This is a genomic window from Pseudomonas sp. MPDS, assembly GCF_013283895.1.
GTDB classification, from domain to species: domain Bacteria; phylum Pseudomonadota; class Gammaproteobacteria; order Pseudomonadales; family Pseudomonadaceae; genus Aquipseudomonas; species Aquipseudomonas rhizophila.
The window spans coordinates 1,395,602-1,452,739 of sequence record NZ_CP054128.1; the positions used below are offsets into that span (position 1 = coordinate 1,395,602).

Sequence of the window (57,138 nt, forward strand, 5' to 3'; positions counted from 1 at the left end):
AACTGTTCGGCAAGAAGGATCAGGTCCCGGTCAAGGGCCTGTATTTCTGGGGCGGTGTCGGCCGTGGCAAAACCTACCTGGTCGACACCTTCTTCGAGGCGTTGCCGTTCAAGGAGAAGACACGGACGCACTTCCACCGCTTCATGAAGCGTGTGCATGAAGAAATGAAGACGCTGGGCGGCGAGAAGAACCCGCTGACCATCATCGCCAAGCGGTTCTCCGACGAGACGCGGGTGATCTGCTTCGATGAGTTTTTCGTTTCCGACATCACCGACGCCATGATTCTCGGCACCTTGATGGAGGAGTTGTTCAAGAACGGCGTGACTTTGGTCGCCACCTCGAACATCGTGCCGGACGGCCTTTACAAGGACGGCCTGCAACGCGCGCGCTTCCTGCCGGCCATTGCGCTGATCAAGGAACACACCGACATCGTCAACGTCGACAGCGGTGTGGACTATCGCCTGCGTCACCTGGAGCAGGCGGAGCTGTTTCACTTCCCCCTGGACGCCGCGGCTGAAGAAAGCCTGCGCAAGAGCTTCCGGGCCCTGACGCCGGAATGCACCCAGGCGGTCGAAAATGATGTGTTGGTCATCGAGAATCGCCAGATCCGCGCCGTGCGGACCTGCGATGACGTGGCTTGGTTCGACTTTCGTGAACTGTGCGATGGCCCTCGTAGCCAGAACGACTACATCGAGCTGGGCAAGATCTTCCACGCGGTACTGCTCAGCAACGTGGAGCAAATGAGCGTCACCACCGACGACATTGCCCGCCGGTTCATCAACATGGTCGACGAGTTCTACGACCGTAACGTGAAGCTGATCATTTCGGCCGAAGTCGAACTCAAGGATCTCTACACCGGCGGTCGCCTGACCTTTGAGTTCCAGCGAACCTTGAGTCGGTTGCTGGAAATGCAATCACACGAATTCCTGGCGCGGGCGCATAAGCCGTAATCCGGTTCGGATAAAAAAAGGCCTGCAATTGCAGGCCTTTTTTGCGCGTGCGAGCTCAACGGCGCACCGCATAACCCTGTGGGAGCGAGCCTGCTCGCGATAGCGGTGTATCAGTCAACATCTATGCTGGCTGCCACACCGCTATCGCGAGCAGGCTCGCTCCCACATTGGACTGTATTCAACCCTTGATTCACGCCGCCTGCTGAAATTGCTGTCGATACTGGTTCGGCGATAACTCGGTATGTTGGCGGAACAGCCGTGCGAAGAAGCTTGCATCGTCGTAGCCGACTTCATAGCTGATGGTCTTGATGCTTTTGCGGCTGCCGGACAACAAGCCCTTGGCGGTTTCTATACGCAGCCGTTGCAGGTAATGCAGCGGTTTGTCCCCCGTGGCAGTCTGGAAGCGGCGCATGAAGTTGCGGATGCTCATACCGTGCTCCCGAGCGACGTCCTCAAAGCGGAACTTGTCGGCGAAGTGTTCTTCGAGCCAGTGCTGGATCTGCAGGATGATCACATCCTGATGCAGTTTCTGGCCCCCGAAACCGATTCTTCCCGGTGAGTAGCTGCGCTGCACTTCATAGAGAATGTCTCGTGCCACGGCCTGGGCCACGTTGGCGCCGCAGAACCGTTCGATGAGGTAGATATAGAGGTCGCAGGCCGAGGTCGTGCCGCCGGCGCAGAACAGGTTGTCGGCGTCGGTCAGGTGCTTGTCCTGGTTCAGGTGGACCTGGGGGAAGCGCTCCTTGAAGGCGTTGAAGAAACGCCAGTACGTGGTGGCCTCCTTGCCATCGAGCAGCCCGGCCTCGGCCAGCCAGAACACCCCGGTCGCCTCGCCGCAGAGCACTGCGCCACGGGCATGCTGTTCCCGCAGCCAGGGCAGGACCTGCGGGTAACGTTCGCAGAGGGTGGCGAAATCATCCCAAAAAGCCGGGAGGATGATCACATCGGTATTTTCCAGGCCGCCGTCCACCGGCATGATCACGTCGCTGAAGCTGTTCACCGGTTTGCCGTCGGGGCTGACCAGCCGCGTTTCGAACGCCGGTGTCAGGCCGTGGCCCAGTTGTTTGCCGTAGCGCAGGCTGGCCAGGTGGAAAAAATCCTTGGCTTGCATGAGGGTGGAAGCGAAAACCCGGTCGATAGCCAGAATGCTGACGCGCCGCAAGGGCGTGGAGATGTGCTTGGACATAGTTGATCTTTATTTTTATAGGGGAAAGTGGTCACCAGACGGCTGGATCGTCTTATTTTTTGTCGGATGTGTCCAGTGTCCTGTCATCCCTCGCAGGCTTAGGCTCTGTTGGATAACCCCATCGAACAATAATGCAAAGGTGTCCCATGATCCCCAGAACCCTGTTCAGTTCCGAACACGAACTGTTTCGCGACAGCGTACGAACCTTCCTCGAAAAAGAAGCGGTGCCGTACCACAGCCAGTGGGAAAAACAGGGTCATGTGGATCGTCAGTTGTGGAACAAGGCGGGGGAGGCGGGGATGTTGTGCTCGCATCTGCCAGAGGCTTATGGCGGGCTGGATGCCGATTTTCTCTACAGCACCGTGGTGATTGAAGAAATCGGAAGATTGGGGCTGACGGGCATTGGCTTCTCGCTGCACTCCGACATCGTTGCGCCCTACATCCTGCACTACGGCAGTGAAGCGCTGAAACACAAGTACCTGCCCAAACTGGTGTCTGGTGAGATGGTCACGGCCATCGCTATGACCGAGCCGGGCGCCGGTTCCGACCTGCAAGGCGTGAAGACCACGGCGGTGCTGGAGGGTGATGAGTACATCATCAACGGCTCGAAGACCTTTATCACCAACGGCTTTCTGGCCGATCTGGTGATCGTGGTTGCCAAGACCGATCCGAAAGCAGGCGCCAAGGGCACCAGTCTGTTCCTGGTGGAGGCGGGTACGCCTGGCTTCGAAAAAGGCAAGCGCCTGGAGAAGGTCGGGATGAAGGCTCAGGACACTTCGGAGCTGTTTTTCCAGGATGTTCGCGTGCCCAAGGAAAACCTGCTGGGGCAGGCCGGGATGGGCTTTGCCTACCTGATGCAGGAACTGCCCCAGGAACGCCTGACGGTGGCTATTGGTGGCCTGGCGTCGGCCGAAGCGGCGCTGCAATGGACGCTGGACTACACCCGCGAGCGCAAGGCTTTTGGTAAATCCATCGCGGACTTCCAGAACACCCGGTTCAAACTGGCGGAAATGGCGACCGAGATCCAGATCGGTCGGGTCTTCGTCGACCGCTGCCTGGAACTGCATCTGCAAGGCAAGCTCGACGTGCCGACGGCGGCGATGGCCAAGTACTGGGGCACTGACCTGCAGTGCAAGGTGCTCGACGAATGCGTGCAGCTGCATGGCGGCTACGGGTTCATGTGGGAATACCCGGTCGCCCGGGCGTGGGCCGACGCGCGGGTGCAGCGCATCTATGCCGGGACCAATGAAATCATGAAGGAAATTATTGCGCGGTCGCTTTGATGTCGTAGTGACTGTTAGACCGCTATCGCGAGCAGGCTCGCTCCCACATTGGATTTATGTCTGACCACAACATTGTGATCGACACAGAGCCCATGTGGGAGCGAGCCTGCTCGCGATGGGGGCTATGAACTGATCAAGGCGCCGGGTTCGGCTGATCCTTGTGAATCGCCTCGATCCCCGCCAGCACTTCATCGGACAGCTTCAGGTCGAAGCTGGCGATGTTGCTGTCCAGTTGCTCCAGCGTGGTGGCGCCAATGATGTTGCTGGTCACGAATGGTTGTCGGGTAACGAAGGCCAGGGCCATCTGTGCCGGGTCCAGGCCGTGTTCCCGCGCCAGGGCCACATAACGACTGCATGCGGCTTCCGATTGTGGATTGAAATAGCGCATGAAGCGGCTGTAGAGCGTCAGGCGGCCCTTGGCTGGCCGTGCGCCGCCTTCATACTTGCCCGACAGGAAACCGAACGCTAATGGCGAGTAAGCCAGCAGGCCACACTGTTCGCGGATGGCGATTTCCGAAAGCCCGATCTCGAAACTGCGGTTGAGCAGGTTGTAGGGGTTCTGGATCGACACTGCCCGCGGCCAGCCACGGGCTTCGGCCAGGGCGAGGAACTTCATGGTGCCCCACGGCGTTTCGTTGGACAGGCCGATGTGGCGGATCTTGCCGGCCCGCACCTGCTCGTCCAGGGCCTCGAGGGTTTCCTCCAGCGGGGTGAAATCTTCGTCGGCCTTGTGCTGGTAGCCCAACTGGCCGAAGAAATTGGTGCTGCGTTCCGGCCAGTGCAGTTGGTAGAGATCGATCCAGTCGGTCTGCAGGCGCTTGAGGCTGGCGTCCACCGCTTCGACGATATGGCGGCGGTTGTGCTTGAGGTTTTTGTCGCGGATGTAGTCGATGGTGTTGCCGGGGCCCGCGATCTTGCTCGCCAGGATCCAGTCGGCACGGTCGCCGCGGCTCTTGAAGTAATTGCCGATGTAGCGCTCGGTGGTGGCGTAGGTCTCGGCCTTGGGCGGTACCGGATACATCTCGGCGGTGTCGATGAAATTGATCCCGGCACCCTTGGCGCGTTCGATCTGGGCGAAGGCCTCGGCCTCGCTGTTCTGCTCACCCCAGGTCATGGTTCCGAGGCACAGGGCGCTCACGTTTAGATCGGTACGGCCTAGCTGGCGATAATCCATCGGGAACTCCTTGGGCAAAACAATCATAAAAGCAGGTTGAATTATTTTTCGCAATCTGCATAATTGCGCACCTCTTTCTGCAGTGGAAGTGATGCGCCGCCGCCGAAGAATCTTGCCGTTGAACGGACGCGCCGACCCGAGCCCCCGAAAGCGTCTGTATCCGGCTGCCTTTGACTTGTCAAAGTACGCACTATTCAGTAAGATCCGCCGTCTAATTTACAGGGCGGCCCCTGAGGCTATAAAGAATGAAAACTTTTACTGCTAAACCGGAAACAGTAAAGCGCGACTGGTTTGTCGTCGACGCTGCTGGTCAGACCCTGGGTCGTCTGGCCACCGAAATCGCGAGCCGTCTGCGTGGCAAGCACAAGCCTGAGTACACCCCTCACGTCGACACCGGTGACTACATCGTCGTCATCAACGCTGAGCAAGTACGTGTTACTGGCGCTAAAACCACTGACAAAATGTACTACTCCCACTCCGGTTTTCCTGGCGGCATCAAGTCGATCAACTTCGAAAAGCTGATCGCCAAAGCCCCTGAGCGCGTGATCGAGACCGCGGTTAAAGGCATGCTGCCTAAAAACCCACTGGGTCGCGACATGTATCGTAAGCTGAAGGTTTATGCGGGCGCTGCTCACCCTCATACTGCTCAGCAGCCCCAAGAACTGAAGTTTTAACGGAATAGTTCATTATGTCGGCGACTCAAAATTACGGCACTGGCCGTCGCAAGACTGCAACCGCACGCGTTTTCCTGCGTCCGGGCACTGGTAACATCTCCATCAACAACCGCTCCCTGGATAACTTCTTCGGCCGCGAAACTGCCCGCATGGTAGTTCGTCAGCCGCTGGAACTGACCGAGACCGTCGAAAAATTCGACATCTACGTCACTGTTATCGGTGGTGGTGTAAGTGGTCAGGCTGGCGCAATCCGCCACGGCATCACTCGCGCCCTGATGGATTACGACGAAACTCTGCGCGGTGCACTGCGCAAAGCCGGCTTCGTAACTCGCGATGCTCGTGAAGTTGAACGTAAGAAAGTCGGTCTGCGTAAAGCGCGTAAGCGTCCGCAGTACTCGAAGCGTTAATTTCGCTTTCGCGTTCAAAAGGCGCCCAGTTCCTCACGGAGCTGGGCGTTTTTTTATGCGCGAAAGATTTATGCTGTGACAACTTGCCACATCCGTGAAGCCCCTATACTACAAGGCTTGGCGGTTGGGTCGCTTGGTAATTACCTTGTCAGAACTGGGGCTTTTCATTACCATTCGGCAAAATTTTTATAAGTTCAGATTTTTACTTAGTAGACGCCTGATTTAACAGGCCACAAAGCTGATGGGAGAGGACTGAATGAGCAATGACGGCGTGAATGCAGGCCGGCGTCGCTTCCTGGTAGCAGCCACATCCGTGGTGGGTGCTGCAGGAGCGGTGGGGGCTGCGGTCCCGTTCGTGGGGTCATGGTTTCCCAGTGCCAAGGCGAAAGCCGCAGGTGCACCGGTGAAAGTGGATGTCAGCAAGATCGAGCCAGGCCAGCAGATGATTGCTGAGTGGCGCGGTCAGCCGGTGTTCATCGTCCGCCGTACAGAGGAAATCCTGGGGAATCTGAAAAAGATCGAGGGCCAGTTGTCTGACCCTACCTCCAAGAACTCGACGCAACCGACCTATGTCGATCCGGAGACACGCTCGATCAAGCCGCAAGTCCTGCTGCTGATCGGGATTTGTACGCACCTGGGTTGCTCGCCAACGTTCCGTCCTGAGGTAGCCCCTGCCGACTTGGGCAAGGACTGGGTCGGTGGTTATTTCTGCCCTTGCCACGGCTCCCATTACGACCTGGCGGGTCGCGTCTACAAATCGCAGCCTGCACCTCTGAACCTGCCAGTTCCCCCGCATTCCTATGAGACCGACGACATCATTGTCGTTGGCGTCGATACGGAGACAGCGTGATGAGCAAATTCATGGATTGGGTTGATGCGCGCTTTCCCGCGACCAAAATGTGGGAAGACCATCTCAGCAAGTATTACGCTCCGAAAAACTTCAACTTCTTCTACTTCTTTGGCTCCTTGGCATTGCTCGTTCTGGTCAACCAGATCGTCACCGGTGTCTGGCTGACCATGAGTTACACCCCTTCGGCGGAAGAAGCGTTTGCCTCCGTCGAATACATCATGCGTGACGTCGAGTACGGCTCGATCCTGCGTCTGCTGCACTCCACCGGCGCTTCGGCGTTCTTCATCGTGGTTTACCTGCATATGTTCCGTGGTCTGCTCTACGGTTCGTATCAGAAGCCTCGTGAGCTGGTGTGGGTCTTCGGCATGCTGATCTACCTGGCGCTCATGGCGGAAGCCTTCATGGGCTATCTGCTGCCGTGGGGCCAGATGTCCTACTGGGGCGCCCAGGTGATCATCTCGCTGTTCGGTGCAATCCCGGTCATCGGTGATGACCTGACCCAGTGGATTCGCGGTGACTACCTGATCTCGGGCATTACCCTGAACCGCTTCTTCGCCTTGCATGTGGTGGCCCTGCCGATCGTGATCCTCGGTCTGGTGGTGCTGCATATCCTGGCGCTGCACGAAGTCGGCTCGAACAACCCCGATGGCGTGGACATCAAGAAGTACAAGGACGAAAACGGTGTACCGCTGGACGGCATCGCCTTCCACCCGTACTACACCGTCAAAGATATCGTCGGCGTGGTAGTGTTCCTGTTCATCTTCTGCTCCATCGTGTTCTTCTTCCCAGAGATGGGTGGTTACTTCCTCGAGAAGCCTAACTTCGAGCAGGCGAACGCCTTCAAGACCCCTGAGCACATTGCTCCGGTCTGGTACTTCACACCGTTCTACGCGATTTTGCGGGCGGTTCCAGACAAGCTGCTGGGCGTCATCGCCATGGGTGCGGCGATCGCCGTGCTGTTCGTCCTGCCGTGGCTGGACCGCAGTCCGGTCAAGTCGATGCGCTACAAAGGCTGGCTGAGCAAAATCTGGCTCTGGGTGTTCTGCATCTCGTTCGTGATCCTGGGTGTGCTGGGCGTACTCGCTCCAACGCCGGGCCGGACACTGCTGTCGCAGGTCTGCACCTTCCTGTACTTCGCCTACTTCATTCTGATGCCGTTCTACACCAGGCTCGAGAAGACCAAACCGGTTCCGGAAAGGGTGACTGGCTGATGAAAAAGCTATTTTCTGTACTGATTCTTGCTGCTATGCCTGTACTGTCCTTTGCGTCCGCATCCGGTGGTCCTGAGCTGGAAAAAGTCGACATCGACGTTTCCGACAAAGCTGCCATGCAGGATGGCGCGCGTACGTTCGCCAACTACTGCATGGGCTGCCACAGCGCCAAGTTCCAGCGTTACGAGCGCGTAGCTGATGACCTGGGCATTCCCCATGAGTTGATGCTCGAGAAGCTGGTGTTCACTGGCGCCAAGCTGGGCGATCACATGAACATCGGCATGCAGCCGGCAGACGCCAAGACCTGGTTCGGGGCTGCACCGCCCGACCTGACCCTGGTGGCACGCGTGCGTGGCACCGACTGGCTCTACGGTTACCTGCGTTCGTTCTATGAAGATCCTGCGCGTCCTTGGGGCGTGAACAACAAGGTCTTCCCGAACGTCGGCATGCCAAACGTTCTGGTCGGCCTGCAGGGTCGCCAGGTGGTAGGCTGCAAACAGGTTCAAATCGTCGAGGACGGCAAGAAGCAATACGATCCGCTGACCGGCACCGCTTTGACTCACGAAGCCTGCGACCAGTTGACCGTGTTGCCTAACACCGGCAGCCTGACTGAAGAGCAGTTCGACGAGAAGGTCAAGAATCTGGTGACCTTCCTGGCCTACTCGGCCAACCCGGTGAAGCTGGAGCATCAGCGCATCGGTACTTATGTGTTGCTGTATTTGGCGTTCTTCTTCGTATTCGCTTACCTGCTCAAGCGCGAATACTGGAAAGACGTGCATTGATAAAGCTGTAAACCGTTGCTGTTAATCGTGCGCGCCCAAGGGCGTCTCTGGATGTAACGAACCTGGTCCGCCAGGTGTTACGGGAGGCGCCCTTTGGGCGCGCTCGTTTTTCCGTTTTTCGATAATTTCAACAAGCGAGGAGGATCGCCATGGGCGTGACCAATCGGTTGGCCTGTTACTCCGACCCCGCCGACCACTACTCCCACCGGGTACGCATCGTACTGGCAGAGAAGGGTGTCAGCGCCGAGATCATTTATGTCGAAGCGGGCCGTCAGCCGCCGAAGCTGATCGAGGTGAACCCTTACGGCAGCCTGCCCACGCTGGTCGATCGTGACCTGGCATTGTGGGAGTCGACAGTGGTGATGGAATACCTGGATGAGCGTTATCCGCATCCGCCTTTACTGCCGGTATATCCTGTTGCGCGGGCCAACAGCCGTTTGCTGATCCATCGCATCCAGCGTGACTGGTGCGGGTTGGTGGACCTGATCCTGGATTCACGAACCAAAGAACCTGCGCGGGTCGTGGCGCGCAAAGAATTGCGTGAAAGCCTGACTGGCGTATCGCCGCTGTTCATCGACAAGCCATTCTTCCTCAGTGAGGAACAAAGCCTGGTGGATTGCTGCCTATTGCCAATACTCTGGCGTTTGCCGATTCTGGGTATTGAACTGCCGCGGCCTGCCAAGCCGTTGCTTGATTATATGGAGCGCCAATTTGCGCGTGAGGCATTCCAGGCGAGTCTGTCTGGTGTCGAACGTGACATGCGCTAAGGCTTAGGGAGCCGCTATGAACTCCAGTCGACCTTATCTGGTCCGCGCGCTCTACGAGTGGATTGTGGACAACGATTGCACCCCGCACATGCTGGTCAACGCCGAGTATCCATCGGTGCAGGTGCCGCAGGGTTTTGCCAACGATGGGCAAATTGTCTTGAACGTATCACCGGCCGCCGTGCGTCACCTGCACATGGACAATGATGCGGTCAGTTTCGAGGGACGTTTCGGGGGTGTGCCACACACCCTGTACGTGCCTATCGCCTCGATCCTGGGGATTTATGCCCGGGAGAATGGTCAGGGTATGGTGTTCGAGCTGGAATCGCCGTTGGACGGCGAAGAAGAGTTCGAGGCTGATGATGACCTGCCGCCACCGGATGACGAGCCGCCGCGTCCTAGCGGGCGGCCTAGTTTGAAAGTGGTGAAATAGCTGGCAGATATGTGCCACAAGGCCATGTAGCCACAGGTTGTGTGAAGGCCTGGCAAGTTGGTTTAGAGAATGCCTGTGTCGCGAGATGCGGGCATTTTTTTTGTGTCGTTGGTGGGTGTGTATATCCGTTTCTGCGGTAACGGCTACTTATGGTTCCGCTCTTACAGCGGCTCACTTTTGAGAAGCGCAAAAGTAAGCAAAACGCTTCTGCCCCACCACTCGGTGCCTCGCCTAGGCTCGGCATGCCCGAACGAAGGCATTGCTCCGTGGGCCCGCCGCGAAGGGCCATCCATGGCCCAGCGCGGCTATCCCGGCATCCATGCCGGGATGCCCACTGCGCAATGCCTGCGTTCGGCCAGCGTGGTTTAACGGGGCGTCGAGATCAAGATCAAAAGCAGAGCAAGAGCAAGAGCAAGAGCAAGAGCAAGAGCAAGAGCAAGAGCGGGGTAGATGCCAGTATCTATTTAGCTGAACTACCGCTATCGCGAGCAGGCTCGCTCCCACATTGATTTGTGGGGGCTCACACATCTGCAAGCGACACAAAAACCTGTGGGAGCGAGCCTGCTCGCGATGACGCCGGTACATCCAAGCATCACTGCAAACTGACCCTCCACTTTCGCGAGCAAGCTCGCTCCCACAGGGGAAACCCGTTCGCTCCAGAACAGGCCGGCTGTCAGGCCGCCTCGTTTTTGATTTTGATCTGGGGCGCCCCGTTAACCACGCTGGCCGAACGCAGGTATTGCGTAGTGGGCACCTCGGCATGGATGCCGAGGTAGCCGCGCTGGGCCATGGATGGCCCTTCGCGGCGGGCCCACGGAGCAATGCCGGAGTGAGGGCATGCCGAGCCTAGGCGAGGCACCGAGTGGTGGGGCAAAGCGCTTTTGGTTACTTTTGGCGCTCTTCCAAAAGTGACCCGCTGTAAGAGCGGAACCATAAGCCGCCGTTACCGCAGCAACGGATATACACACCGATCAAACCTCCCCCCCCCAAAAAAAAAATGAAGCCAAAAAAAACGGCGCTTTCCGTCTCGGAAGAAGCGCCGTTTTTCTTGAGCACCTGAAGTTCAGTATCAGTCAATGTACTCAAACAACTTGACGATCTTCTGCACCCCGGAAACCCCTTGCACCAGATTGGTCGCCTGCGCAGCCTCCTGCTTGGTCAGCAGCCCCAGCAGATAGACGATGCCATTCTCAGTCACGACCTTGATGCGCGAGCCGGGAATGCTGGCGTCGGTGAGCATCTGCGTCTTGATCTTGGTAGTCAGCCAGGCATCGTTCTGACGCGCCAGCAACGAGGAAGGTGGCAGGACCTGCAGTTCGTTGTGCACGGTCTTGACCCGCTGCACGGCGCTTGCAGCCTGTTCGGCCTTGGCCTTGAGGTCCGCGCGTGGGGTCTGGCCGGCCAGCAGCACGACACCGTTGAAGCTGGTGACGACGATGTGCGAGTTGTTGTCCAGGTCCGGGTCGGCCTTGGCGATGTTCACGCCTGCCTTGGTTTCGATCAACGAATCGTCGATCTTGCTGCCGAAGGTGCGGGTGCCGCGGTCGTCTTCAATCGGCTTTTCCCGGCTGGCGTTAACCACCGATGTGCAGCCGCTGATGCCGAGGCACAGGGTCAGGGCCAGAAGGCCTAGGCGATTAGGGGTCATTCTTCACTCCCGAACAGTTGGCTGTCGATCAAGTCGCAAAGACAATGAATCGCCAGCAGGTGGACTTCCTGAATGCGTGCAGTGACATTGGCCGGTACGCGAATCTCGACGTCCTCAGGCAACAGCAGTGACGCCATGCCGCCGCCATCGCGACCGGTCAATGCTACGACAATCATTTCGCGATCATGTGCGGCCTGGATCGCCTGAATAATATTGGCCGAGTTGCCGCTGGTGGAGATCGCCAGCAACACATCGCCGGGCTGGCCCAGGGCGCGGATCTGTTTGGAGAACACTTCGTTGTAGCTGTAGTCATTGGCGATCGAGGTGATCGTCGAGCTGTCGGTGGTCAATGCAATGGCCGGCAGGCTGGGGCGCTCGCGCTCGAAGCGGTTGAGCAGCTCCGATGAGAAATGCTGGGCGTCGCCGGCAGAACCGCCATTGCCGCACGAAAGCATTTTGCCTTCGTTGAGCAGGGCGTTGACCATCACTTGGCTGGCTTGCTCGATGTGCGGTGCAAGTACGTCCATCGCCTGTTGCTTGGTGTCGATACTGGCCTGAAAAAGCTGGCGAATTCGCGATTGCATGTCCATCTGTGTGACCTTAAGTAGCGCGGCTTATCGGCACAAGCATGTGCGGCGCGCAAAGCAAAGAGCAAAAATTGGGTGAAGGTGTCCGGCTCGGCTCGTCATGGGTGTTGACGTTCAACTGTCGAAGGCATTCTGCAACCAGTTCAACTGATCGGCGTTGCTGTCGATGGCAACCACGTCGAAGCGGCAGGGATGATCGGCCCAGCGAGACTCGATTTGCAGGAAATACTGCGCGGCGAAAACCAGCTTCTGGCGCTTGCGTGCATCGATGCTGTCGAGCGCGCCACCCCATTGAGTATTTTTTCTGTAGCGGACTTCGACGAATACTACTGTATCGCCGTCAAGCATGACCAGATCAAGCTCGCCACGTTTACACAGCCAGTTCTTCGCCAGCAGCCGCAGACCTTGTTGCTGAAGATGCGCGAGAGCCTGGCTCTCGGCATCCCGTCCGCTTTGCTGGCGAGATCGGTCAGGCATCAGCGCTGAGTGTCTGGCAGGCGCTGCACCTGACCGTTGACGAATTCGGCCCACGGCAGTTGACGTTGCACGCGCTGGGACTGCGACACTGCCAGGCTGCCCGACAACCCCTCGATGCGGGTGTCCGGTAATGTCTTTAGCTGACCCAGGCGCGGAGCCAGACGATAAGCATCCGCTCCCATCGCGTACAACCGACCCAGGCTACCGCCGGCCTGGGGCCACTGGGCGGTGACCTGCTTGCGCAGCGGGTCGTTGGCATCGAGCAGCCACGGGGTTTCGCAGAAGCGCACGCCGCTCATGTCGTTGTACTGATTCTGGTCGCCACTGGCGCTGAACACATGCGAGGTGGCGTACACAGGTACGTCGCCGGCGTACTGGAAGTTCAGGGTCGGCTTGATCTGCTGGGCCTGTTGCGGGGTCGAGGCCAGGAACAGGAATTCGATGTCCTGGCGGCGGGACGGCTGGGCCGCGACGGCGGTGTCGACTGTGCTTTGCAGGCGCTTGGCGCGACCTTCGCTCTGGCGCAGATGGAACATGTCGGCAATCTGCTGGGCCAGTTGTACGGGTTGATCGATACGTTCGACAGCGATGATGGTGCCGCCATTGGCCTGCCAGTCCTCGCTGAAGGCTTTGAGGACGCGATCGCCCCATTCACCTTTTGGCACCATGACGGCGGCACGATGCAGGCCGTCCGTACGGGCGCGACGCGATACTTCGCGGGCTTCGTCTTCCGCGGCCAGGCCAAACTGGAACAGTTGGGCCGGGCCTTGCTCGCCTTCGCTGTAATTGAGCGCGAGGGTCGTGATCGGCAGTTGCGGGCGGGTGCTGAGCTGCTTGACCAAGGGTTTTTCCAGCGGGCCGACCACCAGTTGCACGCCGTCGGCCTGCGCCTTGCGATAGAAATCATCCAGGGAGGTCAGGCGCGAGCTGTCATAAAACTGAATGCTTGGCGGGTTCTGCCCGGCTTGTTGGGCCTGATAGTGGGCAGCCATGAAACCTTCGCGCAAAGCTCTGGCGACCGAGGACAGCGGGCCATCCTGGGGCAGCAGCAAGGCGATCTTGCTCAGGGGCTGGCTCGCCAGTTCCTTGAGCTTGACCAGCGGCGTCGGCAACTGGAGCGCGGCCGGGTGCTTGGGGTTCTGCTCGCGCCAGCTGTCGATAGCCGCCTGTTGCTGTTCCAGCGTACCGGCAGTTTTTACAGCCTGGGCCAAACTCAGCCAGCCACCCAGGTCGTCGGTGGTGGTCGGTTGCAGTTGATCGGTGGGCAGCGAGGCGATCAACGACCAGATCGCCTCGTGGTTTTTCGCCGCCGCTTCGTTTTCAAGCAGGGGCGCAATGAAGATCCGTTCCTTGGCGGCGGCCAGGGTCTGGCCATCGGCCTCGAGGGCGCGGGCGTGGACGGTGCCGGTACGGACCTGCTGTTCCACCGGTAGCTCGCCCAGGTGCTGCAGGCTCGGGTGGCTCAGGGCGCTCAGCGCTGCTTTGGGTTGATTGCGCGTCATTGCCAGTTCGGCCGCCAGAGTGCTGGCGAAAATCTGCTGGCCGGGCTTGAGTTGCTCCATCGGCACCTGTTGCAGGATCTGCGCGGACTGGCCGGCATTGCCCTGGCGGTAGGCCAGGTCTGCTGCACTCAGGCGCAACAGGGCGGCTTTTTCCGGGGTTTTGCTTTGAGTGGCCTGTTCGAGCAACTGCTCGATACTGGCATCCGGGGTCCGTGGAAGTTCGCCAAGGCTGGAGGAGGGCGAGCTGGCGCAGGCCGCCAGAAGGGCAGCGAGGCAGAGGGCGGAGAGCAGCCGCAGGCAAGCGATCATGTAAATGTTCCTGATACGAGATCAAATTAGCGTCGAATTGTACCCAAGCACTGGCCGGGGCGCGATGTTAGTGGCGTGAATCGATCAATTTAGGTATTTCAAATGTTGCGGCGCAGCACGGCAGGTCGCCGGACAGCGAGGCGCTGCGGGCAGTCGTGACGCACACTACGCGCTACAATGGCGGTTTTACCGATCATGAGGTGTGCGCTTTGACTGCTCCAGGTGCTTTGAATTCCGCTGCCGGCTCGCTTTATGTGGTGGCGACGCCCATCGGCAACCTGGACGATATCAGTGCCCGGGCGCTGAAAATCCTGCAGGAGGTGGCCCTCATTGCGGCCGAAGATACGCGCCACTCTCAACGCTTGTTGCAACATTTCGGCATTTCAACGCCGTTGGCGGCCTGTCATGAGCACAACGAGCGGGAAGAAGGCAGTCGTTTTATCACTCGTTTGTTGGCGGGCGATAACGTCGCGCTGATTTCCGACGCGGGTACACCGCTGATTTCCGACCCTGGCTATCACCTGGTGCGCCAGGCTCGGGCGGCCGGTATCAGCGTAGTGCCGGTGCCGGGGGCGTGCGCCTTGATCGCAGCCCTTTCGGCGGCGGGCCTGCCGTCGGACCGTTTCATTTTCGAAGGTTTTCTGCCAGCCAAGGCGGTGGGGCGACGGGCGCGCCTGGAGTCTATAAAGGAGGAGCCGCGTACGTTGATCTTTTATGAGGCGCCGCACCGCATCCTTGAATGCCTGCAGGACATGGAGCTGGTGTTTGGTCCGGAGCGCCCGGCGCTGCTCGCCAGGGAGCTGACCAAAACCTTCGAAACCCTCAAGGGGTTGCCGCTGGCGCAGTTGCGCGCCTTCGTCGAAGGCGATAGCAACCAGCAGCGCGGTGAATGCGTCGTGCTGGTGGCGGGCTGGACGGCGCCGGACAATGAAGAGACCGTCAGCAGTGAAGCGATGCGCATCCTGGACCTGCTGCTTGAGGAAATGCCCCTCAAGCGCGCCGCCGCTCTCGCGGCGCAGATTACCGGCGAGCGTAAGAACGTCCTGTATCAGGTCGCGCTGGAAAAACAGAAGGGCCAGTGAAACCGGGGCGCGGGGCTGGCCAAGGGCTTTTAGCGCTTGTTCTTCGGCCGCTCTGCCGTTAACCTTCGCGGCGGAGAGTCGATCGGACAGTCGCTGCCCTCTATGAAAATTAGGGGGGGGAGGAAAGTCCGGGCTCCATAGGGCGAAGTGCCAGGTAATGCCTGGGAGGCGTGAGCCTACGGAAAGTGCCACAGAAAATAACCGCCTAAGCGTTTCGGCGCCGGTAAGGGTGAAAAGGTGCGGTAAGAGCGCACCGCACGGCTGGCAACAGTTCGTGGCTAGGTAAACCCCACTTGGAGCAAGACCAAATAGGGTCCCAAGGCGTGGCCCGCGCTGGGACCGGGTAGGTTGCTAAAGATGTCCAGTGATGGCCATCGTAGACGAATGACTGTTCAAGACAGAACCCGGCTTACAGATCGACTCTCCACCTTTTCCCCTCCTGCCAGAATCGCTGGCAGACGCAATTGCTAAGACCAAAAAAATCTTACTCTTAACAAATCACTTTAACTTCTGAGCGCAGCTTCCTGTGTTCGCTGAAGTTGTGGCGAAAAATCCTACGTCAGATTCCCATCGCCCCTCCAGATACGCTCCTAAATCTCCGATCTATAAGGCTTTTCCTTCACTCCGCGCCTTGACGGTGCGGTGGGCGCATTCCTATAGTGTGCGCAAGTGGCGGAAAGTGGCATGAAGTGGGTTTTTTGAGCGTAAAACGCAAAATTTTTGGAGAAACGCTGACGTGTTTCGCGGAGCTAACGCTATCAGTCTCGATGCAAAGGGCCGTCTCGCCATGCCGAGCCGGTACCGTGACGAGCTCGTTTCGCGTAGTTCCGGGCAGTTAATCGTCACGATCGACGCCGTTGACCCATGTTTGTGTGTTTACCCTCTTGATGAGTGGGAAATCATCGAAACCAAACTGCGCGCACTGCCTTCACTGCGTGAAGAAAACCGCCGCCTGCAACGCTTGCTGATCGGTAACGCCGTCGACCTCGAACTCGACGGCAGCGGTCGTTTCCTGGTTCCGCCGCGCCTGCGCGAATACGCCAAGCTGGACAAGCGCGCGATGCTGGTGGGCCAACTGAACAAGTTCCAACTGTGGGACGAAGATGCCTGGAATGCGGTCTCTGCCGCTGACCTTGCTGCTATTCAACAACCGGGCGCCATGCCTGATGAACTGCGTGATTTGATCCTGTGACTATTGATAGCGGCTTTAACCACATCACCGTACTGCTTGACGAAGCCGTCGAGGCTCTCGCCGTACGTCCTGATGGCTGCTATCTGGATGGCACGTTCGGGCGCGGCGGGCATAGCCGGCTGATCCTCAGCAAGCTCGGTCCGGACGGTCGGCTGCTGGGGTTCGACAAGGATCCTCAGGCGATTGCCACCGGGCAAGCGCTAGCGGCCGAAGACGGCCGCTTTGTCGTTGTGCAGCGCAGCTTTGCGGAGCTGGGATCGGAAGTCGCCCAGCGTGGCCTGGCTGGCAAAGTCAGTGGCGTCTTGCTTGACCTGGGCGTGTCTTCGCCGCAGTTGGACGACCCTGAGCGCGGCTTCAGTTTTCTCAATGATGGCCCGCTGGACATGCGCATGGATCCGTCCCGCGGAATCAGCGCCGCCGAATTCGTCAATACCGCTGCGGTGGAAGAAATCGCCCGTGTTTTCAAGGAATACGGCGAAGAACGTTTTTCCGGTCGCATGGCCCGTGCCGTGGTTGAGCGTCGCGATATCAAACCGTTCGAGCGCACCGGCGACCTGGCCGAAGTGCTGAAAGTCGCCAACCCGGCATGGGAGAAGGGCAAGAACCCGGCTACCCGGGCTTTCCAGGGTTTGCGCATCCACGTCAATAATGAACTGGGTGATCTGGAGGCCGGCCTTGAGGCGGCACTTGAAGCACTTGAGGTCGGCGGGCGACTGGTGGTGATCAGCTTCCATTCCCTGGAAGACCGTATCGTCAAACTGTTCATGCGCAAGCTCACCAAGGGTGAGGCCGATAACCTGCCGCGCAACCTGCCGGTGCGTTTCGAAGCCTTCGTGCCGAAAATCAAGATTCATGGCAAGGCGCAGTTCGCCTCCGAGGCTGAACTCAAGGCCAACCCGCGTGCCCGTAGCGCCGTCATGCGTGTTGCGGAGAAGTTGCGGTGAGCAAGCTCTTCGCCAAGCCCCTGCCTGGCGGCAGCTTTTTCATGCTGCTGTTGTTTATCGGCGTGCTCGTGTCGGCCATCGCCGTGTCCTACAGCGCGCACTGGAACCGGCTGTTGCTCAACACCCTTTACAGCGAACTGAGCGTGCGCGACAAGGCCCAGGCCGAGTGGGGCCGGTTGATCCTGGAGCAGAGCACCTGGACCGCCCATAGCCGCATCGAAGTACTGGCGACCGAACAGCTGAAAATGCGCATTCCCGGGGCTGCCGAAGTGCAGATGGTGGCGCCATGATGAAGCTCGAAGGGGCACTCTTTCCGTGGCGCTTCCGCCTGGTCCTGGGCCTGCTCGGGATCATGGTGGCGGCCATCGTCTGGCGGATCATCGATCTGCAAGTGGTCGACCGTGACTTCCTCAAAGAGCAGGGTGATGCCCGTAGCATGCGGCACATCCCGATCCCGGCTCACCGTGGCCTGATCACCGACCGCAATGGCGAACCGTTGGCTGTGAGCACCCCGGTGACTACCCTGTGGGCAAACGCCAAGGAAATGCAGCAGGCCAAGGAAAAGTGGCCGGCCCTGGCCGTCGCCCTTGGCCAGGACCCCAAGGCCCTGGCCGAACGCCTTGAAGCCCAGGCCAGCAAAGAATTCATCTATCTGGTGCGCGGGTTGACGCCCGAGCAAGGCCAGAGGGTGCTCGACCTGAAAGTGCCGGGCGTCTACGGCATCGAAGAGTTCCGGCGTTTCTACCCGGCCGGTGAAGTGACCGCCCACATGGTCGGCTTTACGGACATCGACGACCGGGGGCGAGAAGGGGTCGAGTTGGCCTACGACGAATGGCTCGCCGGGGTTCCCGGCAAGCGTCAGGTCATCAAGGATCGGCGTGGCAGGCTGATCAAGGATGTCCAGGTCACCAAAAACGCCAAGGCCGGCAAGCCCTTGGCGTTGTCCATTGATCTGCGCCTGCAATATCTGGCCAACCGTGAGCTGCGCAATGCCATCGTCGAGAACGGTGCCAAGGCCGGCAGCCTGGTGATTCTCGACGTGAAGACCGGCGAGATCCTGGCCATGGTCAACCAGCCCACCTATAACCCGAACAATCGCCGCAACCTGCAACCGGCGATGATGCGCAACCGCGCGATGATCGACGTGTTCGAACCGGGCTCGACCATGAAAGCCGTTTCCATGGCGGCGGCTCTGGAAACCGGGCGCTGGAAGCCGGGGGATACGGTCGAGGTGTATCCAGGCACTTTGCAGATCGGCAAGTACACCATTCGGGACGTCTCCAAGACCGAAGGTCCGGTGCTTGACCTGACCGGCATCCTGATCAACTCCAGTAACGTGGGCATGAGCAAGATCGCCTTCGATATCGGTGGGGAAACGATTTACCGTCTTGCCCAGAAAATCGGTCTTGGCCAGGGCACTGGCCTGGGCTTTCCTGGCGAGCGGGTCGGCAATCTGCCGAACTACCGTGAGTGGCGCAAGGCCGAAACGGCCACGTTGTCATACGGCTACGGTGTTTCCGTGACCGCGATCCAGTTGGCCCACGCGTTTTCGGTGCTGGCCAACAACGGCCGCATGACACCGCTGTCACTGATCAAAACCGACAAGGCCCCGGAGGCTACTCAGGTCATTCCGGAGGACGTCGCCAAGACCATGCAAGGCATGCTGCAACAGGTGATCGAAGCGCCGCGTGGGGTGTACCGCGCCCAGGTGCCGGCCTATCACGTGGGCGGCAAGTCGGGTACGGCCCGCAAAACCTCCGCGGGCGTCAAGGGCTATGCCGAGAATTCCTACCGTTCGCTGTTCGCCGGTTTCGGCCCGATGAGCGACCCGCGCTACGCCGTCGTGGTGGTCATCGACGAACCGAGCAAGGCCGGCTACTTCGGGGGGCTGGTTTCGGCACCGGTGTTCAGCAAAGTGATGTCCGGCACCCTGCGCCTGATGAATATCACCCCGGATAACCTGCCGCCGACCCAGCAAGCCAATACCGCGCCGGTCGTACCCTTGAAAGCCGAAGGAGGGCGTGGCTGATGTCCCTGAGCCTGAACAAGATTTTTGCCCATGCGGGCCACGATCTGCTGATTCGCGAATTGGCCCTGGACAGCCGCCACGTGCGTGCCGGGGATCTGTTCCTGGCCGTACCGGGTGCCCGGTTCGACGGTCGCGCCCACATCGCCGACGCCTTGAAGCGCGGCGCGGCTGCCGTGGCTTATGAAGTCGACGGCGCGACCGTGCTACCGATCACTGATGTGCCGCTGATTCCGGTCAAGGGCCTGGCGGCCCAGTTGTCGGACATTGCCGGGCGTTTTTACGGCGACCCGAGTCGTCACTTGAACCTGATTGGCGTGACCGGCACCAACGGCAAGACCAGCGTTTCCCAACTGGTGGCCCAGGCCTTGGATCTGCTGGGTCAGCATTGCGGCATCGTCGGGACCTTGGGTAACGGATTCCACGGCGCGCTGGAGAGTGGCCTGCACACCACGCCGAACCCGATCGCCGTGCAAGCAACCCTGGCCGACCTGAAAAAGGCCGGAGCCAAGGCTGTTGCGATGGAAGTCTCTTCCCATGGCCTGGATCAGGGGCGCGTGACGGCCTTGGCGTTCGACGTCGCGGTATTGACCAACCTGTCGCGCGATCACCTGGATTACCACGGCACCATGCAGGCTTACGGCGAAGCAAAAGCCAGGTTGTTTGCCTGGAATGACTTGAAATGCCGGGTCCTCAACCTTGACGACGCGTTCGGCCGGCAATTGGCCGCCGATAAGCGCGAGTCCCGGTTGATCACCTACAGCCTGGAAGATGCCAGCGCCTACCTTTATGTACGCCAGGCGCAATTCGATGACGAAGGCGTGCGCGCGACCTTGGTTACGCCCCAAGGCGAACACCACCTGCGCAGCACCTTGTTGGGGCGTTTCAACCTGAGCAATGTGTTGGCCGCCGTGGGTGCCTTGCTTGGCCTGGACTACGCCCTGGATGAAATCCTCAAGGTCCTGCCCAAACTCGAAGGGCCGGCCGGACGTATGCAACGGCTGGGCGGCGGAACGCAACCGTTGGTGGTGGTCGATTACGCCCATACCCCGGATGCGTTGGAAAAAGTCCTGATGGCCCTGCGGCCACACGCCAAGGGCAAGTTGCTGTGCCTGTTCGGCTGCGGCGGTGATCGTGACCGTGGCAAGCGTGCGCTGATGGCCGAAGTGGTGGAGCGCTTGGCCGACGGCGTAGTGGTCACCGACGACAATCCGCGCACCGAAGACCCGTCGCAGATTTTCGACGACATCCGCGCCGGCTTCTCGGCGGTGGATAACGTCACCTTCGTGGCCGGTCGCGGCCAGGCCATTGCCCAGTTGATCGCCGGTGCGTCGGCGGACGACGTCATTGTCCTGGCCGGTAAAGGCCATGAGGACTATCAGGAAATCAACGGCGAACGTCACGCATTTTCCGATTTGGTGGAAGCCGATCATGCCCTGACCGCGTGGGAGGTGGCCCATGCTTAAGGCTTTGAAGCTCAGCGAGCTGACGAATGTCCTGCAGGCGCGGCTGATCGCGGCTGACGCCAGTTTCGATGGGGTGAGCATCGACAGCCGGGCGATTGCCCCGGGGCAATTGTTCGTTGCCCTGGCCGGGCCGCGTTTTGACGGCCACGATTACCTGAACGACGTGGCCGCCAAAGGTGCGGTCGCGGCGCTGGTCGAGCGAGAAGTGACCAACAGCACGCTGGCGCAATTGCAGGTAAACGACACTCGCCAGGCCCTGGGCCAGCTCGGTGCATTGAACCGCGCCGCATACCGCAACCCGGTCGCGGCCATCACCGGCTCCAGTGGCAAGACCACGGTCAAGGAAATGCTCGCGAGCATCTTGCGCACCCGCGGTCCGGTGTTGGCGACTCGTGGCAATCTTAATAATGACCTGGGTGTACCCCTGACATTGCTGGAACTGGCACCGCAACACAGTGCCGCGGTCATTGAGCTCGGTGCCTCGCGGCTCGGTGAGATCGCCTACACCGTGGGCATGACCAAACCTCACGTGGCCGTGATCAACAACGCCGGGACCGCCCACGTCGGTGAGTTCGGTGGTCCGGACAAAATCGTTGAGGCCAAGGGCGAGATTCTCGAGGGGCTGGATGCTGATGGCGTCGCCGTGCTGAATCTTGACGACAAGGCCTTCGAAATCTGGAAGACCCGGGCGGCTGGGCGCAAGGTCCTGACATTTGCCTTGAGCAATCTGGCGGCGAATTTCTACGCCAGCGACCTGGACCGCGATGCTCGCGGCTGCCCGGCCTTCAACCTGCACAGCCCCGACGGTGCAGAGCGGGTCCAGTTGAACCTGCTTGGCACCCATAACGTCGCCAACGCCCTGGCCGCTGCGGCTGCGGCCCATGCTTTGGGCGTGTCGTTGCCGGGCATCGTGGCCGGCTTGAACGCGGTGCAACCGGTCAAGGGGCGTTCCGTTGCGCAATTGGCCAGCAACGGCATGCGCGTGATCGACGACACCTACAACGCCAACCCGACGTCCATGTGCGCCGCGGTCGATATCCTCGCCGGTTTCCCCGGCCGTACCGTGCTGGTGCTGGGAGATATCGGCGAGTTGGGCGAATGGGCGCAACAGGGGCATCACGATGTCGGCGCCTACGCGCGTGGCAAGGTCGATGCACTGTATGCCGTCGGTCCGATGATGGCCCATGCGGTGGCCGCGTTTGGCGAGCACGCACAGCATTTCAGCACTCAGGCCGAATTGATTCAGGCCCTGAGCGCCGAGCAGGACCCGAACACCACCTTATTGATCAAGGGCTCACGCAGTGCCGCGATGGAAAACATCGTCGCGGCGCTGTGCGGTTCCCGTATGGAGAAACATTAATGCTGCTGCTGCTAGCGGAGTACCTGCAACAGTTCCACAAAGGCTTCGCGGTCTTCCAGTACCTGACCCTGCGCGGGATCCTGGGTGTGCTGACCGCGTTGTCGTTGTCGCTGTTCCTGGGCCCGTGGATGATCCGCACCTTGCAGAACCTGCAAATCGGTCAGTCGGTCCGCAACGACGGCCCGCAATCGCACCTGTCCAAATCCGGTACTCCAACCATGGGCGGCGCGCTGATCCTGTCGTCCATTGGCATCAGTACCGTGCTCTGGGCCGACCTGGCGAACCGGTATGTGTGGGTGGTATTGCTGGTGACCCTGTTGTTCGGCGCCATCGGCTGGGTCGACGACTACCGCAAGGTCATCGAGAAGAACTCCCGGGGGCTGCCGAGCCGCTGGAAGTATTTCTGGCAGTCGGTATTCGGCCTCGGCGCGGCGATCTTCCTTTATATGACCGCAGCCTCCCCGGTGGAAACCACCCTGATTCTGCCGATGCTCAAGGATTACAGCATCCCGCTGGGCGCAGGCTTCATCGTGCTGACCTACCTGGTGATCGTCGGCTCGAGCAACGCGGTCAACCTGACTGATGGCCTCGATGGCCTGGCGATCATGCCGACCGTGATGGTGGGCGGCGCGCTGGGGATCTTCTGCTACCTGTCGGGTAACGTGAAATTCGCTGAATACCTGCTGATCCCTTATGTGCCGGGGGCGGGCGAGCTGATCGTGTTCTGCGGTGCGCTGATCGGTGCCGGCCTGGGTTTCCTGTGGTTCAACACCTACCCGGCGCAGGTCTTCATGGGCGATGTCGGCGCGCTGGCGCTGGGCGCGGCCCTGGGCACCATCGCCGTCATCGTTCGCCAGGAAATCGTCCTGTTCATCATGGGCGGTGTGTTCGTGATGGAGACGCTGTCAGTCGTCATTCAGGTTGCTTCCTTTAAATTGACCGGCCGCCGGGTATTTCGCATGGCGCCGATCCACCACCACTTTGAACTCAAGGGCTGGCCCGAGCCGCGTGTGATTGTCCGTTTCTGGATCATCACCGTAATTCTGGTCCTGGTCGGCCTTGCCACCCTGAAGCTGAGGTAGAACGAGTGTCCCTGATCGCTTCTGACCACTTCCGCATCGTTGTCGGCCTCGGCAAGAGCGGCATGTCCCTGGTTCGCTTCCTGGCGAACCGGGGCGTGTCGTTTGCCGTGGCCGATACGCGGGAAAATCCACCTGAGCTGGCCACGCTGCGTCGTGACTACCCGCAGGTGGACGTGCGTTGTGGCGAGCTGGATGTCGAGTTCCTGTGCCGCGCCGACGAGCTCTACGTGAGCCCCGGCCTTGCGCTGGCAACCCCGGCCTTGCAGGCCGCCGCCGCCCGTGGCGTGAAGTTGTCCGGTGACATCGAGCTGTTCGCCCGTCACGCCAAGGCGCCGATCATCGCCATCAGCGGCTCCAACGCAAAAAGCACCGTCACCACCCTGGTGGGTGAAATGGCTGCGGCGGCCGGTAAGCGGGTTGCCGTGGGTGGCAACCTGGGAACCCCGGCGCTGGATCTGCTCAGTGATGACGTCGAGCTGTACGTGATGGAGTTGTCGAGCTTCCAGCTTGAAACCACCGACCACTTGGGCGCCGAAGTGGCGACCGTGCTCAACATCAGCGAAGACCACATGGACCGCTATAGCGGCCTGCCGGCTTATCACCTGGCCAAGCACCGGATTTTCCGGGGGGCTCGGCAGGTAGTGTTCAACCGTCAGGACGCCCTGACTCGTCCGTTGCTGGGCGAGGGCATGCCATGCTGGTCCTTCGGCCTCGGTGTGCCGGATTTCAAAGGCTTCGGGTTGCGCGAAGAGAATGGCGAGAAATACCTGGCCTTCGAATTCCAGAACCTGATGCCGGTGCGCGAGCTGAAGATTCGCGGCGCCCACAACCAGGCCAATGCCCTGGCGGCGCTGGCCCTGGGACATGCGGTCGGTCTGCCGTTCGACGCCATGCTGTCGGCCCTGCGCACGTTTGCCGGGCTCGAGCACCGCTGCCAGTGGGTTCGCGATCTTGACGGGGTGGCCTGGTACAACGATTCCAAGGCCACCAACGTGGGTGCCGCGCTGGCTGCCATTGAGGGCCTGGGCGCGGACATCCAAGGCAAGCTCGTGCTGATCGCCGGCGGCGACGGCAAGGGTGCCGACTTCAAGGACCTGCGCGATCCGGTTGCGGTCAACTGCCGGGCCGTGGTGCTGATGGGGCGTGACCGCGAATTGATCGCCCAGGCCCTCGGTGACGGGGTGCCGCTGGTACGCGTCGCTTCGCTGGACGAAGCGGTGCAGCAATGCCGCGCCCTCGCACAGTCGGGCGATGCCGTGCTGTTGTCGCCGGCCTGCGCCAGTTTCGACATGTTCAAGAACTACGAAGAGCGCGGGCAGTTGTTCGCCCGGGCCGTGGAGGGCTTGGCATGAACCTGATGAACATCATCAAGCCATACCCGTCTCCGCTGATCACCGGGCGCGGCATCGACCTGGATTTCCCGATGCTCGTCGGTTGCCTGGCGCTGCTGGGCCTGGGCCTGGTGATGATCACTTCCGCATCGTCGGAAGTGGCTGCCGTGCAATCGGGCAATACCCTTTATCACATGATTCGTCACCTGATTTACCTGGTGATCGGTTTGGTCGCGTGCATTGTCACCATGATGGTGCCGATCGCCACCTGGCAACGCCTGGGTTGGATGATGTTGCTCGGTGCCTTTGGTCTGTTGGTGATGGTGCTGTTGCCGGGCATCGGTCGCGAGGTCAACGGTTCGATGCGCTGGATCGGCTTCAGCTTCTTCAACGTACAGCCTTCGGAGATCGCCAAGGTCTTCGTGGTGATCTACCTCGCCGGGTATCTGGTGCGTCGTCAGAAAGAAGTGCGCGAGAGCTGGATGGGATTTTTCAAGCCGTTCATTGTGTTGCTGCCGATGGCCGGCCTGCTGCTGATGGAGCCGGATTTCGGCGCCACGGTGGTGATGATGGGGGCCGCAGCGGCGATGTTGTTCCTCGGCGGTGTCGGGCTGTTTCGCTTCACCCTGATGGTGGCGCTGGCGGTCGGCGCGGTGACGGTGCTGGTGCAGGCGCAACCTTACCGGATGGCGCGTCTGATCACGTTTACCGACCCGTGGGCCGACCAGTTCGGTTCCGGTTATCAATTGACCCAGGCCCTGATCGCCTTCGGTCGCGGCGAATGGCTGGGCGTAGGCCTGGGCAACAGCGTGCAGAAGCAGTTCTATCTGCCCGAAGCCCATACCGACTTCGTGTTCTCGGTATTGGCCGAAGAACTGGGCGTGGTCGGTTCGCTGCTCACCGTCGGGTTGTTCGTCTTCGTCTGTGTGCGCGGCATGTACATCGGTTTGTGGGCCGAGCGGGCCAAGCAGTATTTCGCCGCGTACGTGGCGTATGGCTTGTCGTTCCTGTGGATCGGTCAGTTCCTGATCAACATCGGCGTGAACGTCGGCCTGTTGCCAACCAAAGGCCTGACGCTGCCGTTCCTCAGTTACGGCGGCAGTTCCCTGGTGATTTGCTGTGCCTGCCTGGGCTTGTTGTTGCGCATCGAATGGGAGAGTCGAACCCACCTGGGCAGCGAAGAGATGGAATTCCAGGAGAGCGACTTCGCCGAGGAGCCGACTCATGGGCGCTAACGTGCTGATCATGGCCGGCGGAACCGGGGGGCATGTGTTCCCGGCGCTGGCCTGTGCCCGGGAGTTCCAGGCGCGCGGTTACACCGTGCACTGGCTGGGCACGCCACGGGGCATCGAGAACGAACTGGTGCCCGCCGCCGGCCTGGAACTGCACCGGATCAGCGCCAGCGGCCTGCGGGGCAAAGGCAAGTTGTCGCTGCTCAAGGCGCCGCTGATGCTGCTCAAGTCGATCTGGCAGGCCCGGGCGATCATTCGTCGGTTGCGGCCGGTATGCGTGGTGGGCTTTGGTGGTTATGTGACCGGTCCTGGCGGTGTTGCGGCAAAACTGGCCGGTGTGCCGGTTATCGTTCACGAGCAGAACGCCGTGGCCGGTACCGCCAATCGGTTACTGGTGCCGTTGGCCGCTCGAGTCTGTGAAGCCTTTCCCGACACCTTTACCCTGTCGGGCAGCCGTCGTACCACCGGTAACCCGGTGCGTACCGAGCTGTTCCTCGATACACCGCGCCCGGCCCTGGCCGGACGCAAGGCGCGTTTGCTGATCCTGGGCGGAAGCCTGGGGGCGGAGCCGTTGAACAAATTGCTGCCCGAAGCCTTGTCGCAGGTCGCTCCCGAACTGCGGCCCGAGGTGTTTCACCAGGCCGGCAAAAACCACGATGAAGTCACCGCCGAGCGCTACCGCGCCGCAGGCGTCGAGGCGCAAGTGCAGCCTTTCATCAAAGACATGGCCCAAGCCTATGGCTGGGCCGACCTGGTGGTCTGCCGCGCAGGCGCGTTGACCATCAGCGAACTGGCCGCCGCCGGTCTGCCCTCGATGCTGGTGCCTTTGCCCCACGCCATCGACGACCACCAGACCCGCAACGCCGATTATTTGGCCCGTGAAGGCGCTGCCTTCCTGATGCCGCAAAGAACGACTGGTGCCGCGGATCTTGCCGCGCGCCTGACAGAGGTTTTGATGCAACCGCAAACAATCGAAGACATGGCCCGCGCCGCCCGTCGCCTGGCCAAACCCGACGCCACGGTTCAAGTGGTCGATACCTGCCTGGAGGTGGCCCATGGTTGAGAATCGCAAAGCCATGCCGCAACCGGAAATGCGCCGTATCCGCCGCATCCATTTCGTCGGTATCGGCGGGGTGGGCATGTGCGGGATCGCCGAAGTGTTGCTGAACCTGGGCTATGAGGTTTCCGGTTCCGACCTGAAAGCCTCGCCGGTTACCGAGCGCCTGGAATCCTTTGGCGCGCAGATTTTCATCGGCCACCGTGCCGAGAACGCCGCCAACGCTGATGTGCTGGTGGTCTCCAGCGCCGTGAACACCTCCAACCCGGAAGTCGCCACCGCCCTGGAACGGCGCATTCCCGTGGTGCCGCGTGCCGAGATGCTGGCCGAACTGATGCGTTATCGCCACGGCATCGCCGTTGCCGGTACCCATGGCAAGACCACCACCACCAGCCTGATCGCCTCGGTGTTCGCTGCCGGTGGCCTGGACCCGACTTTCGTGATCGGCGGTCGTCTGAATGCCGCGGGCACCAATGCCCAGCTGGGCACCAGCCGTTACCTGATCGCCGAAGCCGACGAAAGCGATGCGAGCTTCTTGCACCTGCAGCCGCTGGTGGCCGTGGTCACCAACATCGACGCCGACCACATGGCGACCTACGACGGTGACTTCAACAAACTGAAGAAAACCTTCGTCGAGTTCCTCCACAACCTGCCGTTCTACGGTTTGGCAGTGGTGTGCCTGGACGATCCGGTGGTGCGCGAGATCCTGCCGCTGATCAAGCGCCCGACCGTGACCTACGGTTTCGGCGAAGAAGTCGACGTGCGCGCCATCAACGTGCGCCAGCAGGGCATGCAGACGTTCTTCACGGTGCTGCGCCCTGACCGCGAGCCGCTGGATGTGTCGGTGAACATGCCGGGCAACCACAACGTGCTCAATGCCCTGGCCACCATTTGCATCGCCACCGACGAAGGTGTCAGTGACGAAGCCATTGTCCAGGGCCTGTCCGGGTTCCAGGGCGTGGGACGACGTTTCCAGGTCTACGGCGAACTGCCGGTGGACGGCGGCAACGTGATGCTGGTGGACGATTACGGCCACCACCCGACCGAAGTCGCGGCGGTGATCAAGGCCGTGCGCGGTGGCTGGCCGGAGCGGCGCCTGGTGATGGTCTACCAGCCGCACCGCTACAGCCGTACCCGCGACCTGTACGACGATTTCGTCCAGGTTTTGGCCGACGCCAATGTGCTGCTGCTGATGGAAGTCTATCCGGCCGGCGAGGAGCCGATCCCGGGTGCCGACAGCCGTCAGCTGTGCCACAGCATTCGCCAACGCGGTCAGTTGGACCCGATCTACATCGAGCGCGGCGTGGACCTCGCACCGCTGGTCAAACCGCTGCTGCGCGCTGGCGACATCCTGCTGTGCCAAGGCGCCGGTGACATCGGTGGCCTGGCCCCGAAACTGTTGAAAAGTCCGTTATTCGCCGGGGCAATCGTGGCATCCAGCGAGGGGAAACTGAAATGACTGCTGCCTACGCCAACCTGGTTTCGACCCTGGACCCGAAAGCCTTCGGCCGCGTCGCCGTGCTGTTCGGCGGCAAGAGCGCCGAGCGCGAAGTGTCCCTCAAGTCTGGCAACGCCGTGCTGCAAGCCCTGCAAAGCGCCGGTGTCGACGCGTTCGGCATCGACGTAGGCGACGACTTTTTGCAGCGCCTGCTGAACGAAAAAATCGACCGCGCGTTCATCATTCTTCATGGCCGCGGCGGCGAAGACGGCAGCATGCAGGGCCTGCTCGAATGCCTGGGTATTCCCTACACCGGCAGCGGCATCCTGGCGTCTGCCTTGGCCATGGACAAACTGCGCACCAAGCAGGTCTGGCACAGTCTCGGCATTCCCACGCCCCGTCACGCCGTGCTGGCATCCGAGGCCGATTGTATTTCGGCGGCCACGGAACTGGGCTTCCCTTTGATCGTCAAACCGGCCCATGAAGGTTCAAGTATCGGCATGGCGAAAGTGACTTCGCTGCCTGAGTTGACCGCGGCATGGAAAGACGCCAGTTCCTACGATTCGCAAGTGTTGGTCGAGCAGTGGATCACCGGTCCCGAGTTCACCATCGCCACCCTGCGTGACCAGGTGTTGCCCCCGATTGCCCTGGGCACGCCGCACACGTTCTACGACTACGACGCCAAGTACGTGGCCAATGACACCCAGTACCGCATTCCATGCGGGCTGGACAGCGCCAAGGAAAAACAACTGATGGACCTCACGGCCAAGGCCTGTGAGGCGCTGGGTATTGCCGGTTGGGGCCGGGCGGACGTGATGCAGGACGCCGATGGGCAGTTCTGGTTCCTGGAAGTCAACACCGCCCCGGGCATGACCGATCACAGCCTGGTACCGATGGCGGCCCGTGCCGCCGGCCTGGATTTCCAGCAATTGGTGCTGTCGATCCTGGCCGCCAGTGTCGGCTCTCAAGAGCCAAGAGGTTAAGCATGCAAGGCGCATCGCTTCGTCATCAGCCATCCGCACCCGGTCGCAAGCCGGTGCCGCGGGGTGCCAGCCGAATGGTGGCCAAAGAGCCGATGTCGGCGCGCCTGCCGAAAGCCAACTTCGGTTTTCTCAAGAGTCTGTTCTGGCCGGTGTTGTTGGTGGCGTTGGGGTTCGGTACGTACGAAGGGGCTCAGCGGTTGCTGCCCTATGCGGATCGGCCGATCGCCCGGATCAATGTGCAGGGCGACCTGAGCTACATCAGTCAGCAAGCAGTGCAGCAGCGGATCGCCCCATTCGTGGCGTCGAGCTTCTTCACCATCGACCTGGCGGGCATGCGCAAGGAACTGGAGCAGATGCCCTGGATCGCTCATGCCGAAGTACGGCGGGTATGGCCTGACCAGGTATCGATCCGCCTGGAAGAACAACTGCCCGTGGCCCGCTGGGGTGACGAGTCGCTGTTGAACAACCAGGGTCAGGCGTTCACGCCGCGGGAACTGGCCAACTACGAACATTTGCCACAACTGTTCGGTCCTCAGCGGGCCCAGCAGAAAGTAATGCAGCAGTACCAGGTGTTGAGTCAGATGTTGCGGCCGCTGGGCTTCTCCATCGCGCGCCTGGAGTTGCGTGAGCGCGGCAGCTGGTTCCTGACCACTGGCGCGGGCAGCTCGGGGCCGGGCATCGAGCTGCTGCTCGGGCGCGGCAATCAGGTGGAAAAGATGCGCCGCTTCATTGCCATCTATGACAAGACGCTCAAAGACCAGATTACGAACATCGCGCGCATCGATCTGCGCTACGCCAACGGCCTGGCTGTTGGCTGGCGGGAACCTGTAGCGCCCACGACGGCTGAACCCGCCGTCGCGAAGAATTAAGAAGAGGCAGGACCCATGGCAAACGTGCAAAGCGGAAAAATGATCGTCGGTCTGGATATCGGCACTTCCAAGGTGGTTGCGCTGGTAGGCGAGGTCGCGGACGACGGCACGCTGGTCATCGTCGGGATCGGTACCCACCCGTCCCGTGGCTTGAAAAAAGGCGTGGTGGTGAACATCGAGTCCACCGTGCAATCGATCCAGCGCGCCATTGAAGAAGCGCAGCTGATGGCCGGTTGCCGGATCCACTCAGCGTTCGTCGGTGTGGCAGGTAATCACATCCGCAGCCTGAACTCCCACGGCATCGTGGCGATTCGTGACCGTGAAGTCAGCTCCGCTGACCTTGAGCGCGTGCTCGACGCGGCGCAGGCCGTGGCGATCCCGGCCGACCAGCGTGTGCTGCACACCCTGCCGCAGGATTATGTGATCGATAACCAGGAAGGCGTGCGGGAGCCCCTGGGCATGTCCGGCGTGCGCCTGGAAGCCAAGGTCCACGTGGTGACCTGTGCCGTGAACGCCGCGCAGAACATCGAGAAATGCGTGCGCCGTTGCGGCCTGGAAATCGACGACATCATCCTCGAGCAACTGGCCTCGGCCTACTCGGTACTGACTGACGACGAGAAGGAACTGGGCGTGTGCCTGGTGGACATCGGCGGCGGCACCACCGACATCGCGATCTTCACCGAAGGCGCGATCCGCCACACGGCAGTGATCCCGATTGCCGGTGATCAGGTCACCAACGACATCGCCATGGCCTTGCGCACTCCGACCCAGTACGCCGAAGAAATCAAGATCCGCTACGCCTGCGCCCTGGCGAAACTGGCCGGTGCCGGTGAAACCATCAAAGTGCCAAGCGTTGGCGAACGTCCTCCGCGCGAGTTGTCCCGCCAGGCGTTGGCCGAAGTGGTCGAGCCGCGTTACGACGAGCTGTTCACGCTGATCCAGGCTGAGCTGCGTCGCAGTGGCTACGAAGACCTGATCCCGGCCGGCATCGTGCTGACCGGCGGTACGTCGAAGATGGAAGGCGCGGTCGAACTGGCCGAAGAGATTTTCCACATGCCGGTGCGCCTGGGCGTGCCCCATGGCGTCAAGGGCCTGGATGACGTGGTCCGCAACCCGATTTACTCCACCGGCGTGGGCCTGTTGATGTACGGCCTGCAGAAGCAGTCCGACGGGGTTTCGTTCTCGGGCATCGGCAGCCGCGACAGCTACAACAGCGACGAGCCGAAGGCGCCGCTTTTCGAGCGGCTCCAGGCTTGGGTGAAGGGCAATTTTTAGCAACAGGTTTAAAACTTCAAGCGACGAGCCTCTGGCTTGGCACTGGAAGATGCAACAAACGCAGTAGGCGAAAAAACTAGAGAATGAAAGGAGAGGGAAAATGTTCGAACTCGTAGACAACATCCCCGCTAGCCCGGTTATCAAGGTAATCGGTGTCGGCGGTGGCGGCGGCAACGCTGTCAACCACATGGTCAAGAGCAACATCGAAGGCGTCGAATTCATTTGCGCCAACACTGATGCTCAAGCGCTGAAAAACATCGGCGCGCGAACCATCCTTCAACTGGGTACCGGCGTGACCAAGGGCCTGGGTGCCGGCGCCAATCCCGAGGTTGGCCGTCAGGCTGCCCTGGAAGACCGCGAGCGCATCGCTGAAGTCCTGGCTGGCACCAACATGGTGTTCATCACCACTGGCATGGGCGGCGGTACCGGTACCGGTGCGGCGCCGATCATCGCCGAAGTAGCCAAGGAAATGGGCATCCTCACCGTTGCGGTGGTGACCCGTCCGTTCCCGTTCGAAGGCCGCAAGCGCATGCAGATTGCCGATGAGGGCATCCGCGCGCTGAGCGAAAGCGTCGACTCGTTGATCACCATTCCCAACGAGAAGCTGCTGACCATCCTGGGTAAGGACGCAAGCCTGCTGTCGGCTTTCGCCAAGGCCGATGACGTACTGGCCGGTGCCGTTCGCGGTATCTCCGACATCATCAAGCGTCCAGGCATGATCAACGTCGACTTCGCCGACGTACGCACCGTGATGTCCGAAATGGGCATGGCGATGATGGGCACTGGCTGCGCCAGCGGTCCGAACCGTGCTCGCGAAGCTACCGAAGCGGCTATCCGCAACCCGTTGCTCGAAGACGTCAACCTGCAGGGCGCCCGTGGCATCCTGGTGAACATCACCGCCGGTCCGGACCTGTCCCTGGGCGAGTACTCCGACGTGGGTAGCATCATCGAAGCGTTCGCTTCCGACCACGCCATGGTCAAGGTCGGCACCGTGATCGATCCTGACATGCGTGACGAGCTGCACGTGACCGTGGTTGCCACTGGCCTGGGCGCGAAAATCGAGAAACCGATGAAGGTGATCGACAACACCGTTCAGACCTCCCTGGCATCGCAGCCGCAGCAACAAGCAGCCGCTCGTCAGGAACAACCCGCGGTGAACTACCGTGACCTGGACCGTCCGACCGTCATGCGCAACCAGGCTCAGGCCGGTGCTGCGACTGCCGCGAAGATGAATCCGCAAGACGATCTGGATTACCTGGACATCCCGGCATTCCTGCGTCGTCAGGCCGATTGATGAAATGTATCAGGGGGATACGGGTGATTGGTGTTCAGCAAAGGTCTGGTCTGCTATTATCGCCAGCCTTTGTTGATACCAGTTCGCAATTTGCGCTGAAGCGGCCCATGCCATGATTAAACAACGCACCCTGAAGAATATTATCCGTGCCACAGGTGTCGGCTTGCACTCCGGCGAGAAGGTCTACCTGACCCTCAAGCCCGCGCCTGTCGATACTGGCATCGTGTTTTGTCGTGCCGACCTCGACCCTGTGGTGCAGATCCCTGCTCGCGCGGAAAACGTTGGTGAAACCACTATGTCGACCACACTGGTCAACGGTGACACCAAAGTGGATACGGTGGAGCATTTGCTCTCGGCCATGGCTGGCCTGGGCATCGATAACGCCTACGTCGAGCTCTCCGCGTCCGAAGTCCCGATCATGGATGGCAGTGCCGGACCCTTCGTATTCCTGATTCAATCGGCTGGCCTGGAAGAGCAGGACGCAGCCAAGAAGTTCATCCGTATCCTGCGGGAAGTGACAGTGGAAGACGGCGACAAACGCGCCACTTTCGTGCCTTTCGAAGGTTTCAAGGTGAGCTTCGAGATCGATTTCGATCACCCGGTTTTCCGTGACCGCACCCAGAGTGCAAGCGTGGACTTTTCCAGCACTTCGTTCGTAAAAGAAGTCAGCCGCGCCCGTACCTTTGGTTTCATGAGTGACATCGAGTACCTGCGCAAGCACAACCTCGCACTCGGCGGCAGTGTTGAAAACGCGATCGTGGTTGATTCCGATGGTGTGTTGAACGAGGACGGCCTTCGTTATGAAGACGAATTCGTCAAGCACAAGATTCTCGATGCAATCGGCGACCTCTACCTGCTGGGCAATAGCCTGATTGGTGAGTTCAAAGGCTTCAAGTCCGGCCACGCGCTGAACAACCAGCTGCTGCGCAAGTTGATTGAGCAGAAAGATGCTTGGGAAGTCGTGACGTTCGAAGACGCCAGCACCGCACCAATCTCTTACATGCGCCCTGTAGCGGCCGTGTAAGCATAAAAACCTCTCTAGTTTTTAAAGGCTGCCTTCGGGTGGCCTTTTTTTATGGCTGCTTTCTGGGACGTTTGTGGCAATAGGGGTAATGCTGTTTTTTGAGTTGAGTTGAGTTGGGGTACATATCCGTTTCTGCGGTAATGGCCACTGGCGGTTCCGCCCTTACGGCGGGTCACTTTCGAAAAGCGCGAAAGTAACCAAAGCGCTCATGCCCCACCACTAGGTGCCTCGCTTAGGCTCGGCATGCCCTCACTCCGGCATTGCTCCGTGGGCCCGCCGCGAAGGACCATCCATGGTCCAGCGCGGCTATCCCGGCATCCATGCCGGGATGCCCACTCCACAATGCCTGCGTTCGGCCAGCGTGGTTAACGGGGCGCCGAGATCAACGTCCACCGCGAGGCGGCCTGACAGCCGGCCTGGTTCTTTCGGTCGTACACCTGTCAGATCTGTGGGAGCAAAGCTTGCTCGCGAAGGCGGCCTGACAGCCGGCCTATTTCTTGTGGTAGTACTCCGATCCAATTGTGGGAGCGAGCCTGCTCGCGAAGAGGCCGGCACATTCAACATCCTCATTGACTGAACCACCGTCATCGTGAGCAGGCTCGCTCCCACAGGATGAACGCGGTCATCAAAAAACAGGTCGGCTGTCAGGCCGCCTCGCGGAGGACGTTGATCTCGGCGCCCCGTTACCGCAGCAATGGATACACACCTACCCAAATCGGTCGAATAGCCACATGGAAGGGGCCATTACATCGCACAAACCACACGATTGCGCCCACTGGCCTTGGCCTGGTATAGCGCCTTGTCAGCAGCGAACATGAGCTGCTCGAGTTCGCCATAAGGTCCTTGGGCCCAGGTGGCAATGCCAATGCTGACGGTCATGGGGGCTGCGCCGGTAATGAAGGGGGGCAACTGTTCCACCGCTTCGCGAATGTTCTGGGCCATGGTAAAGGCTCCGGCGGTGGTGGTTTCCGGCAGTACCACCGCGAACTCCTCACCGCCGTAGCGCGCTGCCAGGTCGGCCGGTCGGCGGACATGCCTGCCGATCAGATGCGCAAGGGTGCGCAAGGCCTCATCACCACTTGGGTGGCCGTGGCGATCGTTGAATGCCTTGAAGTGATCGGCATCGATCATCATGACTGACAGCGGTTGGCCCGAACGCTGGGCCCGCAGCCATTCCTGTTGTAGCGTTTCGTCCAGAGTCCGGCGGTTGGCCAGGCCCGTCAGCGAGTCGATGGACGCCAGTTGCGCCAGTTCCCGTTCAGCATGGTGGCGCCGCCTAAGTTCATGACGCAGCAGCCAGGTGAGCCAGAGCAAACCGATGCACAATGCCCCCGTAGCACCGCTGACCAGCAGCGCCGTGCGTTTCCAGGAGGCGAAGACTTCATCGGAGGAGAGCGCTACCACCACGATCAAAGGCAGGTCGCCCACTTGGGAAAAGGTGTACAGGCGCGGCTTCTGGTCCTGACCGGATACGCTGGTGAAGCTGCCGTTGCCTTCGCGCAGGATGCGCATGAAGTTCGGGCGGTTGCTGAAATCCTTGCCAATCAGGTCCTCGGCCAGGGGCGGCTCCTGGGCCAACAGAAAGCCTTCGCTGCTCACCAGATTGACTGTGCCGCCATGACCGATGTTCAGGCTCTTGAACAATTGGTTGAAATAGTTCAAGCGCATCGCGGCTTCCGCCACGCCCAGGAACTCCCCTTGTTCGTCGTTTAGTCTGTAGCTGAAACTGATACGCCAGTCCTGCGCGGCACTTCTGGAGCGAAACGGGCGACTGATCATCATGCCCGGGCTTGGGTTATGGACATGGGACTGGAAATATTCCCGGTCGGCGTAGTTGCCCTTTCGTGGCTCGATCGAGGCGGAGTCGGCGACTACATTGCCGCGCTTGTCGAGCAGCAGGATGTCGCCTTTATAGGGGGCGGCGGTGGCACGGTCGAAGAGGGCCAAGTGGCGAATCGTCGGCGAAACGTCTTTCAGGTCGTTGCGTTGGGCGGCGGCGACCAAACCTTGTAGCGACAGATCGTAGAGCTCCACGTTGCGCAGCACGTCGGCATCAATCAGTTGCACGATATTGGTCGCCGAACGTGTCGCGGCTTGTTGGGCGGCGGCGTATTCGCGGATCAGCAGGAAGGTCACGATGCTCAGGATGGCAATGACAACCAACGAACTGGCCAGTACGAGTACCCGTTCCGAGCGTATCGAAAACGGGGTATTGCCGGGTGTCGCACTGCTCGCGCTCATGGTTCCGATGTCTGCATTTGTCATGTGGCTGGGATCCGTCCCAAAGGGTTGCATAACCGGCAATGCACCAGATGCTGGCCTTTTGCTGATTGTGCTTGGATCGGTGAGAGCGGGCAATCAGTGTTCGCGCAATAACGCGTGAGCGCTGCCGAAGGCGGAGATCTTTTTACTTTGCTTGATTTGGCTTTCATCCAGCATTCAATCGCCTGGAATTCATCCCAATACGATCTAAACAGCGTGGGGTGTCAGGCCGGCAAGCGGATCCCGAAGGTATTCACGCCCCGGTCACTGCGCACGAAGACATCCCCGCCGTGCATCAGCGCAATCGCCTTGACGATGGCCAGCCCCAACCCGTGGTTGGCGCCACTGTTGCTGCGGGAGGCATCTACCCGGTAGAACCGTTCGAACAGGCGTGGCAGGTGTTCATCGGCAATCGGTTCGCCGGGGTTGGTGACGGCGAGGGTGATCTGGTCGCCCAGGGCCTCAATGCGCACATTGATCACTTGCCCCGGGGCGGTGTGTCGCACCGCGTTGCTCAGCAGGTTGATCAGTGCGCGGCGCAGGTGGGCGATCTCGATGTTGGCCTGGGCGTCACCGCTGACCCTGACCTGGACCTGGGCGTCTTCGAGGATGAAGTCCAGGTAGTCGAGGGTGGTCGCCACTTCGCCGGCCAGGGAGGTGCTGGTGAGTTTGGTGGCTTTGTTGCCCTGGTCGGCGCTGGCGAGGAACAGCATGTCGTTGATGATCGAGCGTAGCCGCTCCAGCTCTTCGAGATTCGATTGCAGCACCTCGAAGTAATGTTCGGCCGAGCGCCCACGGGTCAGCGCCACCTGGGTCTGGCCGATCAGGTTGGTCAGGGGCGAGCGCAGTTCATGGGCGACGTCGGCGTTGAACGACTCCAGTCGCGAGTACGCCTGTTCGACCCGGTCGAGGGTGGCGTTGAAGGAACTGACGAATTGACTGAGCTCCGGCGCCAACGGTGACATCTGCAAGCGCCCGGACAAGCGCGGTGGTGTCAGGCGTCTGGCCTCATCGGACAGTTTGATCAGCGGCTTGAGGCCGATACGCGCTACCCAGTAGCCCAGCAAGGAGGCCAGGATCACCCCGACAATCGCCAAGCTCACCAGTGCCACGAGCAAATAGTGTTGGGTCTGGTAGAACGTCTGGGTGTCGATGCCGATCATGAAGCGCAACGGTGGACGCTGGTCCTTGGCCGGGAACTGGCTGACGAGCACTTTCATCGGGTATTGCTGGGCCGCCAGTTTCAGGTCGCGCTTGCCCAGCGAACCTTCGGCGAAGGCACGAATCTGTGGATCGGGGTTGCCATATTCAAAGCGTGGATCGCCACTGACGATCCAGAAGTGAATGCGTTTGTCTTCCTCTCCCAGCAGGCGCAACTTGTTATTGATCTTCACCCAGTGCTCGGGTGTGCCGTAGCGACCGACCGTGGATTCGAGCACGCTGTAGCGCGCATCGAGTTCGGCTTCCGGCAGCAGGCCCAGACCCTTTTCGACTTGCTGGTACAAGGCTCCGCCGATCAACAGGAACACCAATGCCGCCACCAGCGTGAACATGCCGCTCAGGCGCAGGGCAATACTGTCGGGCAAAGTCACTCTCTGCTCTCCAGCACATAACCCATTCCACGAATCGTGTGCAGCAGTTTCTGTTCGAACGGCCCGTCGAGCTTGGCCCGCAAGCGTTTGATGGCCACTTCCACCACATTGGCGTCGCTGTCGAAGTTGATGTCCCAGACCATTTCGGCAATGGCGGTTTTCGACAGTATTTCGCCCTGGCGACGTGCCAGGACGCTGAGCAGCGAGAACTCCTTGGCCGTCAGGTCCAGGCGTTGGCCTGCTCGGGTGGCCTTGCGGCTGATCAGGTCGATCCACAGGTCGGCGATGCTGACCTGCACCGGTTCATGACTGCCGCTGCGGCGGGTCAGGGCTTGCAGGCGGGCCACCAGCTCCAGGAAGGAGAACGGCTTGCCCAGGTAATCATCGGCGCCGTCTCGCAAGCCCTTGATGCGATCTTCGACCCGTTCACGGGCGGTGAGCATGATCACCGGGGTCTGTTTGCGGGCGCGCAGGGCCCGCAGCACGCCGAAGCCGTCCAGGCCTGGCAGCATGACGTCCAGCACGATCACCGCGTAATCGCTTTCCAGCGCCAGGTGCAGCCCCTCGACGCCGTCCGGCGCCACATCCACGGTGTAGCCCTGTTCGCTCAGGCCGCGATGCAGATAGTCCGCGGTTTTTTCTTCGTCTTCGATGATCAGAACGCGCATGGCCCCGCCTCAGTCTGTGGTCGCCAGCGTCGTCGGCGCAGGTCCGGGCTGCTGGACGGGCCGATGAAACAGTCGCTCGAGCCATAAGTATATGACCGGTGTAGTGAACAACGTCAGCGCCTGGCTCACCAGCAGGCCGCCGACCACTGCAATGCCCAACGGCTGGCGCAGTTCTGCGCCGGGGCCGGAGCCGAGCATCAGCGGCAGGGCGCCCAGCAGGGCGGCCAGGGTGGTCATGATGATCGGGCGAAACCGGGTCAGGCATGCCTGGAAAATCGCTTCCTGGGGCGTCAACCCACCCTTGCGCTGGGCGTCGAGAGCGAAGTCGATCATCAGGATGCCGTTTTTCTTGACGATGCCGATCAGCAGCACCAGCCCGATCAGCGCCATGATCGAAAAATCCTGGCCCAGCAACCACAGCATGACCAGCGCGCCGAGGCCGGCCGAGGGCAGGGTGGAGATGATCGTCAACGGGTGTACGAAACTCTCGTAGAGCACGCCGAGGATGATGTACACCGCCAACAGCGCGGCGAGGATCAGCCATGGCTGGCTGGCCAGGGAGCTTTGGAATGCCTGGGCCGCGCCCTGGAAGTTACCGGTAATGGAGGCCGGCATGCCGACCTCGTTCTTGGCCTGGTCGAGCATGCGCACCGCATCCCCCAATGCCACGCCGGGCGCCAGGTTGAACGACAGATTGGCGGCCGGGAACATGCCGTCGTGGGCAATGGACAGCGGGCCGTTGGTCGGCGCATCGAAGCGGGCCAGGGCCGAGAGCGGGACCATCTCTCCACTGAGCGGCGAGCGCAGGTAGAAATAGGCCAGGCTCTCGGCCCGGCCGCGTTGCGCGGTGTCGAGCTCCAGGATCACGTTGTACTGGTTGGTTTCAGTCTGGAATTCGTTGATCTGCCGCTGGCCGAATGCGTCGTACAGGGCCTGGTCGACATCGCTGGCGGTGAGGCCAAAGCGCGCCGCCGCGCTGCGGTCGATGTTGATGTGGGTGATGCTGCCGCCCAGTTGCAGGTCGTTGGAGATGTCCCGGAACGCGGGGTTACCGCGCAGCCTGTCGGTGAGTTTTTGTGTCCAGGTGTTGAGCGTCGGTCCGTCGTTGCTCTTGAGCACGTATTGATACTGGGCGCGGCTCGGACCGGGACTGAGGTTGATGTCCTGCCCGGCCCTCAGGTACAGCACCACGCCGGGGATGCCCAGCAGTTTGGGGCGGATCCGGTCGATGAACGCGCTGGCCGACACGTCACGCTGATCCTGGGGCTTGAGGGCGATCCAGAAGCGACCATTGGCGATGGTCTGGTTGGAACCCGAGACGCCGACAGCGTGAGAAAAGCTCTGCACCGCCGGGTCGGCGGCGACGATCTCGGCCAGGGCCTTGTGTTTGGCCACCATGTCCGGGAATGACACGTCGGCGGCGGCTTCGCTGGTGCCCAGCACCAGGCCGGTGTCTTGTACCGGGAAGAAACCCTTGGGAATGAATACGTAGCCCGCCACTGCCAGCGCCAGGGTCACGCCGAACACGCCGATCATCAGCCTCTGATGGGCCAGGGCCCAGCGCAGTGTCCGTTCATACCCACCCAGCAGGCGTTCGCCGAAACTTCGCTTGCCGTGGGCATGAGGCGTCGGGGCGCGCATGAACAGCGCGGCCAGGGTCGGTGCCAGGGTCAGGGACACCACCACCGAAATCAGGATGGTCGAAGTGGCGGTCAGGGCAAACTCCTTGAACAGACGCCCGACCACGCCACCCATGAAGAGCAGGGGAATGAACGCGGCTATCAGCGAAAAACTGATGGAGATCACCGTGAAGCCGATTTCGCCCGCTCCTTTGATCGCCGCTTCGCGCATGCCATCACCCGCCTCCAGGTGCCGGTGAATGTTCTCCACCACTACAATCGCATCGTCCACCACGAACCCGACCGAGATCACGATAGCCACCAGGGTCAGGTTGTTCAGACTGAAGCCCATCACATACATCAGGGCGAAACTGGCGATCAGCGACACGCCCAGGACCGCTGAGACAATCAGGGTCGCCGAGAGCTGGCGCAGGAACAGCGCCATCACCGCCACCACCAGCAGCACCGCGATCAGCAAGGTGATCTCCACCTCATGCAGCGAAGCGCGGATAGTCTGTGTACGGTCGTTCAGTACCTTGACTTGCACGGCCGCAGGCAGCATGGCTTCCAGGGTCGGCAAGGCTGCCTGGATGCGGTCGACGGTGTCGACGATGTTCGCCCCCGGCTGACGGAAAATCACCAGGTTGAGCCCCGGTTGCTCATCGGACCAGGCCTGAATGTAGGCGTCTTCCGAACCATTGATGACTTTGGCGACGTCCTTGAGATGAACCGGTGCCCCATCCTTGTAGGACACGATCAACTCACCATATTCCTCCGGCTGGAACAGCTGATCGTTGGTGGACAGGGTGGAAACGCTCGACTCGCCGTAAAGCGCCCCCTTGGCCAGGTTGAGGCTGGCCTGCTGGAGCGCCACGCGAATGTCGGCCAGGGTCAGACCGATGGCGGCGAGTCGGTCCGCCGAGGCCTGTACCCGGATCGCCGGACGTTGCTGGCCGGTGATGTAGATTTGTCCCACGCCATCGATCTGGCTGAGTTGCCGGGCGAGCAGGGTTTCGACGTAGTCGCTCAATTCGGTGCCGGGCATCAGGCTGGAGCTGATGCTGAGGATCAACACCGGGCTGTCGGCCGGATTGACTTTGCGCCAGGTGGGCAGATTCGGCATGTCCTGGGGCAGTTTGCCGGAGGCGGTATTGATGGCCGCTTGCACTTCCTGGGCGGCGGTGTCGATGCTTTTGTCCAGGCTGAACTGCAAGGTCAGGTTGGTCGAGCCCAGGGCACTGCTTGAGGTCATCTGGGTAATGCCGGAAATGGCGCTGAATTGCACTTCCAGTGGGGTCGCCACCGACGACGCCATGGTTTCGGGGCTGGCGCCGGGCAACAGAGCCCTGACCTGGATGGTCGGGAATTCCGCTTCAGGTAACGGCGCGACAGGCAGGCGAGGAAAGGCGATCAATCCCAGCAGTATCAGGGCGAAGGTCATCAGGACCGTGGCGATGGGATGGTCGATGCACCACGCCGAAACCGAACCGCGGCCCTTCATGGTTTTGGCTCCGACACATTGGCCTGGGCCACTGGGTCACCGAGCACCTGGATGCGGCTGCCCGGCTTGAGCCGTGACTGACCGTCGCTCACCAGTTGATCGCCCGCGCTCACCCCTTTGATGATGTGCAGGTCACTGTCCTGGTAGACCATCACCACCGGTACGCTCTCTACCCGGTCGCCGGTGATTCGGTACACGAAAGGTTGCTCCAGGCCGCGCTGAACCACGGTCGGTGGAACCACCAGGGCGTCCTTGTCGAGTGCGGTCTGGATTTTCAATGTCACCAACTGCCCTGGCCATAGCCGTTGCGCGGCGTTGCTGAATTCAGCCTTGGCCCGCAGGGTGCCGGTGTTGGCGTTGATCTGGTTGTCGATCAGGCTCAGGCGGCCCTCGCCGAGCATTTCACCGGAGGTCCCATCAGCGCCTATGTAGGCCTGGACCAGCGCTTGCTCGGGGGCGGCCATCAACCGTTGCAAGGTGGGCAGCATTTGTTGGGGCAGGGCGAACTCCACTGCGATCGGGTCGATCTGGGTCACGGTGAACAAGCCCTCGGTGTCGCTGGTGCGCAGGAAGTTGCCTTCGTCCACGTTGCGAATGCCGACGCGACCGGTCACCGGGGAGCGGATCCGGGTGTAGGACAACTGCACCTGGGCGGCATCGATGGCCGCCTGATTGCCCTGGGCGGTGGCCTTGAGCTGGTTGACCAGTGCCTGTTGCTGGTCGTAGGTCTGTTTCGATACGCCGTCGTCGACACTGAGCAATTTGTAACGCTTGAGATTGACCTGGGCGACCGCCAGTTGTGCCTGGCTTTCACCGAGTTGGGCCCTGGCCTGGTCAAGGCTGGCGCGGATCGAGCGGTCGTCGATGGTGGCCAGCAGTTCCCCCTTCTTGACCTGTTGCCCTTCCTTGACCAGCAGTTGAGTGAGGATGCCGTCGATCTGCGGGCGGATCACCACGCTGTGCAGTGACAACACCGTGCCGATGCCACTGGCAAAGCGCGGCACATCCTTTTGCACCACGCTGATCACTCTTACCGGCACGGCCACGGGCGCGCCGGGTTTGGCGGTGACAGGCTTCATGACATACCAGAGGGCGACAGCCGCCAGAGCGACCAGGAGCGCGACGAGCAAGACGGTTTTTTTCTGGATGTGCATGGATGTGGGAGGCCGGTTCAGGACAGAGGGATTTTTATCTTTCTTATATAGCGTTGTGAGGTGGTCAGGAAGGTGACGCCTAACTGACGGGCTTGTCAGTTTTGTCCCGACTTGCTGTCAGACGAGTGAAGGGCCGATTGAATCCGCCCTGCGCGCGCTGGTATCGGGCGGGTATACTGCCGACTTTCGCGGCTCGCTCTCCGGGCCCGACTTGCACGCATTACCCGGAGCTTTACATGACTTCCCCAACACCTTCGCCCGCGGACGAACGCCCGAACGGCGAACAGGCCGACCGGCCCGACAGCGATGTTTCCAGCGGCGAGAGCGTCAACGCGATCCCGACCTTCAAGTTTCCGTTCAAGCCCGGTGAGCTGGCCGCGGCCAAAGGGGCCGGGCAGCAGCCTTGGTACAAGAACGGCGCGAAGAACGGTCATACCAAGACCCCTGGCGCCGCGCCTCCCGGCACGCGTCGCTCGATGGGCAAGCGCTGATATCACCCTTGGAGCACGGGCGCGAAATCAGTTCGCGACCCGTGCACCGGCCAGACTGCCACTCAACTCATAGGCCGTCAGTTCGGCCTGGTGCGCCGCGAGGATTTCCGGCAGCGAGCCGCGCAGGTACTCGACCCAGGTCTTGATCTTCGCATCCAGGTACTGGCGCGAAGGATAGATGGCGTAGAGGTTCAGTTCCTGGGAGCGGTAGTTGGGCATGACCCGCACCAGCGTGCCATTGCGCAAGCCCTCGATGGCGGCATACACCGGCAACACGCCCACGCCCATGCCACTGGTGATCGCGGTTTTCATGGCATCGGCGGAGTTCACCAGGAACGGTGAGTTGCTGATGGTGACCATCTCTTGGCCTTCGGGGCCGTCAAATACCCATTTCTCCAGCGGAATGACCGGGCTGACCAGGCGCAGGCAGGCGTGGTTGAGCAGGTCGCCGGGTTTCTGCGGGCAGCCGCTGGCTTTCACGTAGGCAGGTGATGCGCAGACGATGCTGTAGGTGATCCCCAGGCGCTGGGAGACAAAGCCCGAGTCCGGTAATTCGCTGGCCAGTACGATGGAAACGTCGTAACCCTCGTCCAGGATGTCCGGCACACGATTGGCCAGGGTCAGGTCGAAAGTCACGTCGGGATGGGTTTTACGATAGCGGGCGATGGCATCGATCACGAAATGCTGGCCGATGCCGGTCATGGTATGGACCTTCAACTGCCCGGCAGGACGTGCGTGAGCATCGCTGGCCTCGGCTTCAGCCTCCTCGACATACGCCAGGATCTGCTCGCAACGCAGCAGATAGCGTTTGCCGGCCTCGGTCAGGGCGATGCGGCGGGTGGTGCGGTTGAGCAGGCGGGTTTGCAGATGGGCTTCCAGGTTGGAAACCGCACGCGAAACGTTGGCTGTGGTGGTATCCAGTTGCACGGCAGCGGCGGTGAAACTGCCCGCTTCAGCAACACAGCTGAACGCACGCATGTTTTGCAAAGTGTCCATGGGAGGCTCTCTTGGGAGATGGCAAATTGTGACACGAAGTTACAGCGCAGCGGACCCCGACTAATGGATTATCGCAGTAACGGTAACAAAGATTCGCAGAAAGGTCGGCTTATCGCCGTTCGATGGGGTGCCTAGAATTGCGGCCAATCCTGGATCGCTGATTGCTGTGGGAGCGAGCCTGCTTGCGATGGCGGCATCACATTCCCCTCAATGTGTCTGCCTGGACGCTATCGCGAGCAGGCTTGCTCCCACAGTTGCGTCACCGGGCATTCAGCCTCTTCACGCCTCCCCATCTCAGGAATTTTGCGCAAGTGCCGCGTTGCATCAGCAGAGAGCTGAAGACTCTCAGTGTTTGGCTTTTAACGTTCACCATCAGCGGTTGCATCGGCACGGGAGGGATTGCGCCGCAAGGCCAGGCATTGTCGGCCAATCAACTGGCCACCGATGAAGCGATCCGCGAGGCTGCCCGTGATGCTCACTGGCCCACCGGCCAGTGGTGGAATGCCTATGGCGACCGGCAACTGGATCGCTGGATCGACCTGGCCGTGCATGACAGCCCGAGCCTGGCCCTGGCCGCTGCCCGCGTGCGGCAGGCCAAGGCCATGGCCGGTGTCGTCGAGGCTGCCGAGTCGCTACAGATCAATGGTCAAGCGACCCTCAAGCGCCACAACTGGCCCACCGATCAGTTCTATGGCCCTGGCGAGTTGGCCGACACCACCACTTGGGACAATAACGCGGGCCTGGGCTTGAGCTATGCGCTGGACCTGTGGGGCCGCGAGCGCAACGCCAGTGAGCGGGCCGTCGACCTGGCTCATGTCAGCGTGGCCGAGGCGCGGCAGGCGCAGTTGGAGTTGCAGAACAACATCGTGCGCACCTATATCCAGTTCGCGTTGCACTATGCCCAGCGCGATATCGTCGTGGCGACCCTCCATCAGCAGGAGCAGATTCTCGAACTGGCGCAAAAGCGTCTGGACGGCGGCATCGGCACCCATTTCGAAGTCAGCCAGGCCCAGGCGCCATTGCCTGAGACCCATCGGCAACTCGACGCCCTCGACGAAGCCATTGCCTTGAGCCGCAATCAACTGGCGGCGCTGGCGGGCAAAGGGCCAGGAGACGGGGCGCGGCTGCAGCGCCCGACCCTGGCCCTCGGTGCGCCCTTGAAGTTGCCGTCGGCCTTGCCCGCCGAATTGCTCGGCCAGCGTCCGGACGTGGTGGCCGGGCGTTGGCAAGTGGCCGCTCAGGCACGGGGTATCGATGTCGCGCGTGCCGGGTTTTATCCCAATGTCGACCTGGTGGGCAGTATCGGCTACATGGCGACCGGTGGCGGGGCGCTGGAGTTCTTGACCGGCAAGAAGCTCAACTACAGCGTCGGACCGGCCATCACACTGCCGATTTTCGACGGTGGGCGCCTGCGCTCACAGTTGGGGGAGGCGGCGGCCGGTTATGACATCGCCGTGGCCCACTACAACCAGACGCTGGTCGATGCACTCAAGAGCATTTCCGATCAGTTGATCCGCCGTGAGTCCATGGACAAACAACACGTCTTCGCTGCTGAGTCGGTGGCCGCCGCGCAACGCACCTACGACATCGCGATGGTTGCGTTCCAGCGCGGGCTCACTGACTACCTCAACGTGCTCAACGCCCAAAGCCTGTTGTTCAAGCAGCAACAGGTGCAGCAGCAAGTGGAGGCGGCGCGTCTGACGGCCCATGCCGACCTGGTGACGGCGTTGGGCGGTGGCCTGGACGCCGGCAAGGACATCCCTGACTTGAGCCATGTTGAGTAGTTCTATTGTGATGTCTTTATGCGCTCCTGCCCGCTGGCTGTACCGCCTCGAATGGCGCCGTGGTTTCTTCGACTGGGCTCGCAGCGACGGTGTGACGTGGGTCTACATTTTCAAAGTGCTGCTCGCCGCCTTCCTGACATTGTGGCTGGCGATGCGTCTGGAGCTGCCGCAACCGCGCACGGCTATGATCACGGTGTTTATCGTCATGCAGCCCCAGAGCGGGCAGGTGTTCGCCAAGAGTTTCTATCGCTTGCTCGGCACGCTGGCCGGCTCGGCGGTGATGGTGGCGCTGATTGCCTTGTTCGCCCAGAACACCGAACTGTTTCTGGGCAGTCTGGCGATCTGGGTCGGCGTCTGTTCAGCGGGCGCGGCGCGTTATCGCAACTTCAGGGCCTATGGTTTTGTGCTGGCCGGCTACACCGCGGCCATGATCGGTCTGCCGGCCCTGGCTCATCCGGAAGGCGCGTTCATGGCGGCGGTCTGGCGTGTGCTGGAAATTTCCCTGGGGATTCTCTGCGCGACCCTGATCAGCGCCGCGATCTTGCCGCAAACCGCCAGCGCCGCCATGCGCAACGCCCTGTACCAACGCTTTGGAGTGTTCGCCCTGTTTGTCACGGATGGCTTGCGTGGACGCAGCAAACGCGAGGCATTCGAGGCGCGTAACGTCGGTTTCATTGCCGAAGCCGTGGGCCTGGAAAGCCTGCGCAGCGTGACGGTGTTCGAAGACCCGCACATGCGTCGGCGCAACGGTCGGCTCAGCCGCTTGAACAGCGAGTTCATGGGCATCACCACCCGATTCAACGCCTTGCACCAGTTGCTCGAACGTCTACGCAGCCGCGGGGTGGATCATGTGGTGAATGCCATTAAACCGGGTCTGCTAACGTTGGCCGAGTTGCTGGACGGTTTTAGCGCCCGCGCCCTGACCGATAAAGATGCCGCGCGCCTGGCGGCGGAGCTGGCAACCTATAAAGCCGATTTGCCGGCACAGGTCCGCACGCTGCGTGGGGTGTTCGAAGAAACAGATCCGAGCGAGGCAGAACGGCTGGATTTCCACACCGCCTATGAGCTGCTGTATCGCTTCGTCGATGACTTGCACGGCTACGCCCAGACCCATGCGTCGCTGGCTGATCATCGCCACGAACGCGAGCAATGGGACCAACCTTTCATGCCGCAGACCAACGGTCTGGCGGCTGCGGCGTCGGGGTTTCGGGCAGCGTTCATCCTGCTGGTGCTGGGCAGCTATTGGGTCGCCACGGCCTGGCCGAGCGGTGCGACCATGACGATGATTGCCGCCGCCACGGTGGGCTTGTCGGCCGCCACGCCCAACCCCAAACGCATGGCGTTCCAGATGGCGTGTGGCACGCTGCTCGGGGCCTTGATCGGTTTCGTCGAGATGTTTTTCATCTTCCCGCTGATCGATGGCTTCCCCTTGCTCTGCGTGATGTTGGCGCCGGTGATCATGTTGGGCTCATTCCTCAGCTCGCGACCGCAATACGCCGGGGTCGGGTTGGGGTTGTTGATCTTCTTCTGCACAGGCTCGGTGCCCGACAACCTGACGGTCTACAACCCCTACACCTTCATCAACGATTACCTCGCGATGATCCTTGGCATGCTGGTATGTGCCGCTGCCGGGGCAATCATTCTGCCGCCCAACAGTCGCTGGTTGTGGCGCCGGCTCGAACAAGACCTGCGCGAGCAGGTGGTGTTTGCCATCAGCGGCCGGCTCAAGGGCCTGGCCTCGGGCTTTGAAAGTCGCACCCGGGACTTGCTGCATCAGGCTTATGGACTGGCGGCGGGGCAACCTGGGGTGCAGCGGGATCTGTTGCGCTGGATGTTTGTGGTCCTGGAAGTCGGCCACGCGATTATCGAATTGCGCAAGGAACAGGCGATCTTGCCCGTGCATCCGGCCTATGCTCCAAGCCAGCCCTGGCGCCAGGCGATCCGCGTGATGGGGCGGGCGCTGGTGCGGCTGTTTCGTCAGCCCGGCCAGAGCAATCTGGAGCGCGCCCTGCTGGCGGTCGACCATGCCATCAGCCGCGTACAGGCCAGTGACGAACCCTTCGCCCCGCATTTCGACACCTCAGCCCTGCGCCGGGTGAAAAGCTACCTGCATTTCATCCGCACCTCGCTGTTGGACCCGCAATCGCCATTGGCGGCCTACGCCAGGCCGCTGCCCCAGGAACCCGAACATGCCTCGTGAAATCGCCTTCCATGGCGTGTACATGCCCACCATGACCTTGATGTTTTTCATCGCCGCCGCCCTGGCCTGGGCCCTGGATCGTTTTCTGTCGGGGTTGGACCTGTACCGCTTCTTCTGGCACCCGGCGCTGCTGCGCCTGAGTCTGTTTACCTGCCTGTTTGGCGCGCTGGCGCTGACGGTCTACCGTTGAGATCAATGCGATGAAAAAGTTTTTCAGCCTGCTTGCGACGCTGTTGGTGCTGGCCCTTGCCCTGTGGATCGGCCGGGTGTTGTGGGTGCACTACATGAACACTCCGTGGACCCGTGATGGTCGGGTGCGCGCCGACATCATCAACGTCGCCGCCGACGTCAGTGGTGAGGTGGTCGAGGTACCGGTGCGTGATAACCAGTTGGTAAAAAAGGGCGACCTGCTGATGCGCATCGACCCCGAGCATTACCGCATTGCGGTGAAACAGGCTCGCTCTTTGGTGGCCTCGCGCAAGGCGACCTGGGAAATGCGCAAGGTCAACGCGCATCGGCGTGCCGACCTGGACAGCCTGGTGATCTCCCGGGAAAACCGTGACGACGCCAGTAACATTGCCGACTCGGCCCTGGCCGATTACCAGCACGCCCAGGCGCAACTGGAGGCCGCCGAACTGAATCTGGCCCGTACCCAGGTCCGCGCGGCGGTGGACGGTTATGTCACCAACCTCAACGTGCATCGGGGCGACTATGCGCGCATCGGCGAGGCGAAAATGGCCGTGGTGGACATGAATTCGTTCTGGGTCTACGGCTTCTTCGAAGAAACCAAGCTGCCCAAGGTGCGGGTCGGTGATTCGGCGCAGTTGCAGTTGATGAGCGGCGAGGTGCTCAAGGGGCATGTGGAAAGCATCTCGCGGGGCATCTACGACCGTGACAACCCCGCAAGCCGCGAGTTGATCGCCGATGTGAACCCGACCTTCAACTGGGTTCGCCTGGCGCAGCGGGTGCCGGTGCGGATCCATATCGACGAAGTGCCGGACGGCGTGCTGCTGGCGGCGGGGATGACCTGTACGGTGGTGGTCGATCCCAAACCGAGCGCTGACGCCCACGGATAATTGTGGGCGCGAGCCTGCTCGCGATAGCGGTGTTTCAGTGGGCAAGGAGGTTGGTTGTGCCGTCGCTATCGCGAGCAGGCTCGCTCCCACAGGGTTTCATGCGTGTTTACCCTGTGTTTTACAGCGACCCACCCAACCCGAACCGCTTCATCAAGCCTTTTTCCAGCAACCCCTTGGGCAGCAAACCGGCCATCAACGGCAACGCCCGGCTGCCATTGCCCAAGCGCAGCAGGCGCGGGGGCCTGGGTTGCTGCACGGCCTTGAGCAGTCCTGCGGCAAAATCGCTGGCCGGGGTCGGGTTGTCCTGGGACGCCTTGGCGCGGCTGCGGATGCCGTCGCGCAGAGGCCACCAGGGTGACTGTTCGCTGATCAGTTGCTCGGCTTCATGGCCGGCATTTTTGGCGAAGCTGGAGGCAATGGCGCCGGGCTGGACTTCCATCACGCGGATGCCGAACGGTGCCAGTTCCATGCGCAGCGCATCGCTCAAGGCATGCACCGCCGCCTTCGAGGCGCAATAGGCGCCGGCAAATGGCGTCACCAGCACGCCGGAAACGCTGCCGATGTTCACCACCAATCCCTTGGCCCGGCGCAGCACCGGGAACAGTGCGCGGGTCACTCCGACGACCGCGAACACGTTGGTTTCGAACTGGCGCTGCATGGCCGGCACACCACCGTCCAACAAGGGACCCATGGCGCCGTAGCCGGCATTGTTGATCAGCACATCGAGACCGCCGTGTTGTTGGTTGATGCGTTCGCTCAACTGTTCCAAGGCCGGGCCATCATTGACGTCCAGTTGTATGGCGGTAAACCCGGCAGCACTGAGCAGCGCCACGTCCTCATCCTTGCGTGCACTGGCCCATACTTGATAGCCGGCGGCCTTGAAGGCATCGGCGAGGGCGCGGCCGATGCCGCTGGAACATCCGGTAATCAACGCAACGGGCATAGCCATTCCTTATGCAAACAGTGAGAGGGGATCAGTTGGAGAAGCTGCCTTGCAATCGTTCGGCGCGAAACTCCAGGGTTTGTGGGCGGTAGCCGGGACGCAGTGGCGGCAGGGGCAGGCAATCCTGCCAGTCCGCGCCGGGCTGCAACTCGCCTGGGCCTCTGTAACGAGGTGCGGTGTACTGATTGTCGGCCAGGTTGATGGTGTCGCCGGGTGCATACGCCGCGATTCGCCAGCGCAGTTCGATCAGCGGTACATCGTTGCCATTGGTCATGTTCAGCAACAGCGGACGGTCGGCCGGGCAGCGTTCGGGGGCGTAAGTGACGCGCAGATCCAGGCGCGCCAGTTGCCGGGTTTCGCGGCTGTCCTCCCAGAGTACCCACGCGGCCACCAGTCCCAGCCCGACGAACGCCGCCAGGGACACCGGCAACGCCTTGGCCGGATAGCGCAGCAGCAGGATGAGCCAGGTGATGACCAGCAAGACGCCGATAAGCATGGGTGAAGCCTCCGTTACCGTCACACCATCCTACCGGAGGGGGCGGGCCGTGGGTATTCATCCGTCTCGGGCCGTCGGTCGCCGCTGTCATATCTGACAGTAGGCAAGGGTTGTCTGCCCTTGTTAGATGCCGTTTACGACGCTGCGGTGCTACGACCAAGAGGTCTGATTAGATGGGCATGGATCAGAGAACCCCGAGGCTGATGGCCTTTGACCCAAGGAATTTACCGGTTCGTTCGGTCGACTATTGGCGCAACATCGAGAACGGGCCCACGCAAGAGCGCGTCACTCGCAGCCTTTTCGATGCCGCCGGTCGTTTGGCAAAACAGTGGGATCCTCGATTGTGGCGCTTGCAACCAGACGATCAGTCGGCGCCGGCCAACCTTACGACGGTTTATTCGCTGTCCGCTGCCGCGCTGCGTACCGATAGCGTCGATGCGGGCAGGCAGATCGATCTGCCTGGGCTCGCCGGCGAGGGTTTGCGGGCGTGGGACGGTCGGGGCACGCATCGCGAGGTGGGCTACGACGACCTGCTCCGTCCCGTGGTGGTGCTCGAACAAGGCGCCGGGCAACTGCGTCGGTGCATGGAGCGGTTGAAGTACGGTTCCCCGGGCCGGGGCGATCGCGACCATAACCAGTACGGGCAGTTGATCCGTCACGATGACCCGGCGGGTAGCGTGCTGCTGGAGTCGTTTTCCCTCACCGCGCAAAACCTTGTCCAGAACCGTCGCTTCATCCTTGATGCCGTCACTCCCGACTGGCCGGAGCCGGAAGCCGAGCGCGAAACACTGCTCGAGCCCGGCGAGGGAGCCCGGTCAACCTGGTGCCTTGGCCCCCAGGGCGACGTGCTGGAGCAAATGGATGCCCTGGGCCATCGACAACGCAAGAGACTGACCCGCGATGGCCGGTTGCATGAAAATCACTTGTTATTAAACGGGCAGGACACATGGCAGCCGCTGGTCAGGGATATCCGTTACAGCGCCGAGGGGCAAATAGAGCAAGAAACGGCCGGTAACGGCGTGCAGACCACACTTAGCTACAGTCCCGATGATGGCCGGCTGATGGAACGCCACGCCAGGTGCGCTGATCAGGTGCTGCAAGACCTGTTCTACACCTATGACCCCATGGGTAACGTGCTGAGTATCGAGGACAAGGCCCTGCCGGTGCGCTACTTCGCCAATCAGCGTATCAACCCGATCAGTCGTTTTATCTACGACAGTCTCTACCAATTGCTTGAAGCCAGCGGCTGGGAGGCGGGCGCTGCCAATCAGGGACCGGAGTCCGTTGGTCGCGTCGACCCGGCGGCGGTGAGCAACTACCGGCAGACCTATCGCTACGACGAAAGCGGCAACCTGCTGGAGCTGACCCATGTCGGCGCTCAGAATCATGGCCGCCAGTTGCAAGCGGCCCGCTACAGCAATCGTTGTTTGCCGTACCGCAACGGCGTGCCCCCAACGGAAGATGAAATCTGCGCCGCGTTCGATGCGCGGGGCAATTGTCTGGAACAGGACGAGGGGCGTTTCCTGGCTTGGGATCTGCGCAACCAGTTGAGTTCGGTCACCCCCATCGAACGCGCCTCAAGGCTTAACGACGGTGAGATTTATGTTTACGACGGCAGCGGTCTGCGCGTTCGCAAATTGCGCACTCTGCAAGCCGGTGCCCGGACGCTGACCGCCGAGGTGCGTTATTTGCCTGGGCTGGAACTGCGTGCCGACAGCGGCACTGGGGAGTCTCTCCAGGTCATCATCGTCCAGGGTGGGCTCAACAGTGTGCGGGTATTGCATTGGGAAAGCCCATCACCTGCGGGGGCCAATGACCTCTATCGATACAGTTTTACCGACCAATTGGGTTCGACCAGTCTGGAGCTTGCCCAGGACGGGAGAATCATCAGCCGCGAGCACTTCTATCCTTTCGGCGAGACCGCGTACCTGGCCGGGGAAGATGTGATCGAGGTCAGTTACAAGACGGTTCGTTACTCGGGCAAGGAGCGGGATGCAACAGGGTTCTATTACTACGGCTATCGGTACTACATGCCCGGTCTGCAGCGCTGGCTGAATCCAGACCCTGCGGGAGATATCGATGGGCTGAATCTGTACGCGATGGTGAGCAATAACCCGCTGACTTTTCGGGACGCCGACGGGCTCAACAAGACTGGCAAGTACGAAATAGAAGTGGGCGTAAAAAACCGACTGAAGCTCACAGCGGCAGCGCTTACGAGCAGGGTTGGCGTGTTCAAGGAAGCCACAGGAAAGTTCAGCGATGTGAATGACTTCAAAGTGGTGGAGGTCGGTGCATTCAATGACTATCTGGTGGGAGGGGATGAGGTCAAACAGAATCTACAACGCTACAAGCAACGCTATAAAGCCCTCTCCAGCGAAACATCGAGTTCGAAGGTCGTTGGGCAACCTTCAAACTTCGGTCTGGGGGCAAGCATTTCCAGTTACATGTTGCGCAGTGCCAATGATGTATTCGTGGACGAGCCGATCGATCCGGACGCGTTGAACAGGCACCCTGATTTCGTCGTTGAGCGGCGCTTTTTCGCGGTCATGAAAAAATCCGACAAGTTGAAACCACCTGAAGAGCGACAGATTTATGGTCTGGCCGAATTGAACGCGTTTACAACGAAGGGAAAAACCGAAGTGGATGTTGTGCAAGTGGTCGTCCACCCTGAAACCCAGGATGGCGGGACCTTGAAGAAAGAGGCGTTGGCGCAGGCCACCTCAGTGGCGCGACTGCCGATCCTGAAGGGGGTGGGTACATTCTTGACGGTGCATGCAATCAAGGCCATTTCGAAGGGCGCGGACATCAGAAAAATCAGAACGGACGCGGTCAATCCGCGCTCGGCCAGGATTGCCGAAAAGTTTGATGCCAAGCGAGTGGTCAATCAATAAAAAAGCCCCCACCCAACCCACTGCGGATAGGGGACGCAGTGGGCTGGACGGGGGCTTCTTGTTCTGCTGATCGTTATTGGGCGATGGTTTTCACCGACACGCCGCGTTCGACCGGGGTGGAGCGACCGTAGATGTCTTCGAAGCGTTCGATATCGTCTTCGCCCAGGTAGCTGCCGGACTGCACTTCGATGATTTCCAGCGGGATCTTGCCCGGGTTGCGCAGGCGATGAACCGAGGCGATCGGGATGTAGGTCGACTGGTTTTCGCAGAGCAGGAACACGTTCTCGTCGCAGGTCACTTCAGCGGTGCCGCTGACCACGATCCAATGTTCGGCGCGGTGGTGGTGCATCTGCAGCGACAGGCATGCGCCCGGCTTGACCGAGATGTGCTTGACCTGGAAACGACCGCCCATGTCCACCGAGTCATAGGAACCCCATGGACGATAGACCTCGCAGTGGTTCTGGGTTTCGGTGCGGCCCTGGGCGTTGAGGGTGTTGACCATTTGCTTGACGCCTTGGACCTTGTCCTTGTGGGCGATCATCATGGCGTCCTTGGTTTCGACCACCACGATGTTGTCCAGGCCGATCACCGACACCAGCTTGCCATTGCCGTGGATCATGCAGTTGCGGCTGTCCTGGACGACGACGTCGCCCTTGGTGACGTTGCCGTTGGCATCCTTGGCGTTGACTTCCCACAGCGACGACCAGCAGCCGACATCGCTCCAGCCGGCCGACAGTGGCACCACGCAGGCGCGCTGGGTCTTTTCCATCACCGCGTAGTCGATGGAGTTGTCCGGGCAGCAGGCGAAAGTGGCTTCGTCAAAGGTGATGGTATCGGCCGTCTGTTCGCTGCGCTCCAGGGTCAGCAGGCAGGTGTCGTAGATGTCCGGATCGTGTTTTTTCAGCTCTTCGAGGAAACGGCTGGCGCGGAACAGGAACATGCCGCTGTTCCAGAAGTAACCACCGGCTTCGACGAACTCGGTAGCGCGCTTGACGTCGGGTTTTTCGACGAAGTGCGAAACGCGGCTCACCCCTTCAGGCAGCAGGGCGTCGTTGGTCGACTTGATGTAGCCATAACCGGTTTCCGGTTTGGTGGCCGGTACGCCGAACAGAACCATTTCGCCACGCTCGGCGGCCACGGTGGCCAGGGCCAACGCACGCTGCAAGGCTTTCTGGTCTTCCAGCACGTGGTCGGCCGGCAGGACCAGCATCAGCTCGTCGCGGCCTTCATTGACCAGCATCATCGCCGTCAGGGCCACGGCCGGCGCGGTGTTGCGCCCGAACGGTTCCATCAGGATGCGCTGGGCTTCCAGCTTGCGGTTGGTCAACTGCTCGTTGACGATGAACCGGTGGTCTTTGTTGCAGACCACGATCGGGGTGTCCATGCCTTCGAACACCAGGCGCTCGAGGGTCTGCTGGAACAGGGTATGTTCGCCGGTCAGGGCCAGGAACTGTTTAGGGAATTGCTTGCGCGAAAGCGGCCAAAGACGTGAGCCGCTACCACCTGACAAGATCACCGGAATCATGTTTGTTACTCCTACAAATCGAAATGGTTTTTAGAGCTACTGCGTTCTGTCGTTTCACTCTCTTGTTGTTGTTCCTGCGGCAGTGGCAAGCCTTGAGCTTCAAGCTGCAAGCAAAAGCTTGCCGCTTGAAGCTGGAAACTTGCCGCTGCTCTTATCGGGTCGACACCGGGCGTTTTACCCACACTGGCGACAGGCTGCTGCCGGAGCCGGTGACGTACAGCACGGCCGCTTCGCCGCGTTCCAGGGCCACGGGCTTGAGGTCGCCGACTTTCTTGTCGCCGTCGAACAGCGCCAGGCTCACTTTCACCGGGTTGATTTCACGCTCGCCACGGCTCTTGGCCGCTACGGTCTTGACCACTTCGGTCTTGCCGTCGGCGGTCTTGAGGGTCAGCGGCTTGTCGCTAAGGTTCTGCACGCGAACCAGGGATTTCTGCTTGTTCTTGAATGGCGGTTCTTCGATCAACTGAGGCTGGCCGCTGGCGTTGTTGACCAGGGTGTAATAGTGATCGGGAGCCAGCTTTACCGGGACGGTCTGGCTGCCGACCTTGGCACTGTAGTCGCCGCCAGGCATGAAGCTGAAGTCGGTGCTGGCCAGTGGTGCTACGTCGCTCAGGTTGGTGCTGCCGACGGTCGCGCTGACTTCGGCGTTGCTGGCGTTGTAGATCCGCACGAAGCTCGACCCTTTTGGCGCAACCGGGCCATACAGGGCCGAGTCACCTCCGGCAAAGGCGGACAGTGAAAGGGCGCTCATGCTGGCAACCAGGGCAACAGCCTTGAGGGAGCGAGCGGCGAGACGGCGAGGAGTTGTAGTGAAAGTCATGGTGGACCTCTCTTTCAGTTTTGCGCCCGGTCGGGCGTCTCGGATGGGGTGTTGGCGGCTACGTTCTGTTGGCGTGCGCCGGCTTGCTTGAGTTCTGCGACCCACTGCGGGTCGGCGTCACCGATTTCGTTGTTCACAGGCAGATAACGTTCAGGAAACTCCCAGATCAGCACCTGGGGCGGGCTGTTCTTGAAGGCGTCGCTCTTGAGGTAGCTGAGCATCGGCAGAATCGGGCCATGGCCGTCTTCGGCGTAGTTCACGACGTCGCTGTTCAGGGCCTGCTTGAGGGCACCGACGAAGTTCCAGGTGGGGTTGGCGCTGTAGCTGGTGCCGATCAGCGCCACGGGCACTTGGGCATCGGCAAACAGCGCGTCGCCTTCGGCCGGCTGATCGTCGGCTTCACGGGTGGTGCGCTTGACCAGCGGCTCCTGGGCTGGCATCAGGTTTTCGAACAGCGGGTCCAGGGGCAGGAACTGACGCAGGTCGCCCTTGTGGATGATTTTTTCCGCTGGCGTTGTCACGAAACGTTGTGGCTCGCCGTTGAGTGGGGTGCGCTCGGCAATCGTCTTCGCCAGCTTCTCGGCGGCGACCTGCGCGCCTTCGGGAGTCCAGTGGGTGTCGGTGCGCAGGAACACTTGTTGGCCGTTTTGCTTGGCCTGTTGCATCGGGCCGAGCAGGTCAGGGGCCAGGATCTTGTCTGCCGCCACACGGGCATGGAAATCCTGATAGAGGTTGGCGTGAATGCTGGACGGCTTCACTTCACCCAAGTGTTCCGGGTAGAGGCGCGCCTTGGCTGGCACGATCGCCATCACCAGGGTAATGCCCTGTTCCTTGAGCTTCTGGCGCACGCCTTCGACCAGCGCGTAGTTGCCTTGCAGGTTTTGCTCTTCGTTGACGATCGGATTGAACTCTTCGTCGCTGTACAGCCACTGATCGCGACCCAGGACCACGCCTTTGCGGCCCTCGTTGAACAGCTTGTAGTCCAGTGCCGCCCAGATGTTGGTGCCCAGGCGCTTGATCGGGAACTCGTCGTCGTAGTGCGTCTCGACGGCTTTGCTCCAACGACCGTTGAGCACGGTCGCATCAGGGTTGGTGCTGAAGCCGAAGAAGCTGCGCACCGACCACAGGCCCAGGACCGTCAAGGTCAGCAGGAACAGTGCGATGTAGAAGATGCGTAATGAGCGGGTCATGTTCAGATCCCTCAGAACTGGAAGTAAAGGAACGGCGA

Annotated in this window: 50 protein-coding genes and 1 other RNA gene (2 of these 51 only partly in view); 33 read left to right on the forward strand and 18 right to left on the reverse strand. The window is 60.9% G+C overall.

All coding sequences use genetic code 11. The features are described from left to right. Positions 1–950: the 3' portion of a cell division protein ZapE gene (gene zapE, locus HQ912_RS06075; protein WP_047228578.1), read on the forward strand. Its footprint begins 145 nt before the window's first position; only the last 950 of its 1,095 coding nucleotides appear in the window; its start codon lies beyond the left edge, outside the window; the stop codon is at positions 948–950. Between the two features lie 190 nt (positions 951–1,140). Here zapE and HQ912_RS06080 read toward each other — a convergent pair whose 3' ends face one another. Beyond that, entirely contained in the window at positions 1,141–2,037 is an 897-nt protein-coding gene (locus HQ912_RS06080) for a GlxA family transcriptional regulator (protein WP_171061317.1), read from the reverse strand. A gap of 245 nt (positions 2,038–2,282) precedes the next feature. Between HQ912_RS06080 and HQ912_RS06085 the strand changes: the two genes are divergently transcribed. After that, a complete protein-coding gene (locus HQ912_RS06085; RefSeq protein WP_047228576.1) occupies positions 2,283–3,419 on the forward strand; it encodes an acyl-CoA dehydrogenase family protein in 1,137 nt (378 codons plus the stop codon). A gap of 133 nt (positions 3,420–3,552) precedes the next feature. Here HQ912_RS06085 and HQ912_RS06090 read toward each other — a convergent pair whose 3' ends face one another. Further along, positions 3,553–4,593: an NADP(H)-dependent aldo-keto reductase gene (locus tag HQ912_RS06090; RefSeq protein WP_047228575.1), complete on the reverse strand. Its 1,041-nt coding sequence runs from the start codon at positions 4,591–4,593 to the stop codon at positions 3,553–3,555. 245 nt (positions 4,594–4,838) lie between these two features. Between HQ912_RS06090 and rplM the strand changes: the two genes are divergently transcribed. The 7 genes from rplM (at position 4,839) to HQ912_RS06125 (ending at position 9,714) form a co-directional block, all read left to right on the forward strand. Next, positions 4,839–5,267, forward strand: a complete 429-nt coding sequence (gene rplM, locus HQ912_RS06095; protein ID WP_003205365.1) for a 50S ribosomal protein L13 — start codon at positions 4,839–4,841, stop codon at positions 5,265–5,267. Between the two features lie 14 nt (positions 5,268–5,281). Continuing rightward, positions 5,282–5,674 carry a 30S ribosomal protein S9 gene (rpsI, locus tag HQ912_RS06100; RefSeq protein WP_003205364.1) on the forward strand — a complete coding sequence of 131 codons (393 nt, stop codon included), beginning with the start codon at positions 5,282–5,284 and terminating at the stop codon, positions 5,672–5,674. Between the two features lie 256 nt (positions 5,675–5,930). After that, a complete protein-coding gene (gene petA, locus HQ912_RS06105; protein ID WP_047228574.1) occupies positions 5,931–6,524 on the forward strand; it encodes a ubiquinol-cytochrome c reductase iron-sulfur subunit in 594 nt (197 codons plus the stop codon). Continuing rightward, positions 6,524–7,735 carry a cytochrome b gene (locus tag HQ912_RS06110; protein WP_047228573.1) on the forward strand — a complete coding sequence of 404 codons (1,212 nt, stop codon included), beginning with the start codon at positions 6,524–6,526 and terminating at the stop codon, positions 7,733–7,735. Before petA ends, HQ912_RS06110 begins: the two co-directional genes overlap by 1 nt. Then, positions 7,735–8,517, forward strand: coding sequence for a cytochrome c1 (locus HQ912_RS06115; RefSeq protein WP_047228572.1), 783 nt, complete (start codon positions 7,735–7,737; stop codon positions 8,515–8,517). The genes HQ912_RS06110 and HQ912_RS06115 overlap by 1 nt, the downstream gene beginning before the upstream one ends. A gap of 149 nt (positions 8,518–8,666) precedes the next feature. After that, positions 8,667–9,284, forward strand: coding sequence for a glutathione S-transferase N-terminal domain-containing protein (locus tag HQ912_RS06120; protein WP_047228571.1), 618 nt, complete (start codon positions 8,667–8,669; stop codon positions 9,282–9,284). A gap of 16 nt (positions 9,285–9,300) precedes the next feature. Then, positions 9,301–9,714 carry a ClpXP protease specificity-enhancing factor gene (locus HQ912_RS06125; RefSeq protein WP_047228570.1) on the forward strand — a complete coding sequence of 138 codons (414 nt, stop codon included), beginning with the start codon at positions 9,301–9,303 and terminating at the stop codon, positions 9,712–9,714. Between the two features lie 1,069 nt (positions 9,715–10,783). Here HQ912_RS06125 and HQ912_RS06130 read toward each other — a convergent pair. From HQ912_RS06130 to HQ912_RS06145, 4 genes are all read right to left on the reverse strand, one after another. Beyond that, the gene (locus tag HQ912_RS06130; protein ID WP_047228807.1) at positions 10,784–11,362 is read right to left on the reverse strand and encodes a BON domain-containing protein; all 579 of its coding nucleotides are present in this window, start codon (positions 11,360–11,362) and stop codon (positions 10,784–10,786) included. Continuing rightward, on the reverse strand, positions 11,359–11,952 hold the full coding sequence (locus tag HQ912_RS06135; RefSeq protein ID WP_007928463.1) for a phosphoheptose isomerase: 594 nt from the start codon (positions 11,950–11,952) through the stop codon (positions 11,359–11,361). The genes HQ912_RS06130 and HQ912_RS06135 overlap by 4 nt, the downstream gene beginning before the upstream one ends. A 111-nt stretch (positions 11,953–12,063) precedes the next feature. After that, a complete protein-coding gene (locus HQ912_RS06140; RefSeq protein WP_047228808.1) occupies positions 12,064–12,426 on the reverse strand; it encodes a YraN family protein in 363 nt (120 codons plus the stop codon). Continuing rightward, complete coding sequence (locus HQ912_RS06145) at positions 12,426–14,237, reverse strand: penicillin-binding protein activator (protein WP_107321907.1); 1,812 nt, start codon at positions 14,235–14,237, stop codon at positions 12,426–12,428. Before HQ912_RS06145 ends, HQ912_RS06140 begins: the two co-directional genes overlap by 1 nt. Positions 14,238–14,446: 209 nt before the next feature. On the opposite strand from HQ912_RS06145, the gene rsmI reads away from it, so the two are divergent. The 18 genes from rsmI to lpxC all read left to right on the forward strand — a co-directional run bounded on the left by rsmI (position 14,447) and on the right by lpxC (position 33,892). Further along, a complete protein-coding gene (gene rsmI, locus HQ912_RS06150; RefSeq protein ID WP_076383607.1) occupies positions 14,447–15,319 on the forward strand; it encodes a 16S rRNA (cytidine(1402)-2'-O)-methyltransferase in 873 nt (290 codons plus the stop codon). A gap of 74 nt (positions 15,320–15,393) precedes the next feature. Then, positions 15,394–15,747: RNase P RNA component class A (rnpB, locus tag HQ912_RS06155), an RNA gene on the forward strand. A 308-nt stretch (positions 15,748–16,055) separates the two neighbouring features. Next, on the forward strand, positions 16,056–16,511 hold the full coding sequence (mraZ, locus tag HQ912_RS06160; RefSeq protein WP_003205355.1) for a division/cell wall cluster transcriptional repressor MraZ: 456 nt from the start codon (positions 16,056–16,058) through the stop codon (positions 16,509–16,511). Then, positions 16,508–17,455, forward strand: coding sequence for a 16S rRNA (cytosine(1402)-N(4))-methyltransferase RsmH (rsmH, locus tag HQ912_RS06165; RefSeq protein WP_047228811.1), 948 nt, complete (start codon positions 16,508–16,510; stop codon positions 17,453–17,455). The genes mraZ and rsmH overlap by 4 nt, the downstream gene beginning before the upstream one ends. After that, complete coding sequence (gene ftsL, locus HQ912_RS06170) at positions 17,452–17,745, forward strand: cell division protein FtsL (RefSeq protein WP_173406579.1); 294 nt, start codon at positions 17,452–17,454, stop codon at positions 17,743–17,745. The genes rsmH and ftsL overlap by 4 nt, the downstream gene beginning before the upstream one ends. Continuing rightward, positions 17,745–19,484, forward strand: coding sequence for a penicillin-binding protein 2 (locus tag HQ912_RS06175; protein WP_172833814.1), 1,740 nt, complete (start codon positions 17,745–17,747; stop codon positions 19,482–19,484). Before ftsL ends, HQ912_RS06175 begins: the two co-directional genes overlap by 1 nt. Further along, a complete protein-coding gene (locus tag HQ912_RS06180; RefSeq protein ID WP_047228814.1) occupies positions 19,484–20,947 on the forward strand; it encodes a UDP-N-acetylmuramoyl-L-alanyl-D-glutamate--2,6-diaminopimelate ligase in 1,464 nt (487 codons plus the stop codon). Before HQ912_RS06175 ends, HQ912_RS06180 begins: the two co-directional genes overlap by 1 nt. Continuing rightward, positions 20,940–22,307, forward strand: coding sequence for a UDP-N-acetylmuramoyl-tripeptide--D-alanyl-D-alanine ligase (gene murF / locus HQ912_RS06185; protein WP_076383609.1), 1,368 nt, complete (start codon positions 20,940–20,942; stop codon positions 22,305–22,307). Before HQ912_RS06180 ends, murF begins: the two co-directional genes overlap by 8 nt. Beyond that, positions 22,307–23,389, forward strand: coding sequence for a phospho-N-acetylmuramoyl-pentapeptide-transferase (mraY, locus tag HQ912_RS06190; protein WP_047228816.1), 1,083 nt, complete (start codon positions 22,307–22,309; stop codon positions 23,387–23,389). Before murF ends, mraY begins: the two co-directional genes overlap by 1 nt. A 5-nt stretch (positions 23,390–23,394) precedes the next feature. Continuing rightward, positions 23,395–24,741 carry a UDP-N-acetylmuramoyl-L-alanine--D-glutamate ligase gene (murD, locus tag HQ912_RS06195; protein WP_107321910.1) on the forward strand — a complete coding sequence of 449 codons (1,347 nt, stop codon included), beginning with the start codon at positions 23,395–23,397 and terminating at the stop codon, positions 24,739–24,741. Next, the gene (gene ftsW / locus HQ912_RS06200; RefSeq protein WP_047228818.1) at positions 24,738–25,955 is read left to right on the forward strand and encodes a putative lipid II flippase FtsW; all 1,218 of its coding nucleotides are present in this window, start codon (positions 24,738–24,740) and stop codon (positions 25,953–25,955) included. Before murD ends, ftsW begins: the two co-directional genes overlap by 4 nt. Continuing rightward, the gene (murG, locus tag HQ912_RS06205; RefSeq protein WP_107321911.1) at positions 25,945–27,015 is read left to right on the forward strand and encodes an undecaprenyldiphospho-muramoylpentapeptide beta-N-acetylglucosaminyltransferase; all 1,071 of its coding nucleotides are present in this window, start codon (positions 25,945–25,947) and stop codon (positions 27,013–27,015) included. The genes ftsW and murG overlap by 11 nt, the downstream gene beginning before the upstream one ends. Next, entirely contained in the window at positions 27,008–28,468 is a 1,461-nt protein-coding gene (murC, locus tag HQ912_RS06210; protein WP_047228820.1) for a UDP-N-acetylmuramate--L-alanine ligase, read from the forward strand. Before murG ends, murC begins: the two co-directional genes overlap by 8 nt. Next, on the forward strand, positions 28,465–29,430 hold the full coding sequence (locus tag HQ912_RS06215) for a D-alanine--D-alanine ligase (RefSeq protein ID WP_076383613.1): 966 nt from the start codon (positions 28,465–28,467) through the stop codon (positions 29,428–29,430). The genes murC and HQ912_RS06215 overlap by 4 nt, the downstream gene beginning before the upstream one ends. A 2-nt stretch (positions 29,431–29,432) precedes the next feature. Beyond that, positions 29,433–30,299: a cell division protein FtsQ/DivIB gene (locus HQ912_RS06220; RefSeq protein ID WP_047228822.1), complete on the forward strand. Its 867-nt coding sequence runs from the start codon at positions 29,433–29,435 to the stop codon at positions 30,297–30,299. A 15-nt stretch (positions 30,300–30,314) separates the two neighbouring features. Next, positions 30,315–31,574, forward strand: a complete 1,260-nt coding sequence (gene ftsA, locus HQ912_RS06225) for a cell division protein FtsA (RefSeq protein ID WP_076383614.1) — start codon at positions 30,315–30,317, stop codon at positions 31,572–31,574. A 100-nt stretch (positions 31,575–31,674) separates the two neighbouring features. Next, positions 31,675–32,868, forward strand: a complete 1,194-nt coding sequence (gene ftsZ / locus HQ912_RS06230) for a cell division protein FtsZ (RefSeq protein ID WP_047228824.1) — start codon at positions 31,675–31,677, stop codon at positions 32,866–32,868. A 112-nt stretch (positions 32,869–32,980) separates the two neighbouring features. Next, positions 32,981–33,892, forward strand: a complete 912-nt coding sequence (gene lpxC, locus HQ912_RS06235; RefSeq protein WP_030139673.1) for a UDP-3-O-acyl-N-acetylglucosamine deacetylase — start codon at positions 32,981–32,983, stop codon at positions 33,890–33,892. 744 nt (positions 33,893–34,636) lie between these two features. On the opposite strand, the gene HQ912_RS06240 is transcribed toward lpxC, so the two are convergent. From HQ912_RS06240 to HQ912_RS06260, 5 genes are all read right to left on the reverse strand, one after another. Further along, positions 34,637–36,133 (reverse strand): sensor domain-containing diguanylate cyclase, encoded by a 1,497-nt coding sequence (locus tag HQ912_RS06240; RefSeq protein ID WP_173407514.1) that lies wholly within the window; start codon positions 36,131–36,133, stop codon positions 34,637–34,639. Between the two features lie 245 nt (positions 36,134–36,378). After that, positions 36,379–37,746, reverse strand: coding sequence for a heavy metal sensor histidine kinase (locus tag HQ912_RS06245; protein WP_171061319.1), 1,368 nt, complete (start codon positions 37,744–37,746; stop codon positions 36,379–36,381). After that, entirely contained in the window at positions 37,743–38,414 is a 672-nt protein-coding gene (locus tag HQ912_RS06250) for a heavy metal response regulator transcription factor (RefSeq protein ID WP_047228825.1), read from the reverse strand. Before HQ912_RS06250 ends, HQ912_RS06245 begins: the two co-directional genes overlap by 4 nt. A 9-nt stretch (positions 38,415–38,423) precedes the next feature. Further along, positions 38,424–41,534, reverse strand: a complete 3,111-nt coding sequence (locus HQ912_RS06255) for a multidrug efflux RND transporter permease subunit (RefSeq protein WP_173406580.1) — start codon at positions 41,532–41,534, stop codon at positions 38,424–38,426. Continuing rightward, positions 41,531–42,688, reverse strand: a complete 1,158-nt coding sequence (locus HQ912_RS06260; RefSeq protein ID WP_173406581.1) for an efflux RND transporter periplasmic adaptor subunit — start codon at positions 42,686–42,688, stop codon at positions 41,531–41,533. Before HQ912_RS06260 ends, HQ912_RS06255 begins: the two co-directional genes overlap by 4 nt. Positions 42,689–42,924: 236 nt before the next feature. Between HQ912_RS06260 and HQ912_RS06265 the strand changes: the two genes are divergently transcribed. Next, positions 42,925–43,179 (forward strand): hypothetical protein, encoded by a 255-nt coding sequence (locus tag HQ912_RS06265; protein ID WP_047228828.1) that lies wholly within the window; start codon positions 42,925–42,927, stop codon positions 43,177–43,179. 27 nt (positions 43,180–43,206) lie between these two features. Here the strand turns inward: HQ912_RS06265 and HQ912_RS06270 are convergent, their stop codons facing one another. Further along, positions 43,207–44,175: a LysR family transcriptional regulator gene (locus tag HQ912_RS06270; RefSeq protein WP_047228829.1), complete on the reverse strand. Its 969-nt coding sequence runs from the start codon at positions 44,173–44,175 to the stop codon at positions 43,207–43,209. A gap of 311 nt (positions 44,176–44,486) precedes the next feature. Here HQ912_RS06270 and HQ912_RS06275 point away from each other — a divergent pair, with 311 nt between their 5' ends. Genes HQ912_RS06275 through HQ912_RS06290 form a run of 4 tightly spaced genes read left to right on the forward strand, consistent with a single transcriptional unit; the run spans position 44,487 to position 49,235 of the window. Further along, positions 44,487–45,959: an efflux transporter outer membrane subunit gene (locus tag HQ912_RS06275; protein ID WP_047228830.1), complete on the forward strand. Its 1,473-nt coding sequence runs from the start codon at positions 44,487–44,489 to the stop codon at positions 45,957–45,959. Positions 45,960–45,966: 7 nt separating this feature from the next. Continuing rightward, complete coding sequence (locus HQ912_RS06280; RefSeq protein WP_173406582.1) at positions 45,967–48,159, forward strand: FUSC family protein; 2,193 nt, start codon at positions 45,967–45,969, stop codon at positions 48,157–48,159. Then, entirely contained in the window at positions 48,149–48,349 is a 201-nt protein-coding gene (locus HQ912_RS06285) for a DUF1656 domain-containing protein (protein WP_024617598.1), read from the forward strand. The genes HQ912_RS06280 and HQ912_RS06285 overlap by 11 nt, the downstream gene beginning before the upstream one ends. A gap of 10 nt (positions 48,350–48,359) precedes the next feature. Beyond that, complete coding sequence (locus tag HQ912_RS06290) at positions 48,360–49,235, forward strand: HlyD family secretion protein (RefSeq protein ID WP_047228832.1); 876 nt, start codon at positions 48,360–48,362, stop codon at positions 49,233–49,235. Positions 49,236–49,353: 118 nt separating this feature from the next. On the opposite strand, the gene HQ912_RS06295 is transcribed toward HQ912_RS06290, so the two are convergent. Together HQ912_RS06295 and HQ912_RS06300 are read right to left on the reverse strand one after the other, a co-directional pair. Beyond that, positions 49,354–50,178 (reverse strand): SDR family oxidoreductase, encoded by an 825-nt coding sequence (locus HQ912_RS06295; RefSeq protein ID WP_139049192.1) that lies wholly within the window; start codon positions 50,176–50,178, stop codon positions 49,354–49,356. Between the two features lie 31 nt (positions 50,179–50,209). Then, entirely contained in the window at positions 50,210–50,674 is a 465-nt protein-coding gene (locus tag HQ912_RS06300) for a hypothetical protein (protein WP_047228834.1), read from the reverse strand. A 173-nt stretch (positions 50,675–50,847) separates the two neighbouring features. Between HQ912_RS06300 and HQ912_RS06305 the strand changes: the two genes are divergently transcribed. Then, positions 50,848–53,565, forward strand: coding sequence for an RHS repeat domain-containing protein (locus HQ912_RS06305; protein ID WP_160893338.1), 2,718 nt, complete (start codon positions 50,848–50,850; stop codon positions 53,563–53,565). Between the two features lie 73 nt (positions 53,566–53,638). Here the strand turns inward: HQ912_RS06305 and HQ912_RS06310 are convergent, their stop codons facing one another. The 4 genes from HQ912_RS06310 to HQ912_RS06325 all read right to left on the reverse strand — a co-directional run. Then, positions 53,639–55,090, reverse strand: coding sequence for a mannose-1-phosphate guanylyltransferase/mannose-6-phosphate isomerase (locus HQ912_RS06310; RefSeq protein ID WP_047228836.1), 1,452 nt, complete (start codon positions 55,088–55,090; stop codon positions 53,639–53,641). A 151-nt stretch (positions 55,091–55,241) separates the two neighbouring features. Next, positions 55,242–55,910, reverse strand: a complete 669-nt coding sequence (locus tag HQ912_RS06315) for an alginate O-acetyltransferase AlgF (protein ID WP_047228837.1) — start codon at positions 55,908–55,910, stop codon at positions 55,242–55,244. 14 nt (positions 55,911–55,924) lie between these two features. Beyond that, on the reverse strand, positions 55,925–57,100 hold the full coding sequence (locus HQ912_RS06320; RefSeq protein WP_047228838.1) for an alginate O-acetyltransferase: 1,176 nt from the start codon (positions 57,098–57,100) through the stop codon (positions 55,925–55,927). An 11-nt stretch (positions 57,101–57,111) separates the two neighbouring features. Continuing rightward, positions 57,112–57,138, reverse strand: partial view of an MBOAT family O-acyltransferase gene (locus HQ912_RS06325; RefSeq protein WP_173406583.1) — the final stretch only. 1,539 nt of this gene lie beyond the right edge of the window; 27 of the gene's 1,566 nt are visible here — the last part of the coding sequence; its start codon lies off the right edge, out of view; its stop codon occupies positions 57,112–57,114.

What these genes read in the sequence shown, in the direction of transcription:
- HQ912_RS06220 (WP_047228822.1), top strand. Translation starts at nt 29,433, where the DNA reads ATGCAAGGCGCATCGCTTCGTCATCAGCCATCCGCACCCGGTCGCAAG.
- HQ912_RS06120 (WP_047228571.1), top strand. Translation starts at nt 8,667, where the DNA reads ATGGGCGTGACCAATCGGTTGGCCTGTTACTCCGACCCCGCCGACCAC.
- HQ912_RS06300 (WP_047228834.1), bottom strand. Translation starts at nt 50,674, where the DNA reads ATGCTTATCGGCGTCTTGCTGGTCATCACCTGGCTCATCCTGCTGCTG.
- murF (WP_076383609.1), top strand. Translation starts at nt 20,940, where the DNA reads ATGCTTAAGGCTTTGAAGCTCAGCGAGCTGACGAATGTCCTGCAGGCG.
- rpsI (WP_003205364.1), top strand. Translation starts at nt 5,282, where the DNA reads ATGTCGGCGACTCAAAATTACGGCACTGGCCGTCGCAAGACTGCAACC.
- ftsW (WP_047228818.1), top strand. Translation starts at nt 24,738, where the DNA reads ATGAACCTGATGAACATCATCAAGCCATACCCGTCTCCGCTGATCACC.
- HQ912_RS06285 (WP_024617598.1), top strand. Translation starts at nt 48,149, where the DNA reads ATGCCTCGTGAAATCGCCTTCCATGGCGTGTACATGCCCACCATGACC.
- HQ912_RS06115 (WP_047228572.1), top strand. Translation starts at nt 7,735, where the DNA reads ATGAAAAAGCTATTTTCTGTACTGATTCTTGCTGCTATGCCTGTACTG.
- HQ912_RS06320 (WP_047228838.1), bottom strand. Translation starts at nt 57,100, where the DNA reads ATGACCCGCTCATTACGCATCTTCTACATCGCACTGTTCCTGCTGACC.
- HQ912_RS06180 (WP_047228814.1), top strand. Translation starts at nt 19,484, where the DNA reads ATGTCCCTGAGCCTGAACAAGATTTTTGCCCATGCGGGCCACGATCTG.
- petA (WP_047228574.1), top strand. Translation starts at nt 5,931, where the DNA reads ATGAGCAATGACGGCGTGAATGCAGGCCGGCGTCGCTTCCTGGTAGCA.
- HQ912_RS06110 (WP_047228573.1), top strand. Translation starts at nt 6,524, where the DNA reads ATGAGCAAATTCATGGATTGGGTTGATGCGCGCTTTCCCGCGACCAAA.
- HQ912_RS06315 (WP_047228837.1), bottom strand. Translation starts at nt 55,910, where the DNA reads ATGACTTTCACTACAACTCCTCGCCGTCTCGCCGCTCGCTCCCTCAAG.
- HQ912_RS06175 (WP_172833814.1), top strand. Translation starts at nt 17,745, where the DNA reads ATGAAGCTCGAAGGGGCACTCTTTCCGTGGCGCTTCCGCCTGGTCCTG.
- HQ912_RS06260 (WP_173406581.1), bottom strand. Translation starts at nt 42,688, where the DNA reads ATGCACATCCAGAAAAAAACCGTCTTGCTCGTCGCGCTCCTGGTCGCT.
- HQ912_RS06250 (WP_047228825.1), bottom strand. Translation starts at nt 38,414, where the DNA reads ATGCGCGTTCTGATCATCGAAGACGAAGAAAAAACCGCGGACTATCTG.
- rplM (WP_003205365.1), top strand. Translation starts at nt 4,839, where the DNA reads ATGAAAACTTTTACTGCTAAACCGGAAACAGTAAAGCGCGACTGGTTT.
- HQ912_RS06085 (WP_047228576.1), top strand. Translation starts at nt 2,283, where the DNA reads ATGATCCCCAGAACCCTGTTCAGTTCCGAACACGAACTGTTTCGCGAC.
- HQ912_RS06130 (WP_047228807.1), bottom strand. Translation starts at nt 11,362, where the DNA reads ATGACCCCTAATCGCCTAGGCCTTCTGGCCCTGACCCTGTGCCTCGGC.
- HQ912_RS06310 (WP_047228836.1), bottom strand. Translation starts at nt 55,090, where the DNA reads ATGATTCCGGTGATCTTGTCAGGTGGTAGCGGCTCACGTCTTTGGCCG.
- HQ912_RS06255 (WP_173406580.1), bottom strand. Translation starts at nt 41,534, where the DNA reads ATGAAGGGCCGCGGTTCGGTTTCGGCGTGGTGCATCGACCATCCCATC.
- mraY (WP_047228816.1), top strand. Translation starts at nt 22,307, where the DNA reads ATGCTGCTGCTGCTAGCGGAGTACCTGCAACAGTTCCACAAAGGCTTC.
- HQ912_RS06270 (WP_047228829.1), bottom strand. Translation starts at nt 44,175, where the DNA reads ATGGACACTTTGCAAAACATGCGTGCGTTCAGCTGTGTTGCTGAAGCG.
- HQ912_RS06240 (WP_173407514.1), bottom strand. Translation starts at nt 36,133, where the DNA reads ATGAGCGCGAGCAGTGCGACACCCGGCAATACCCCGTTTTCGATACGC.
- HQ912_RS06295 (WP_139049192.1), bottom strand. Translation starts at nt 50,178, where the DNA reads ATGCCCGTTGCGTTGATTACCGGATGTTCCAGCGGCATCGGCCGCGCC.
- murC (WP_047228820.1), top strand. Translation starts at nt 27,008, where the DNA reads ATGGTTGAGAATCGCAAAGCCATGCCGCAACCGGAAATGCGCCGTATC.
- lpxC (WP_030139673.1), top strand. Translation starts at nt 32,981, where the DNA reads ATGATTAAACAACGCACCCTGAAGAATATTATCCGTGCCACAGGTGTC.
- HQ912_RS06265 (WP_047228828.1), top strand. Translation starts at nt 42,925, where the DNA reads ATGACTTCCCCAACACCTTCGCCCGCGGACGAACGCCCGAACGGCGAA.
- HQ912_RS06125 (WP_047228570.1), top strand. Translation starts at nt 9,301, where the DNA reads ATGAACTCCAGTCGACCTTATCTGGTCCGCGCGCTCTACGAGTGGATT.
- HQ912_RS06290 (WP_047228832.1), top strand. Translation starts at nt 48,360, where the DNA reads ATGAAAAAGTTTTTCAGCCTGCTTGCGACGCTGTTGGTGCTGGCCCTT.
- HQ912_RS06145 (WP_107321907.1), bottom strand. Translation starts at nt 14,237, where the DNA reads ATGATCGCTTGCCTGCGGCTGCTCTCCGCCCTCTGCCTCGCTGCCCTT.
- murG (WP_107321911.1), top strand. Translation starts at nt 25,945, where the DNA reads ATGGGCGCTAACGTGCTGATCATGGCCGGCGGAACCGGGGGGCATGTG.
- HQ912_RS06090 (WP_047228575.1), bottom strand. Translation starts at nt 4,593, where the DNA reads ATGGATTATCGCCAGCTAGGCCGTACCGATCTAAACGTGAGCGCCCTG.
- HQ912_RS06140 (WP_047228808.1), bottom strand. Translation starts at nt 12,426, where the DNA reads ATGCCTGACCGATCTCGCCAGCAAAGCGGACGGGATGCCGAGAGCCAG.
- ftsA (WP_076383614.1), top strand. Translation starts at nt 30,315, where the DNA reads ATGGCAAACGTGCAAAGCGGAAAAATGATCGTCGGTCTGGATATCGGC.
- HQ912_RS06215 (WP_076383613.1), top strand. Translation starts at nt 28,465, where the DNA reads ATGACTGCTGCCTACGCCAACCTGGTTTCGACCCTGGACCCGAAAGCC.
- HQ912_RS06305 (WP_160893338.1), top strand. Translation starts at nt 50,848, where the DNA reads ATGGGCATGGATCAGAGAACCCCGAGGCTGATGGCCTTTGACCCAAGG.
- ftsZ (WP_047228824.1), top strand. Translation starts at nt 31,675, where the DNA reads ATGTTCGAACTCGTAGACAACATCCCCGCTAGCCCGGTTATCAAGGTA.
- HQ912_RS06135 (WP_007928463.1), bottom strand. Translation starts at nt 11,952, where the DNA reads ATGGACATGCAATCGCGAATTCGCCAGCTTTTTCAGGCCAGTATCGAC.